The sequence below is a fragment of the Leifsonia sp. Root112D2 genome, assembly GCF_001424905.1.
Lineage (GTDB): Bacteria > Actinomycetota > Actinomycetes > Actinomycetales > Microbacteriaceae > Root112D2.
On the sequence record NZ_LMCU01000001.1, the window covers coordinates 1,985,121 to 2,042,791 of the forward strand.

Consider the following 57,671-nt stretch of genomic DNA (forward strand, 5'->3'; position numbering starts at 1 on the left):
CTGGGCCTCGGTCGGCAGCGCACGCCCGGCCCAGGCGCAATACGCCAGGGCGTCATTGTGGCTGACGTGCACGACGGGGTGATCGGATGCCTCGTCGACGCTCGAGAGCGAACCGAACGGATGCCGCCAGTCGGCACCCTGCACCGCAAGCCACCACGGGGTGCCGCCGAAGGTTCCTATCACCTCGCTGGGCTCGGCCCGCACGGCCAGATGGAACACGGCGGAGTTGCCGAAGCGCTCCGCCTCGGTGACGTAGGCGGTGGCATCCACGAACGCCGCGAACTGCTCGACCGTCACACAGGTGGCGTCGATCGAGAAGGGTGCGAGCTCGACGGCGTGCACCGGAACCTCTCCGTCGGAGGCATAGCCCTCGTCGAAGGGGTCGCCCATCGAGAAGGTGCCGCCGGGCAGCACGACCTCGTCGCGTGGAGTCGCTGTTGCGTGCGTCGCACCGAGAACGGATGGCACCGCGGTGGATTCCGATACCGATGTTTCGGGGCGTGACGGGGCACAGCAATCGTGCTCGTCAGCGTGGTCGTGGTGGCCGGTGTGGCCCGCGTGCTCATCATGCATCGGTGACGTCCTCACCCGTTCTCGTGCGGTGGATCAGTGCGTCGAGCTCTCGGTCGCGATCTCCGAGCGGTCGCCCGACCAGAGGGTGTGGAAGACGCCCTCCTTGTCGACGCGCTTGTAGGTGTGCGCACCGAAGAAGTCCCGCTGGCCCTGCACGAGGGCCGCGGGCAGGCGCTTCTGCGCGAGCGAGTCGTAGTAGCTGAGCGCCGAGCTGAAACCGGGAACCGGAACACCCGAGAGCGCCGCGGTGGCCACGACGCGGCGCCAGGCCGCCTCGCCCTCGGCCACGGCGTTTGCAAAATAGGGTGCCTCGAGCAGGGTGGCGATGTTCGCGTTCTCGGCGTAGGCATCCACGATGCGGTTCAGGAACTGGGCGCGGATGATGCAGCCGCCGCGCCAGATCTTGGCGATGTTGCCCTTGTTGATGTTCCAGCCGTACTTCTCGGCGCCGGCGATGATGGCGTCGAAGCCCTGCGCGTATGCGACGACCTTGGATGCGTACAGCGCCTTGGAGACGTCGTCGGCGAAGTTCGAGTCCACGGTTTGCGCGTCGGGCCGGCTCGTGACCACCTGCTGCACGGCGGCACGCTGGGCGGGCTTGGAGGAGACGGCGCGGGCGAAGACCGCCTCGGCGATGCCGCCGACGGGCACACCGAGGTCGAGCGCGTTCTGCACGGTCCACACACCGGTTCCCTTGGAGCCGGCCTCGTCGAGCACGATGTCGACGAACGGCTTGCCCGTTTCGGCGTCCACCTGGGCCAGAACCTCGGCGGTGATCTCGATGAGATACGACTCGAGGTAGCCCTTGTTCCACTCGGTGAAGACATCAGCGATCTGCTTCGGCTCGAGCCCGCCGACGCCGCGCAACAGGTCATAGGCCTCGGCGATCAGCTGCATGTCGGCGTATTCGATGCCGTTGTGCACCATCTTCACGAAGTGGCCGGCGCCATCCGTGCCCACGTGCGTGACGCACGGCTCGCCCTCCGCGACGGCGGCGATCGAGGCCAGGATCGGGCCGAGCGTCTTGTAGGACTCGACGGATCCGCCGGGCATGATGCTCGGGCCCTTGAGCGCGCCCTCTTCGCCGCCCGAGATGCCTGCACCGACGAAGTGGATGCCGCTGGCGCTGATCGCCTTCTCGCGGCGGATCGTGTCGGTGAACAGTGCGTTTCCACCGTCGACGATGATGTCGCCCGGCTCGAAGCGCTCGGCGAGCTGATCGATCACGGCATCCGTGCCCTTGCCGGCCTGCACCATGATGATGGCCGTGCGCGGCTTGGCCAGCGACGCCACAAAGTCATCGATGGTCTCGGATGCGATGAAGCCGGCCTCCGGGTGCTCCGTGATCAGCTCCTCGGTGCGAGCGTAGGTGCGGTTGTACACCGCCACCGTGTTGCCTTCGCGGCTGGCGAGGTTGCGGGCGAGATTGGATCCCATCACCGCCAGGCCGACGACACCGATGTTTGCAGAGTGTTCTGACACGAAATGCTCCTTCGAAGGGCTGGCGAGACGGGGGATCGCATCGCCGATGCGGGGGAAAAAAGCCTGAGTCCAGCGTAGCGTTTGCCGGGGGTGGGTCTGCAGCGCAGCATCCGTCAACCGCGTTTCTGTGGCATCAGAGGTGCTGCGCAGAACGCCCCGAGGGCGTATCATTGGTGATTGGCAACCGCTTGCCATACTTTACTCGGTATCCAAGGGAGGAACCACATGGCCACGATCGGCGTTCAGGCGATGATGCTCAAAGACAACTTCGCAGAGGTCGGCCCGTTCGAGACACTGCAGCAGGTGAGCGAGATCGGATACCACGCTGTCGAGATCTCGCAGATACCGATGACGCCCGAAAACGTGGCGGAGCTCGACCGGGCACGCACCGAGCTCGGCATGGACATCGCCTCGCTCTCGGCGTCTCTCACCACTCCGGCGGGCATGCCGGGGGAGTCGCTCACGACGGACTTCGACAAAATCGTCGCCGACGCGAAGGTGCTCGACGCATCCATGATCAGAATGGGCATGTTGCCCTTCGACGCGATGGCGAGCCTCGACAAGGTGCTCGACTTCTGCGATCGCAGCAACGAGATGGCCGGCCGGCTTGCCGAGCAGGGTATCGGCTTGTACTACCACAATCACCACATCGAGTTCGCAAAGTACGACGGTAAGTACCTGCTCGACATCATCGCCGAGCGCGCGCCGCTGATGGGGCTCGAGGTCGACGTGCACTGGGTGCAGCGCGGCGGGCTCGACCCCGTGGCCACGCTGCGCAAATATGGCGAGCGCGTGGCCATGGTGCACCTCAAGGACTACCGCATCGGACAGATCCCGCCCGAGGCCTTCGGCCTGCTTGCCAGCGGCGATTTCAAGGGCTTCATGGGCGCGTTCACGGGAGTCGTGCAGTTCGCCGAGGTGGGCGAGGGCAACCTCGACTTCGCGTCGATCATTCCGGTCAGCCAGGAGATCGGGGCGAAGTACCTGCTCGTCGAGCAGGACGACCAGTACGGTCGCACCCCGCTCGAGTGCCTGCAGACCTCGTACGACAACCTGGTCGCGCTCGGCTTCGCCGACCTCTTCTAGCCGGCCCTTCCCTTTTTCTCGCACCTCTTCCCTGCGCATAACTCATGCAGAACGCGCGGTGCATCGCCGGAAACCCCCGGATTCACGGGGATCTGCACGACTGCGCGCACCATTCTGCATGAGTTATGCGCAGCGGGCCAGCAGTAGATCGGGCCGGCGGCAGCAGATCGGGCGGGCGGCCGTGGGCATCCGCTACAGGCGAGTGCCGAAGGTGTCGCACCAGACGTTGTCGTTGAACGTGCCCTGAAACTCGGATGCCCCGATGATCTTCTGCACGGCGGCGTGAATCGCCTCGCGGCTCGGGTTGTGTGCGTGCACCATGGTCTTCACCATGGGCACGTCGATCAGGTGGTTCGGCTGGTTGAGCGAGACGAACACGGTCGGCACCTCGGTGACGTACCAGGGAATCTCTGCGGCCATCGGCGTCGACCAGCGGATGCGCACGCTCGCCTCCTGCGCGAAGCCTGCAACATTCGCGAACACGATGGCAGCGTCGTATTTCTCGGGGTATGCGGCGTTCGCCTCATCCGCCATCACGGTGTGAAAGTACACGCCCTCTTCACCCTCAGCGATGCGCTGCTGCGCGTTCTTGAACACGTGCACCTCGAAACCTGCCGACTCGAGTTCTTCCCGTGCAATGGCCAGGTAGCCGTTCGGGTCGACGCCCGTGAAGTCGGCCGATCCGGAGACGCCGTACAGCCGGATGCGCCGGTGTGTGGCCGGATTCAGCGGCAGGTTGCCCTGCGTGTCCTTGACGAGCGTCACCGTCTTGTCTGCGACGGATGCCGCCACCGCATGGTGTTCCGCGCTGCCCACGACGGCCAGCGCCTCCACCGGCGGAACGAGCTGGTCGCGGGGCGTCACGTGCAGGCCGAGCGAGGCCTTCAGGCCCAGGATTCGCTCCAGCGCCTCGTGCAGGCGCTGCTCGGTGATGACGCCGTTGCGATAGCCGTCGAGCATGTAACCGAAGTCTTCGGCCGCATCGCGGAAGAAGAGGAACATGTCGCAGCCCGCGGCGATCGAGGCGGGAACAAGCTCGCTGCGCTTCATGGCCGAGGTCATGCCGATCATCATCGAGGCGTCGGTGACGACCAGGCCGTTGAAGCCGAGTTCGCCGCGCAGCAGATCCTGCAGCAGTTCGGGGGCGAGCGTCGCCGGCTTGAGTTCGGCATCCGCGATGCCGGGGCGCAAGTGGCGTGAGAGTTCGGGGGCACCGATGTGGCCGATCATCACCGACTGCACACCGTGGGCGAACATCTCTCGGTAGACCCGCCCGTACGTCGCGTTCCATGTCTCGTAGTCGAAGGTGTTCCACGTCGTGACCACGTGCTGGTCGCGCTCGTCGACGCCGTCGCCGGGAAAGTGCTTGATGGCGCAGACGGTGTTCGACTCGCTGATGCCGTCGAAGTACTGCTTGGCCCGCTCGATCACGACCTCGGGCGTGTTGCCGAACGAACGCGTGCCGATCACCGTGTTGCGCCAGTTGTAGTGGATGTCCACGATGGGCGCGAAGGCCCAGTTGCAGCCCATCGCGGCCGTCTCGACGCCGGCGACCCTGCCCATATCGCGCGCGATGGAGACATCCGGATTCGAACCGGCCTGCAGATGCGTGGCGACGAGGGTGCCGTCGTCGGCGCTGCCGAATCCGCCCATCTCGGGGTTGGATGCGATGAGCAGCGGCACCTTGGACTTCGACTGCGCGTAACGGATGTGCTCCTGCACCTTCGCAGAAGGCGCACCCATGTAGCGCATCGCTCCGACGTGAAAGGTGTCGAGGATACGGTCGAGGTACTGCGGCTCGAAGGAGGTATTGAGATTGACGAAAAGCTGGCCGATCTTCTCTTCGATGCTCAGGGAAGCGATGGTGTCGTGCACCCAGGTAACGGCGGCGTCGTCGAGGGAGAAGGGTTGTGCGGTCAGGTCGACCATGGGGTCACTTCCTTGTGTGGGATTCGTTTCCTCTTATTTGAGCGCGGCCCACCCCGTTTGTCAACCGGTTGCCAAATGGCGGAGGCCGCGCCTATAGTGAAGACCGGGCCCCGCCATTCTCGCCCGTGGGGTTCTCGACGAAGCGAACACGCCTCAGGAGGCCCCGCAGTGACACAGCAGGCAACGACACAGAATAATGGGTCCACCTGGACGCTCTCGGGCTTCGGCGACGAGATCGATACCGATCCGCGCATCCAGATCGCCGTTTTGAAGGCGCTCGGTGCCCGGCATATCGAGGTGCGCAGCGCCTGGGGAATCAACGTCGTCGATCTGGACGACGATCGGCTGGCCGAGCTCGCCGCACTTCTGAAGCAGCAGGAGATGACAGTCTCCGCGGTCGCCTCTCCTATTGGCAAGGTGGACGTGGCTCTCGCAGCCGACCTCGAGATCGCCCGCCTGCGCCGAGTGATCCGCGTCGCGCACGCGCTCGAGACCCCGAACATCCGGGTCTTCTCCTTCTTCCGTGGCGAGGGTGTCGCCGTCGAGAGCATTCGCGACGGGGTGATGACACGCATGCGTCTGCTCGCCGACGAGGCGGAGAAGGAGCGCGTCGTGCTGCTGCACGAGAACGAGAAGGCCATCTACGGCGACACCCCCGAGCGCGTGCTCGACCTGGTCGAGTCCGTGGGCTCGCCGGCGCTGCGGCTGGCGTGGGACAACGCGAACTTCGTACAGGTGGGCGTTCGCCCCTTCACCGACGGCTACGCGATGCTGCGGCCATATCTCGACTATCTGCAGGTGAAAGATGCGCTGGCGGCCACGGGTGCGGTGGTGCCGGCCGGCGAGGGCGACGGCGAGTTGCGCGAGACGCTCACCGCCCTCCGTGACGACGGCTACGACGGATATGCCTCGCTCGAGCCGCACCTCGACGAGGCCTTCGAACTCGGCGGCTTCTCGGGCCCCACGGCGTTCGGCCAGGCGGCGAGGGCTTTTGCGGGCTTGCTCGCCGAGATCGGAGTGGAAACGAAATGACCGAGTCGACCGCAAGTACCTCTCGCACGCGTGTGGCAGTGATTGGCTGTGGGGATGTCTCTTCCGTGCACTTCGCCGCGATAGCGACCATGCCCGATGTCGAACTCGTCGCCGTCTGCGATCCGGATGCCGGCAGGCTGGCAGCCGCCGAGGCCGGTCATGGGGTGCCCGGCTTCACCGACCACCGGGATCTGCTGCGCGAGATCCGTCCCGATGTCGTGCACGTCACGACACCGCATCACACCCACGCGCAGATCGCGATAGATGCGCTCGAGGCGGGTGTCAACGTGATTCTCGAGAAGCCGCTGGCACACTCGCGCGAGGCCGGGGAGCGTCTTGTCGCGGCAGCCGAAGCGAGTTCGGCGCGCATCGCGGTGTGTCTGCAGAACCGGTACAACGCGCCGGTGCAGGCTGCGCATGCGCTGTTGGTGAGTGGCGAACTCGGGGCCGTGCTCGGCGCATCCGGTACCGTCTTCTGGCATCGTGACGCTTCCTACTACCTCGATCGACCCTGGCGGGGCCGCTGGGCCACCGGTGGCGGCGGGCTGCTCATGAACCAGGCCATCCACACCGTTGACCTGCTGCAGTGGCTGGTCGGTGACGTGATTCAGGTTCGTGGGGGAGTGGCGACCCGACTGCTCGGCGACACGATCGAGGTGGAGGACACCGCCGACATGGTGATGCGCCACGAGAACGGTGCCACGAGTACCTTCTTCGCCACCCTCTCCAATTCGGTCAACGCACCGATCACCATCGACATCGTCACGGAGAAGGCCGCGCTCAGCCTGCGCGGCGAATTGACCGTGACGTATGCCGACGGTCGCGTCGAGACGGTGAAGGAGCGGGAACTCGCCCCGGGCGCGCGAGCGTACTGGGGCGTGTCGCACGAGCTGCTGATTCGGGATTTCTACGACCGGCTCGGCGACGAGGCGCACTTCTGGATCGACCCCCATGAGGCGCAGAAGTCCTTGAACATCATTCAGGATGTCTATGACCAGGCGTATCCGCAGCGACTCGAGCCACACGAGGCCGAGTTCTCGACAGCGCGCTAACCGTCACATCGACAGGTAGACCCCCACTGTGGTTGTCAAAATGACAACCGGTTGCCATTTCTCTCGATCTGGACTATGGTGGCCAAATCAAGAGCGAGTGGCAAGAGTTTGTTGTCAGTGGCAACCGATTGCACATCAGTGTTGATCATCCCGATTCTCAGCAGTACCAACAGCAAGAGGAGATAACAATGAAGTTACGTCCACGGGTGGCTCTGGCCGCCATCGTCACGGCGGCGGCACTTGTGCTGACCGGATGCTCGGCAGGCGGCAGCGGCGGCTCCGCGAGCACAGGAACGACTGCTAAGGGCGGCACGCTGACCATCGGCGCTCTCGCCGATGTCAAGTCGTTCGACCCGGCGCAGGCCCACATCGGCCACTACCTGCAGTACGACCAGCCGGTCTACGACTCGCTGCTGCGCCGCAAGCCCGATGGCACCCTGGTGCCGATGCTGGCGACGAAGTGGGAGTACAACGCCGACAAGACCGTTCTCACCCTCACGCTGCGTGATGACGTGAAGTTCAGCGACGGAACGAAGCTCGATGCCGCCGCCGTCAAGGTCAATCTCGATCGTTTCCGCACGGGTAACGGCCCAGACGCATCCACACTTGCGCAGATCAAGAGCGTGGACGTCAAGAGCCCGACGAGCGTGGTCATTACGCTGAAGGCGGCGGACCCGGCCATGCTCGACTACCTCGGCAACGCCGATGGTTTCATCGCGAGCCCGAAGGCCATCGACGGCGGCAAGATAGCGACCGACCCGGTGGGCAGTGGTCCGTACACGCTGGACAAGTCCGGCACCGTTGCGGGTTCGTCCTACACGTTTGTCAAGAGCAAGAACTACTGGGATCCGTCCCTGCAGGTCTACGACAAGATCGTCGTGAAGCCGATTCTCGACACGACAGCAATGCTGAACGCGCTTCTCTCCGGACAGGTCAATGTCGCGCTGCTGACGGCGAAGACCGAGGCCCAGGCGAAGAGCGCCGGCTTCACCGAATACAAGTACGGCACCGACTGGCAGGGTCTGCTGATCTTCGACCGTGATGGCAAGATGGTGCCGGCGTTGAAGGACGTCAAGGTGCGCCAGGCGATCAACTACGCCATCGATAAGAAGACGCTGCTTACCCAGGTCGGTAAGGGCTTCGGAACGGTGACCAACCAGGTCTTCGGCCCGACCACGACGGCCTACGACAAGTCGCTGGACAACAGCTATCCCTATGACCCCGCCAAGGCGAAGTCGCTGATGGCCGATGCCGGGTATGCCAAGGGCTTCAGTGTCTCGATGCCGACCGTCTCCGGCTTCTTCGACCCGGCACTGACCGCCGGCATCTCGCAGAACCTGGCAGACATCGGCATCAAGGTGAACTGGGTGAACATCGCCGGTGCCGACTTCATCTCCGGCATGGTGCAGGGGAAGTGGCCGATGAGTTGGTTCTCGCTGTTCCAGGGCTCACCGTGGGTGGCTGCCAACCAGATCATCACGCCCAATGCGACGTATAACCCCTTCCACACCACGGATGCCAAGGTCGAGTCACTCGTGACCACGATCCAGACCGGCTCCGACGCCGATGCGGCCAAGGCGGCAAAGGATCTGAACAGCTACGTCACGCAGCAGGCCTGGTTCGCACCGTTCTATCGTCCCGACCAGATCTTGTTCACCGACAAGAACACGGCCACGACGCCGCAGGCGCAGCAGGCCATCCCGTCCATCTACTCGTACGCACCCAAGAAGTAGACCCAGTGGGAGCCTCGGGCCGCATCGGCTCGAGGCTCCCCACCACCGACTGTCAATGGAGCAGAAATGGTTACCTTCCTTGTTCGCCGGATTCTTTCCGGCGTGGTTGTGCTCGTCGTGGTGTCGTCGCTGACGTTCTTCCTGCTGTATTTTTCGGCGACGAGCGTTGCCCGCAACATTCTGGGCGAGTCGGCGACGCAGGCGCAGGTGCATCAGAAAGAGATCGCGCTGGGGCTGGACCAGCCACTGGTCACTCGCTTTCTGGGGTGGGCCGGCAGCGTTCTGCACGGTGACTTCGGTGTGTCCTGGTTCTCGAGCCAGCCAGTAGTGGGCAGCATCATGGATCGTCTGCCGGCGACGTTGTCGATAGTTCTCATCACCATTGTGATCGTGGCGATTCTCTCCACGCTGGTGGGGGTCGCTGCCGCGGTGCGTCGTGGCTGGGTAGATCGTGCGCTGCAGGTTGTTTCGATTGCCGGTTCGGCGATCCCGCAGTTCGTGATTGCCATCATCATCGTCACCTTCTTCGCCATCCGCCTGCACTGGTTGCCGGCCACCGGATACACCGCGTTCGGTACGGATGCCGGTGGGTGGATACGGTCCCTGATTCTTCCGGTGATCGCGCTGGCGATCGGGGGAATAGCATCCACCGCACAACAGGTGCGCAGCGCCACCATCACGGTTCTGTCGAAGGACTATGTGCGTACCTTGCGCAGCCGTGGCCTGGCACCGCGGGAGATTCTCTTTCGACACGTGCTGCGCGGCGCGGCCCCGGCCGGGCTGACGGTGTTGTCGTTGCAGTTCATCAACATGCTCGGTGGTGTGGTTGTCATCGAGCAGATCTTCGCTCTTCCCGGCATGGGTTTTCTGGCTCTGCAATCGACCACGCAGGGTGACATGCCCGTTCTGATGGGTGTGATCGTCTATATCGTGATCATTGTCGTGATCGTCAACCTGCTGGTCGATCTTGCGGTCGGCTGGCTGAATCCGAAGGCGCGTGTGGCATGACTGAAACAATGACGCAGACGGAGACGCCCGACGAGGCGGCTCGTCCCGGTGTGTTCAAACGCCTGGTCTCCAATCCATTGGGTCTGATTGCGCTGATCCTGTTGGCCATCATTGTGATCGCCGGCATTATCGGCCCTTGGGTGGCGCCGTTTGATCCGAACCATTCAGCCTTGGCGGATGCGTTGAAGGGCCCGGGTGCGGGTCACCTGCTGGGCACGGACAGCGCCGGGCGGGATGTGTTCTCCCGTCTGCTGGTGGGAGCGCGCAGCACGCTGGTCGCCGCCGCGCTCGCGGCGGCCGTCGCGATCATCATCGGCCTGCCGACGGGGCTGATTGCCGGGTTCTTCGGCGGTTGGTTCGATGGCGTGGCCAGCTGGTGCACGAACGTGTTGATGTCGCTGCCGGCGATCATCATCCTGCTGGCGGCATCGGCCGCGCTGGGTAAGAGCGTGTGGGTGTCGATGACGATCTTCGGCGTGCTGATGTCTCCCGGTTTCTTCCGGCTGACGCGCACCTCGGTGCAGGCGGTGCGTAACGAGCTGTATGTGGACGCGGCCAGGGTGGCCGGGCTGAGCAATACGAGCATCATCGGCAAGCACATCCTGTTCGTGGTGCGCGCCCCGCTGATCATCCAGACCTCGATCGTGTGCGGCATCGCCATCTCCATCCAGGCGACCCTGGAATTCCTCGGCCTGGGCGACGTGCTGGTTCCCACCTGGGGCGTGATGCTCAACGAGGGCTTCATCAACATCTATTCCTCCCCGATCCTGGCCGTGTGGCCGGGCATCGCCATCTCGCTCACGATCGGTTGCTTCGTGGTGCTCGGCAATGCCTTGCGGGATGCGTTGGAAGACTCCCCGAAGGGCGCGAAGGCCAAAGGCATCAAGCGTTCGGTGAAGCCCGCGCTGCTCGACGATGACGCCACCCGCGGAGTAGCCACGGTCGCCACGAACCATCTGTTGGAGGTCTCGCATCTGGGTGTCGGCTACCCGCAACCGGCCGGCCGCATCAAGACGGTGGTCTCGGAAGTGTCCCTGCACGTGGATCGCGGCGAGGTGCTCGGCATCGTGGGCGAGTCCGGCTCGGGTAAAACGCAGACGGCGTTCTCCATTCTGGGGCTGCTGCCGGATGAGGCGCTGATCACCCACGGAAGCATCGTTTTCGACGGCCACTCTCTGGTCTCCACCGACGGTGGCCGACTCTCCCAGGGGCGCATGGCGGCGTTGCGCGGCAAACGCATCGCCTACATTCCCCAGGAACCCATGAGCAATCTGGATCCGAACTTCACCATCGGCTACCAGCTGGTGCGCCCGCTGGTGAAGGTCATGGGGCTCTCCAAGGCGGATGCGAAGGCCCGCGCGATCGAACTGCTCACCATCGTGGGCATCACCAATCCGCAACGCACCTTCGATGCATACCCGCACGAGGTCTCGGGCGGCATGGCCCAACGTGTGCTGATCGCCGGCGCCGTCTCCTGCAACCCCGACCTGCTCATCGCGGACGAGCCCACCACCGCACTCGACGTGACGGTGCAGGCCGAGGTACTCGACCTGCTGCGCGAGCTGCAGGACACCTTCACCATGGGAGTGGTGCTGGTGACCCACAACTTCGGTGTCGTCGCCGACCTCTGCGACCGGGTGGTCGTGATGCAAAACGGGCGCCTCGTCGAATCAGGCGATGTGCGCGCCATTCTGCGCAACCCGCAGCAGCCCTATACCCAGGCACTGCTGAGCGCCATGCTCGAAGGCAAGACCCCGATGACGATGCTCACCGCGGGTGGAGCGCGTGACGACGAAGAACTGACCGCGAAAGCAGGAGCATGATGGTCACCACACCCACCACCGACGTGCCCGGCAGCGAGAAACTCCTGACGGTACAGAACCTCGTCGTGGAGTACCCGACAAAGGGGCTGCGCGCCGCGCCGTTCCGCGCCCTGGACAAGGTCTCCATTCAGATCGGCTACGGTGAGACCCTCGGCCTGGTCGGCGAATCCGGCAGCGGCAAGACCACGCTCGGCCGGGCCCTGTTGGGCCTCGCCCCGGTCACCGACGGCACGATCACCTTCGAAGGCAAGAACATCGGTCACGCGAAGCGCCGACAGCGACGCGCCCTCAGCCGCGACCTGCAGGTCGTCTTCCAGGACCCATACACCTCGCTGAACCCGTCGATGACCGTCGGCGACATCCTGGCCGAACCCCTCACCGTGCAGGGCAAAACCGGCGCGGATGCTCGCAAACGGGTTCGCGAGGTGCTCGACGAGGTCGGTCTGCCGCAGGACACGATCGGCCGCCTGCCGCGCGAATTCAGCGGCGGCCAGCGCCAGCGCGTTGCCATCGCCCGGGCGCTGGCCCTCTCACCCAAGCTCATCGTCTGCGACGAACCGGTCAGCGCCCTCGACCTCTCCACACAGGCGAAGGTGCTCGATCTGTTCCTGCAGATTCAGAAAGACACCGGCGTCTCCTACCTCTTCGTCTCCCACGACCTCGACGTCGTGCGCCACATCAGCCACCGCGTCGCCGTCATGTACCACGGCGAAATCGTCGAGCAGGGCGAGGCAGCCCAGGTCACCGGCACACCCGAGCATCCGTACACGCAGCGTCTGCTGCTCGCCTCGCCGGTACCCGACCCCGATCGCCAACAACAACGCCGCGCCAACCGACGCCGGCTCATCGACCAACAAGCCGAACAAGACGCGCAAGCTGGAGCAGTCGCCTAAAGGCGGCCGCACGAATAACGAAGGTAGGGAACAGGGTTCATGGCAGACAAAGTACGACTCGGCATCATTGGGCTGAGCACCCAGGGATCGATGTATGCGAAATTCATCGCAGACGGCATGGTTCCCAACATGGTGATCGGCGCCATCGCCGACACAGACCCGGCCAAGGCCGAGGCGGCTGCGACCCAGTACCCGGATGCGCCCTTCTTCGACGACTACCTCGCGCTGCTCGAGAGCGGCAGCGTCGATGCTGTCGTCACGACGGTGCCGCACTACCTGCACCCCGAGATCGGCATCGCGGCGCTGAGCCGCGGCATCCACGCGCTCGTCGAGAAGCCGGCAGGCGTCTACACCAAGCAGGTGAAGGAACTCAACGAGTTCGCCGCCACGAAGCCCGAACTCACCTTCGGCATCATGTTCAACCAGCGCAACAACCCGCTGTACCAGCGGTTGAAGGAGATCGTCGACAACGGTGAGATCGGCGCGATCCGCCGCTCCAACTGGATCATCACCAACTGGTGGCGGCCCCAGGGCTACTACGACCAGAGCGCCTGGCGCGCGACGTGGGGAGGCGAGGGCGGCGGCGTTCTCGTCAACCAGGCCCCGCACCAACTCGACCTCTGGCAGTGGATCTGCGGCGTGCCCGAGAAGGTCTTCTCGAAGGTCGCCTACGGCTTTCGCCGCAACATTGCGGTGGAGGATGAGGTGACGGCGGTCGTCGATTACGGTGACGGTGTCACCGGCGTCTTCGTCACGGCCACTCACGACCTCATCGGCACCGACCGTTTCGAGATTCTCGGCGACGCCGGCAAGATCGTCGTCGAGAACAGCAAGACGGCCACCGTGAGCCGCCTGAAGAAGCCCGAGCGCGAACTCAGCGACAACATGAACATGGGCGACGTCATGAAGCTGTTCATGGGCCAGCTCGATGCCGACGAGCTGTATACCACCGAGACGATCGAATTCGACTCCGTCTGGGGCGGTCAGCATGCCGGAGTGCTCGAGAACTTCGCCGCGAACATCCTCGACGGCACCCCGTTGCTCGCTCCGGGATCCGACGGCATCAAGGGTGTGCGACTCGCCAACGCGATCCACCTCTCGAGCTGGCTGGGCAAGGAAGTGTCGCTGGACTTCGACGAGGATGAGTTTCTCGAATTGCTCAACGCGCGCATCCGTGACGAGGGCGAATTCCCCGAACGACCATAATTGACAGGCACCGCATCAACTGGGGCCGCGCGTGGGTGTGGCGCCCGACTCAGCACAACCGTCGCGCTAGCGTGGGGGAACGTATGGCCGGAGGATCTTCATGACAGGGCTCGACAGCAGCGCGAACGCGCAGGGCGGCTCGCTCGCGCGTGCGCGCGTGTCCCGTCCGGCTCCCACCATCTACGACATCGCGGAACTTGCCGGGGTCAATCCCTCGACGGTCTCGCGTGCGCTCAGCAAGCCGGGGCGCATCAGCGCGAAGACCGAGAAGCTGATTCAGGATGCCGCGAAGACGCTCAACTACCGGGTCAATCCGATGGCCAGGGCGCTTCCCACCGGCAAGACGAACACGCTCGGTTTGATCATCGCCGACATCACCAACCCGATGTTCTTCGAGGTCGTACGTGGCGCCGAGCGGGCTGCGGCACTCGGCGGCTACACCTTGATTCTGGCCGAATCGCAGGAATCGGGGGAACGGGAGGCCGAGGCCGCGGAGCGGGTGGCCCCCTCCGTTGACGGCCTGATTCTCGTGACGACCCGTCTGGCCGACGAGCAGATCAGGGAGCTCTCTGAACTCAGGCCGCTCGTGGTGATCAATCGACGGGTCGACGGGGTCGACGCGATAGTGCCCGAACTCGAGCCGGGCATCGAGCAGGCGTTGGATCATCTTGCCGAGCTCGGCCACCGGTCCATCGCCTTTCTCTCCGGGCCGGGCAACTCCTGGATGAGTGCTGCCCGCTGGGGCGAACTGCTCGGGCGTGCCGTCGAACGGGGCATGACGATCGTGGAGATCGGGCCGGGCATCCCCACACTCGACGGGGGCCGCGAGGCGATCTCCCGGGTCGTCGCATCCGGAGTCACCGCCGTGGTCGCCTATAACGACCTCATGGCCATCGGGCTGTTGCGCGCAGCACAGGAGAAGGGTCTCAGCGTGCCCGGGCGGTTGAGCATCGTCGGCTTCGACGACATCTTCGGTTCTGACTTCACGTCGCCGCCGCTGACCACCATTCGCACGCCGCTCGGCCTCGTGGGGGAGCTGGCCGTGCGCCGGGCTCTTGACCTGATCGACGACGAGGCGCCGTTGGCCGGCCGACTTTCCACGCCGCCGCTGGCAACCGAGCTGGTCGTACGCGGCTCTACGGGACCATCCACCGCGTAGTCCCGACCATCCGGGGCTGTCGGATGCCTGTCGACACGTTTTGGCAACCGGTTGACAAACGAATCTTTCCACCGTTCAATGAAGGAGTGACCATGACGCTGCACCTCGACCCCGACCGTCTCTTTCCGGCGGATCCCGCTACCCGCGACATCGCACGCGGCCTGTATGCGGCGGTATCCCAGCTGCCCATCATCTCCCCGCACGGCCACGTCGATCCCGGGCTGCTGGTGCACGACACCCCCTTCGTGAACCCCGCCGAACTCTTCATTCGCTATGACCACTACGTCTCGCGACTCATGCACGCCGCCGGGGTGAGTCTCGACGAGCTGGGCATTCCGCAGAAGGGTGGCGATGCCGCGGTCACGGCGCCTCGCGAGGTGTGGCGCACCTTCTGCGAGCACTGGTATCTCTACGCGGGAACGGCATCCGGCTACTGGTTGCAGAACACCTTCGCGCACCTCTTCGGCATCGATGAACAGCCCGGCGCCGAGAACGCTGACCGGCTCTACGATCGCATCCAGGCGGCGCTGGAGACCGAGGCATTTCGCCCGCGCGCCCTTTCCGACCGGTTCGGTATCGAGGTGCTCGCCACCACGGACGACCCTATGGATGACCTGGCCGAGCACGAGAGGCTTGCTCTCGACCCCGCGTTCACCGGGCGGGTGCTGCCCACCTTCCGACCGGATTCGTATCTCAATCCGGCGGCAGCAGGCTGGGAACACAACGTCGCCCGGCTGGCCGAATGGAGCGGCTCGGCGGTCTCCAGCTATCGCGGCTACATCGATGCGCTCGCCGCACGACGTGGCCACTTCATCGAGCACGGTGCGGTCTCCGCCGACCACGGGGTGCTGCAGCCGCTCGCCGTCGATCTCGACGAGTCTGAGGCATCCGCTCTCTTCGAGCGCGCGCTGGGCGGCACGGCAAGTGCCGAGGAGAACCAGATCTTCGCCGGTCACATGCTGCTCGAGATGGCGCGGATGAGCGTCGACGATGGGCTGGTGATGACCGTGCACGCGGGCGTCGTGCGCAATCACCACACGCCGACGTTCACGCGGTTCGGGACCGACACCGGGCACGACATTCCGACAACCACCCATTTTGTGGATCCGCTGCGGCCGCTGCTGGAGAAGTACGGCGATCGCCCCGACTTTCACCTCGTGCTCTTCGCCGTCGACGAGACGGTGTACTCGCGCGAGATCGCACCGCTCGCCGGCTTCTATCCGAGCGTGTACATCGGCGCCCCGTGGTGGTTCCTCGATGCTCCGGATGCCGTGCAGCGATTCCGCGCGGCAACCACCGAGACCGCGGGCTTCTACCGCAGCTCCGGCTTCATCGACGACACTCGCGCATTCCTGTCAATTCCCGCGCGCCACGACATGTCCCGCCGGCTCGACGCAGCCTTCCTTGCCCGCCTCGTGCGGGAGGGGCGAGTCGCTCTGGCCACCGCCGAACGCATCGCCGTCGACCTCGTGGACACGATGCCCCGAAAGGTGTTCAAACTGTGACGATCTCGGCCGAGACCAACCTCGACACCCCTGCTGGCGACCAGATGCCTCTGAACCGCGAGGCGCTCGCCGCGCGTGAGGGCATCCCCCTCGCGGTTCCGCCCGTGCGCATCGTGCACCTCGGCCTCGGAGCGTTCCATCGCGCCCACCAGGCCTGGTACACCGCCGCCGCCGATGATGCCGCCGAGTGGGGAATCGCCGCATTCACTGGTCGATCGGCGACGGCGGCCGAGCAACTGGCCCCGCAGGATGGCCTCTACACACTGATCGAGCGATCGGATGCCGGCGACACGGCCGTCGTCATCCCGAGCCTCGTCGAGGCGGTCGACGGCGCCGATCTGGGCCGCTTCGTCGAACTCCTCTCTGCCCCGGCAACAGCGCTGGTGACGCTCACCATCACCGAGCCCGGGTACCGGCTCACGGCGGATGGTGTGCCGGATCGTACGGATGCCGCGGTTCTAGCCGACATCGACTGGCTCAGTGACGCGCTTGCTGGCGAGTCGCTGCCGGCACGCTCGGAGCTGGCCGCTGCCGGGCCGCGCACCTCCCTCGGTCGCCTGCTGCTGGGGCTCGAGGCGCGTCGGCGTGCGGGCGCCGGCCCTCTTGCCGTGGTGCCTTGCGACAACATCCCCGACAACGGCTCGTTCGTTCAGAGTGGCCTCACCGCTCTCGCGGCCGCGGTCAACGCCGATACCGCGAGTTGGCTTGCGCAGAACGTGTCATTCGTGTCGACCTCGGTCGATCGCATCACGCCGAAGACCACGGAAGGCGACATCCGCACGGCCGCAGAGCTCTCGGGATGGGCCGACCGGGCCCCGGTGGTCACCGAGCCCTTTCGGGACTGGGTGCTGCAGGGAGACTTCCCGGCAGGACGCCCGGCGTGGGAGAGCGCCGGCGCTCGCTTCGTTGAAGACATCGAGCCCTTTGAGCGCCGCAAGCTCTGGCTGCTCAACGGGGCGCACAGCCTGCTCGCATACGCCGGTCGCCTTCGGGGATACGAGACGGTGGCCCAGGCCATAGCGGACCCGGTGCTGCGCAGCTGGGTGACCGCTCTCTGGGATGAGGCCGTACGCCATCTGCCGGCAGAGGGCCTGGACCTGCACGAGTACCGCACGGCACTGCTGCGTCGCTTCGCCAACTCGCGCATCGAGCACCGGCTGGCACAGATCGGCATGGAAGGCGTGAGCAAGCTGCGCGTGCGTGCCGTGGCGATCGCCGTCGCCGAACGCGCGGAGGGTCGGGACGGTGCGGCGAGCGCACGAGCCATCGGGGCGTGGATCGCCCTGCTGATTGCCGGCGTCGAGTTGCCGGATGCCCATTCCGCGGTGGTGCGAGCTGCACTCGAGGGTGGTCGGGAGGGTGCGCCGCACCGTCTTCTCGCGGTGCTCGATGGCGATCTTGCCCGCGATGCCGACTTCGTCGCATCCGTTGAATCGGCCGTTGCACTCTTTCGCTGAGCCGGCTCGGGCGCGCCGCCGCTTGTGAGGCGACGTGAATCGACCCTCGTTGTCGCAACGAGGGTCGATTCACGTCGTCTCACGGCAGGCGCGAGAGTGGGCCGTTCGATGCCTCGCTGGCAGATTCGTGTGAGTTGAGCCGAATGTTGGCAACCGCTTGCCAAAACGGGCAATTCTGTGTTTCACTTGATCCAGTTCCGAACAGCGGCCATGCCGCAGATCGGCACACATCAGTTCGCGAGGACGCGCGCGCCCTCGGGTGAAGGAGCCCGGCATGACCACGACAACCACACAGACCGTTCCCGGTGCGACCGCGCCGTCGCCCATGGGCGGCAAGCCCGCTGGCGGCAAGCTCGGACGCCTCAGCATCGTCGGTTACGGCGCGGGCGACGCGGCGAACAACCTGGCGTTCACGACCGCCACGATGTTCCTGCTGGTCTACTACACGGATGTCGCGGGAATCGGTGCCGCGGCGGCAGGAACACTGCTGCTCGTGGTGCGCATCTTCGACGCATTCTCCGACGTCTTCGCCGGCCGCATCGTCGACAAGACCTACAGCAAGCGCCTCGGCAAGTTCCGTCCGTTCCTCATGTTCGGCTCGGTTCCCCTGCTGCTGCTCTCGGCCGCGACGTTCTCGATCCCGCAGATCGGCGAGACGGGCATGCTGCTCTACGCGTACCTCACCTATGCGGCGCTCGGGCTTGCCTACAGCCTCGTCAACATTCCATACGGATCGCTCGCCGGCGCGATGACGCCGGTAGCGGGGGAGCGCGCCAAGCTGGCCAGCGCCCGCACCATCGGCGCCGCTCTTGTCAGTGCCTTCCTCGGGGTCTTCATCGCGCCGATGATCGTGCCGGGCGCGGATCTGCAGGTGATGTTCACCACCATGACACTGATCTTCGTGGTCATCGGCACCGCGCTGTATCTCTTCACCGCCTTCACGGCGAAGGAGCGGGTGAAGCGCGATGTGCAGCACGTGAGCATGAAGCAGAGCTTCGCCACGCTCAAGGGCAACAAGCCGCTGTTGCTGCTCTGCCTCAGCTCCTTCGTCTTTCTCACCGGCATGCTGGCATTCAGCACCGTGGAGCTCTACTACCTGCGCGATGTTCTGCACGCACTGCCGCTCTACGCGGTGCTCTCGATCGTGCAACTCGTGCTCACCTTCGGTCTGGCCGCTGTCGTGCCGACGATCGTACGCAGGCTGGGCAAGAAGCGCGCGTATATCGGTGCCGGCTTCATCTCCATCGCGGGCGGGCTCATCGTGTTCTTCGCTCCAGACACCGCAATTCCCCTGGCACTGACCGGGCTTGTGCTCTCGATGGTCGGCATCCTTCTGGTCAACATGCTCGTCTGGGCGCTCGAGGCAGACACCGTCGAGTACGGCGAATGGAAGACCGGCGTGCGCACCGAGGGCATCACCTATGCGCTGTTCTCCTTCACCCGCAAAACCGGCCAGGCCGTGGGCGGCGCACTCGCCGCGTTCGCCCTCGCCGTCGGCGGGTACACGGCCAATGCCACGGTGCAGTCCGCCAGCGCCGAGTGGGGCATCCGCGCGGCAGAGGGTCTGATCCCCGCCCTCACTGCGGCGATTGCGATTGGCATCATGATCGCGTATCCGCTCACCGACGCGCGGCACCGTCAGATCGTGGCCGAGATTGCAGAACGCCGCGTCGTCGCGGGGCAGCCGCAGGCCATCGACCCCGCGCTGTCGACCGCAGGGCTGCGGGTCACCTCCCCCACCGTCTCAACGCCGCCGGCCGCACCCGGCGAGTGACCGCCACTGATCCCGCCACCGATTCCGATACACGGAAGGACCATCATGAAAATCGACAAAGCCGAGGTCATCGTCACGAGCCCGGACCGCAACTTCGTGACGCTCAAGCTCACGACCGACGATGGTCTTACCGGCATCGGGGATGCGACACTCAACGGCCGCGAACTCGCCGTCGCCGCCTACCTCGGTGAGCATGTCGTTCCGCTGCTCATCGGAAGCGACCCGCACGCCATCGAAGACACCTGGCAGTTTCTCTACCGCAGCGCGTACTGGCGTCGCGGACCCGTCACGATGGCCTCGATAGCCGCCGTCGACATGGCGCTCTGGGACATCAAGGGCAAGGCGGCCGGGATGCCCGTGTACCAGTTGCTCGGGGGAGCGTCGCGCACGGGGCTGATGGCCTACGGGCACGCATCCGGAAAGGAACTGCCCGAACTCTTCGATTCGGTGCGCGAGCACCAGGCCAAGGGCTACCGCTCGATTCGTGTGCAGACGGGCGTGCCGGGCCTCGAGTCCATCTACGGCATCGCCTCGAACAGGGCTCTGCCCGGCAACGAGGGAGTGCGTTACGACCACGAGCCGGCCCAGCGCGGAAAGCTGCCGGCGCAGGAGGACTGGGACACGCGCGCCTACCTGCGTCACGTTCCCACGGTGTTCGAGGCGGTTCGCAACGAGTTCGGTCCCGAACTTCCGCTGCTGCACGACGGGCACCACCGGATGACGCCGCTTCAGGCCGCGAAGCTCGGCAAGTCGCTCGAGCCCTACGACCTGTTCTGGCTCGAAGACTGCACGCCCGCCGAGAACCAGGAGGCGCTGCGCCTGGTGCGCCAGCACACCACGACGCCGCTCGCCATCGGCGAGATCTTCAACACCGTGTGGGACTTCCAGAACCTCATCAAGGAGCAGCTGATCGACTACGTTCGCGCCGCGTCGACGCACTTCGGCGGCATCACGCCGCTCAAGAAGGTCATGGACTATGCGGCGATGTACCAGATCAAGTCGGGATTCCACGGGCCGACCGACATCTCGCCCATCGGATTCGCCGCGCAGCTGCACGTGGGTCTCGCGATCCACAACTACGGAATCCAGGAGTACATGCAGCACGGCGCGAAGACCAATGCCGTGTTTGAGCAGTCGATGACCTTCGTCGACGGTTACCTGCACCCGGGGGACAAGCCGGGACTCGGCGTCGAATTCGATGTCGACGAGGCCGGCAAGTATCCATACGAGACCGCGTACCTTCCATACAACCGTCTCGCCGACGGCACCGTGCACGACTGGTGATGAGATGAGCGCATCATCGCGGGCCCGTCGCATCGTCGTGATGGGTGTCTCCGGTTCGGGCAAGAGCACCATCGGCGCACTGGTGGCGGATGCGCTGGGGGCCGCCTTCGTCGACGGCGACTCCCTGCATCCGCAGGCGAACGTCGTGAAGATGGCGGCGGGACATCCGCTGAACGACGAGGACCGGTGGCCGTGGCTGGCGCTCGTTGGTGCGGCACTCGCGCAGTCGAGTTCCTCCGGGCTGGTCGTCGCCTGCTCGGCACTCAAGCGTGTCTACCGGGATGCGATTCTCACCGAGGCTCCCGACACGGTCTTCCTGCACCTCGACGGATCGCGGCAGGTGCTCGCGAACCGGCTCGAAGGCCGCAGCGGGCACTTCATGCCGGCGAGTCTGCTCGACTCGCAGCTGGCCGCGCTCGAACCGCTCGGCGCCGATGAGCCCGGCGTCGTCATCGACGTGGATGCGCCCGTCGCCACGATCGTCGCGAACGCGGTTGCAGGCATCCGCTCGCTGGATCGCGTCGTCTCCTAACCGTCGACGCTGCCGGTCTCCCAGATCGAGCTCATTTCGGCGAAGGCGCGTTGCATGATGCCGAGCATGGCGTCGTGGGCGCCGTCGGGGTTGCCGCGCTGAATGGAGCTGGCGACGTCCATGTGCATCTGCAGGGCCTCGCTGTGCGGGTGGCTCGGCATGAGGCCATAGTTGGTGCGGCCGGTGAGCACCTCGGTGACGAGGGTGTGCAGCTTGCCGAACATCTCGTTGCCCGAGCTGGAGAGCACGAGGCGGTGGAACTCGATGTCGAGGGTGAGAAATTCGTCCTGATCGCCCTGTTTTCCTGCCGCCCAGAGCTTGCCGGCGAGCCCCATCAGATCGCTCGCCCCGGTCAGCGGCACTCGGATCGCGGCGAGCCGTGCGGCCTCGGGTTCGATCGCGGTGCGCAGTTCGGTGAGGGAGCGCAGCTGCGAGATGCGGCCCGGCGATGCCAGCCGCCAGCGAATGACCTGGGGGTCGTAGAGATTCCATTCCGACGACGGCAGAATCTGCACGCCGACGCGGCGGCGCGAGGCGACCAGTCCCATGGATGACAGCACCCGGAGCGTTTCGCGCACCACCGATCGCGAGACGCCATGGCGTTCCTCGAGCTCGTCGATGCGCACGATAGTGCCCGGAGCGAGTTCGCTGGAACAGATCGCCAGGCCGAGACTGTCGAGCACGCGCGCGTGCAGGCCGGAGAGGGCTATGCCGGGAATCGCGAGTGCGGCGGCTTCGTCGTCGGGAGGCAACTGCGCGTCTATGGTCACGCACAAATCATATCGTTTAGGTCTCGCTGTTGAATAAGTATGCTTTTATGAGCTAAGTTTCCTCAAAGAGGAGATGCAAAGATGTTTCTCCTCGACATGTGCAGAGGCGCGCATGTTTCCCAAGAACGGAGTTGACGTGAAGAAACGATCAGTTTTGCGAATGGCCGGGATCGCCACAGCGATCCTGCTGGCGGGAGGAACTCTCGCAGCGTGCAGTAGCAGCGGCAGTGGTGACAACGGCTCAAAGGAGTCGAAGACGCTCCGCGTCACGCTGGTCAACCACGTGTGGACGGACATCATCAAGAAGAAGATTCCGGAATTCGAGAAAGAGACCGGCCTGAAGGTCGAGGTCTCGCAGTACGGCGAAGACCAGCTCTCCGACCAGTACAACGTGAAGCTCAACGCGGGTTCGACCGACCTCGACGTGATGATGTACCGCCCCCTGCAGGAGGGCAAGCAGTTCGCGAAGAATGGCTACTTCGCCGACCTCGGTGACGACGTGAAGAAGGACTCGAAATGGGACTGGAAGGACTTCCAGTCCGGTCCGGTGAGCTCGACCACCTACAAGGACACCATCGTCGGCGTGCCGATCATCACCGAGCAGGAGGTGCTCTACTACCGCAAGGACCTGCTGCAGAAGGCCGGCCTGACGGTTCCCAAGACGATGGATGAGCTCGAGGCGGCCGCCAAGAAGATCAAGGCCGAGAACCCCGGCGTTGCCGGCTTCGTCGCCCGCACGGAGAAGTCCGCTGCGGTCACGCAGTTCTCCAGCTTCCTCTACAGCTACGGCGGCGACTTCGCCGACGAGAACGGCAAGTCGACGATCAACAGTGACGCGGCCAAGGCGGCGTTCAAGATGTACGGCGGCCTGATCCACAACTACGGCCCGGCCAACGTGAGCACTGACATGAGCTGGGCCGAGGCCATGGCCATCTTCACGCAGGGCAACGCGGCGTTCTACACCGAGGCCGACAGCCTCTACAAGAACGCGACGGATGCGACCAAGTCGAAGGTCGCCGACACGGTCGGCTTCGCACCGATCCCCGCCGGCCCCGCCGGATCCAAGGCGTACAACGTGCCGTCATGGGCCCTGGGCATCAACGAGTCGTCGCCGAACAAGACGAACGCGTGGAAGTTCATCCAGTGGGCTACCAGCCAGGCCATGACGCTGGAGATCCAGCAGGCCGGTGTTCCCGGAGCACGCACCTCGGTCTGGAAGGACCCGAAGGGTATCTCGACGTACCCGGCTGACCTCGCGGCGGCCATCGCCGAGAGCACCAAGAACGGCGTCGGTCACGACCGCCCGCAGGTCGTGAAGGTTCCCGAGGCCCGGGAGATCGTCGGCATGCCTATCGTCACCGCCATCACCGGTGGAGACTCCTCGGCAGCGGCCGACAAGGCTGACAAGGCGTTCCAGACTCTTCTGGACGACGAGAAGTAACGCGGCTTTCCGCCCTGGCGTCAGCCGGCCGTCCCATCAGGGTCGGCCGGCTGACGCGGGCGGGCGCACGCATCCATACCCTGAGATACCCATCAACTGCACACACACCAACGGAGGTGAACGATGACCGTTTCGGTCTCGAACCGGAATTCGGCCTGGCGGGCGTATTCCGACTGGGCGAACAGGCACCGCAAGTGGCTGTTCGCGGCTCCCGCGATGATCGTGGTCGGCCTGCTGATAGCGATTCCGCTTGTCTGGACGATCTACCTCAGCCTGACCAATTCGGAAGGCTCGGTGCGTGCCCCGCACGACTTCATCGGTCTCTCGAACTACGTGCAGATTCTCACAGACACCACGCGCTTCTGGCCGGCCGTCGGCCGCACCTTCATCTTCACCTTTGGCGCCCTTGCCGTCGAGATGGTGCTCGGCATGGGCATCGCGCTGCTCCTGTGGCGGCCGTTCCGGGGCGAGCGCTGGGTGCGTGTGGCCATCCTGCTGCCGCTCGTGGCAACGCCCGTGGCCATCGGCATGATGTGGCGGCTCATCTTCGACCCGAACATCGGCTTCGCCAACCAGCTGCTCAGCTGGGTGGGCATTCCCGCACAGCCCTGGCTCTCGGGCGAGCTCACGGCGCTGCCCACACTCATGTTCGTGGACATCTGGCAGTGGACGCCCATGGTGGTGCTCATTCTGCTGGCCGGGCTCACCTCGCTTTCCGACGAGCCCGATGAGGCGGCCCGCATCGACGGCGCGAGCACCTGGCAGCGCTTCTGGTACGTCACGCTGCCGCTCTTGCGCTCGACGGTGATAGTGGCCCTGCTGCTGCGCTCGATCGACGCCTTGAAGACCTTCGACATCCTCTACGCCACCAAGGGCAAGGGCGGAGGCTCCTTCCACGAGGTCGAGACGCTCAACGTCTACGCCTACGGGCTGAGCTTCGACTACAACGACTACGGCGTCGCATCCGCCGTTCTGATCGTCTTCTTCCTTCTCATCATCGCGATCATGTGGGCGCTCACGTTCCGCAGGAAGGCCAAGGCCACGCCATGACAACGACACTGACTCCCACCCGAACCGTGCCCGCGAGGGCCCCACAGCAGAGGCGCCGTCGCCCCAAGGGCTACACGATCTTTCGTGCGGTCGCGCTGATAGTTGTCGTGCTCGCCTTCGTTGCGCCGCTGCTGTGGATGCTGGTCTCCTCGTTCAAGACGAACGTGGACATCTACGACGCCAGCAAGACCGTGGTCTTCACGCCCACGTTCAGCAACTACAACAATGTGCTCGGGCGTGACAACTACTTCAGCTTCATCTTCAACAGTTTCTGGGTTGCCTTCGCCTCCACCGGGCTGTCGCTGGTGATAGGAGTGCCTGCCGCCTACGCCATGAGCCGGTTCACCATGCACCGTTCGGCACTGGTCGTGCTCATGGCCCGCATCATTCCCGGCGTGAGCCTGCTGGTGCCGTGGTACTTCATCTTCGCCAATCTGCACCTGGTCGGCGGCTACGGTGTGCTGATCCTCTCGCACGTCTTCGTGGCGCTTCCGCTCATCGTCTACATCATGATGAGCTTCTTCGACTCGCTTCCGCTCGAACTGGAAGAGCAGGCGCAGGTGGATGGACTGACCCCGATCGGAGCATTCCAGCGCATCACGCTGCCGCTCTCCGTGCCCGGAATGGCGACGGCGGGCATCCTGGCGTTCATCTTCTCGTGGAACAACTTCATGTTCGCTCTCGTACTCGCGGGCGCCAACACGAAGACCCTCCCGGTGGCGATCTTCAACTTCGTCTCCTACGCGAGCATCGACTGGGGCGGGCTGATGGCCGCGGCGGTCATCGTGACGGTGCCCATCATGGTCATCGCCCTGTTCACACAGAAATACATCGTCTCCGGCCTGACCGCCGGGGCCACGAAGGGTTGAGCCGCACGGTGATGCAGTCCAGAACCATTGCCCGAATCGAGACGTTCCAGATCGCACCACGCTGGCTGTTCGTGCGCATCGAGACCGATGACGGTGTCGTCGGCTGGGGCGAGGCGTCGCTCGAGGGCAATTCCAGTGCCGTCGCCGCCGTGCTCGGGCAGTTCGCCGAATATCTCGTGGGCAAGGATCCTGGCGCGATAGAAGACCACTGGCAGGTGCTCACCAAGGGCGGCTTCTATCGTGGCGGTGCCGTGCTGGCCAGCGCCGTCTCGGGTATCGACCAGGCGTTGTGGGACATCGCGGGCAAGGCCCTCGGCGTTCCTGTGTACCAGTTGCTGGGCGGTGCGGTTCGCGAGCGCATCCGTGCATATGGCTGGGTGGGCGGCGATGAACCGAGCGAGCTGGCAGATGCCATCGGCGCCCAGATCGCCGTCGGTCTCACCGCCGTCAAGATGAACGCGAGCGGCAAGATGAGCCGCATCGGCTCGGTCGCAGAGATCGACGGTGTGGTGCAGCGGGTGGCCGCCGCGCGCGAGGTGCTCGGGGAGCACCGCGATATCGCCGTCGACTTCCATGGTCGGTTCACCCTGGCCAATGCGCGCCGGGTGGCACCGCTGCTGGAGCCACTGCACCCCTTCTTTCTGGAGGAGCCCGTCGTTCCCGAGAATTCGCACGTCATCGGGCAGTTGGTGCAGGCGACCTCGACACCCATCGCCACAGGGGAGCGGCTGTACAACAGGCAGGAGTTCCTGCCGGTGCTTCAGGCGGGGATAGCGGTAGCCCAGCCCGATCTTTCACACGCCGGCGGCATCTCCGAGGTGCGCCGCATCGCCTCGCTCGCCGAGACCTTCGATGTGCAACTCGCTCCGCACTGCCCACTCGGGCCGCTCGCGCTCGCGGCCTGCCTGCAGGTGGGATTTGCCACGCCGAACTACCTGATCCAGGAGCAGAGCATCGGCATTCACTACAACAAGGGCGCCGAGGTGCTCGACTACGTGCTCGACAAGACACCGCTGCAATTCGTTGACGGTAACATCGAACGACTCACGGCCCCCGGCCTCGGTATCGAGATCGACGAGGCGGCGGTTCGCGCCGCCGACAAGCGTGGAATTGCCTGGCGCAGCCCGGTGTGGCGACACGCGGACGGCTCGTTCGCGGAATGGTAGGAAGAAGCATGACCCACGACTTCATCGATGGGCTCGCCGAGGCGCGCCTTCTCGCCATCATCAGGGGAGCGGATGCCGCTGCCGCGCTCGCGGCGGGCACGACGCTCATCGAGGCGGGCGTGCGCTACCTCGAGGTTTCGCTGGTCACGGCGGATGCCGCTGACGTCATTCGCGCGCTCGTCGACGCATCCGCTGGTCGTGCGCTTGTCGGAGCGGGCACCGTGCTCACAACGGCGGATGTTGATATCGCGGCCGCAGCCGGCGCGCGTTTCATCGTTACTCCGGCCGTCTCGGAGAGCCTGCCCGCCTCGGTCGAACGAGGCCTTCCGGTCATTGCGGGCGCGCTCACGCCCAGTGAATGTGTTGCGGCGATGGCTCAGGGCGCCACGGCCATCAAGCTGTTCCCCGCCTCCTCGGGGGGCCCCGATTACCTTTCCGCGCTGCGCGACCCACTGCCACGCACGCCGTTCGTGCCGGTGGGGGGAGTCGGGGCCGAGACGGCGCTCGAGTACCTGCGCCGCGGTGCACTGGCGGTCGGCGTCGGCAGCCCGCTGCTGGGCGACGCCGTCTCCGGAGGCGATCTGGGTGCGCTGGTCACGCGAGCCGAGCGATACCTCGCGGGCGTCGCATCCGTGCCGAGGAACGAAGGCCCCCATGTCTGAACTCTCCGCGGCCGAGCCAGCGTCCACGCACCCGCTCGTGCTGGTCATGGGGGTGTCGGGTTCGGGCAAGAGCACCATCGGCGCGGCACTCGCCCGCGCCCTCGGGGTGGACTTCGTCGACGGCGATGCACTGCACCCGGCCGCGAACGTGGCGAAGATGGCGGCGGGGGAGCCGCTTGACGATGCCGACCGCTGGCCATGGCTGGCGCGGGTCGGGCAGCGGCTCGCCGAGGCGCGCGGTACCGGACTCGTCGTGGCATGCTCGGCGCTGAGACGCTCCTACCGTGACGCGATTCTCGCGGAGGCTCCCGGCGTTGTCTTCCTGCATCTGAGCGGATCGCGCGAGCTGCTTTCGTCCCGCCTCACCCAACGCCAGGGGCACTTCATGCCCCCGAGCCTGCTCGAATCACAGCTGGCCACGCTGGAGCCGCTCGCCGACGACGAACCGGGTGTTGTGGTGCAGAACGATGCGCCCGTCGACGCGGTCGTGGCCGAGGCCGTCGCGGGCATCCGCTCACTCGTGTAAACTCGACCCTTGGCTCAGGGCACCGGTTGTACACGGTGTCACGGGCCGAAGGAACTTCGGCGAGGGACGCCGTCTTCGAAGCAACCGAAGAGGCATCCGTTATCGACGCGGTGGAGTGCGGCTTTACAGCTATTCCTCACGCTGACATGCGTTCGAGTTGAACAACAGATCAATTATCTGGGCTGAGAGCCCGCGAAGGAGTGCACCATGAGTGACGACAACAAGGTCGTCGCGGAACACCGCGAGAAGTTCGGCAAGGGCGCTGCGCGCAAGATCCGCGCCGTCGGCAAGATTCCCGCCGTGATCTACGGCCACGGATCCGACCCACAGCACGTGACCCTGCCCGCCCACCAGGTCGGCCTGATCCTGCGCAAGGCGAACGCCGTGCTCGCACTTGAGCTCGACGGCAAGACCCAGCTCACGCTCGTCAAGGACGTGCAGAAGGATCCGGTACTGCAGATCATCGAGCACCTTGACCTCATCGTGGTCAAGAAGGGTGAAAAGGTCGAGGTCGAGGTTCCTGTGCACGTCGAGGGTGAGTCGTTCCCCGGCACGCTCGTACAGGTGGAGCTGAACACGCTGCGTCTCGAGGTCGAAGCCACGAACATTCCGGAGCGCGTCTTCGTGAAGGTGGACGGCGCCGAGGAAGGCACACAGATCCACGCGCGCGACATCGAGTTGCCCGCCGGCGCAGCACTCATCGATGACGCCGATGCCCTGGTTCTGCACATCACGGTTCCGCGCGCCACGGCCGCAGAGACCGCGGACGAGGCTGCCGCGGCTGAGGAGACCGCCGAGGCTCCCGCCGAGGAATCCGCAGAATAGACACGCCACGCGCGGGTCGGAGGCGGTCAACCGCAGCCGACCCGCGCGTAGTCTGTTAACCCCATGGATGACTCTCTCTGGCTCGTCGTCGGGCTCGGCAATCCCGGCCCGGGCTACGCGGGCAACAGGCACAACGTGGGAGCGATGGTTGTCTCGCAACTGGCCGCACGCGCATCCGCCACGTTCAAGCGGCACAAGACCAACGCGCAGGTGGCCGAGGGGCGGCTGGTGGCCGGAGGCACGCGCTTCGTGTTCGCCAAGCCCCTGTCGTTCATGAATCTTTCCGGTGGCCCGGTCTCGCAACTGCTGCGCTTTTACTCGTTGGACGCATCACGGCTGATAGTGGTGCATGACGAACTCGATATCCCGTTCGACACCGTGAAACTCAAGGTCGGCGGCGGCCACGGCGGCCACAACGGCATTCGCGACATCGCCTCGGCGATAGGCACCCCCGAGTTCGCGCGGGTGCGCGTGGGCATCGGGCGGCCCCCCGGGCGACAGGATGCGGCGGACTTTGTGCTGCGGGACTTCTCCGGCACCGAGCGTCAGGCGCTGCCCTCGCTCATCTCCGATGCTGCGGATGCCGCGGAGCAGATCGCGACAGACGGCCTGACGGCCGCGCAGTTGCGCTTCCACACGCCCCGCGCCTGACGCCGTCCGCCCGATGCCCACGGGCGGCGCGTGTCGGTGGCGCGCCGTAGACTTTGACGAGTGATACTTCAGGGCTTGATCGCGGCGCTTTCGCGCGCCTCCACATTCGACGACGCCCTGGCGTATGCGGCACGTGACGCCGACTTCTCGCTCACCGATGGCCTGCGGGCGCCCCTCATCGCGGGCCTGCTCGGGCACCGAGCACAGGCCGGCCAGTCGCAGGCGCTGCTGATCGTCACGGCCACGGGGCGCGAATCCGAGAGCCTGCGCGGCTCCCTTGCGGCCTTCATGCCCGACGCGGAGATCGTCGAGTTTCCCGCCTGGGAGACCCTGCCGCACGAGCGGCTCAGCCCGAGTGCCGAGATCGTCGGCAAGCGGCTGAGCGCCCTGCGCCGACTGGCCGCGTGGCAGGAGGGCGGCGAGGCGCATCCGATCATCGTGGTTGCATCGGTTCGCGCCGCCCTGCAGCCCGTCGCCGACAACCTCCTCGACTTCGAGCCGGTGCTGCTGGAGCCGGGCAGGCTGGGTTACGACCTCAGCTCTCTGTCGGCCCAACTCGTCGACCTGGCATATTCCCGGGTGGACATGGTGACCAGGCGCGGCGAGTTCGCGGTGCGCGGCGGAATCCTGGACGTCTTCCCGCCGGTGGCGGAGCATCCGTATCGCATCGATTTCTTTGGTGACGAGGTCGAGCAGATTCGCGCATTCTCGGTGGCCGACCAGCGCTCCCTGCCCGAGCCGATTGCCTCGGTGAGCCTGCCTCCGAGCCGCGAGCTGCTGCTGAGCCCGGCCGTGCGGCAGCGCGCCCGCGAGATGGAGCACGAGTTTCCGAGCCTGTCTGGCATGCTCGCCAAGATCGGCGAGGGCATTCCCGTCGAGGGCATGGAGTCGCTTGCCCCCGCGCTCGTCGACCGGCTCGTGCCGCTCACCCACTATCTTCCCGATGGCGCGGCGATCGCGGTCGTCGCCCCCGAGCGCGTCGCCAGCCGCTCGGTGAGCCTCGCCGAGACCAACCGCGAGTTTCTCTCCGCGGCCTGGAGCGCGGCCACGGTGGGTGCCGCGGCACCCATCGACCTGGCCGCCGGCGACTTCATGACCCTCGGTGCGCTGCGCGACTCGGTGCGCTTCAGCAAGCCGGGGCAGACGGCGCCGGACCATCCATGGTGGACGCTCAGCGCGTTCGACTCCGGCGAGGTGCTGCCCGAAGAGCGCACCATCGAGGAGCACCTCACCGTGCGCATCGCCGCGGATGCTGTTCCCAGCTTCCAGGGCAACGTCACCGGCGCCATCGAGCACGTCGCGGCACTGCTGCGTGACGGCTGGCGGGTGGCGATAGTTGCGGAGGGGGTCGGTCTTGTCGAACGTGCCGCCGCGGTTCTCGCCGAGCACGAGTTGCCGGCGCGCCAGGTCGAGGCGTTTCCCACGGATGCCGAGGCCGGCGTCGCGTACCTGCTGCAGGCATCCGCCGAACACGGCTTTGAGCTGCCCGAGGCGAAGATCGCCCTCATCGGCGAGACCGAGTTCTATGGGCGCACCATCGGCTACGACTCGCGCCAGGTCAAGAAGCTCGCCGTCAGGCGCAAGTCCGTCGTCGACCCGATGCAACTCAAGGCCGGCGACTTCGTGGTGCATCAGACCCACGGCATCGGCAAGTTCGTGGAGATGACGCAGCGTCAGGTCTCCAGCGGCGGGCGTAACGCCGTGAAATCGGTGCGCGAATACCTGTTGCTCGAATACGCGCCGTCGAAGCGTGGCTACCCCGGCGACAAGCTCTACGTGCCCACCGACCAGCTCGACCTGCTCAGTCGCTACGTCGGCGGGGAGGCGCCGGCGCTCTCGAAGATGGGCGGCAGCGACTGGTCGGCCGCGAAGGGTCGCGCGCGCAAGGCCGTGCGCGACATCGCCGTGGAGCTCGTCAAGCTGTACTCGGCGCGCATGGCGAGCAAGGGGCACGCCTTCCCGCCCGACACCCCCTGGCAGCGCGAGCTCGAAGAGGCCTTCCCCTTTGCCGAGACGCCCGATCAGTTGCAGACCATCGAAGAGGTCAAGGCCGACATGGAGCGGCCCATTCCCATGGACCGGCTCATTTCGGGCGACGTGGGCTTCGGTAAGACCGAGATCGCTATCCGGGCCGCATTCAAGGCGGTGCAGGATGGCAAACAGGTGGTCATGCTCGTGCCGACCACCCTGCTCGTGCGCCAGCACATGGAGACATTCCAGGAGCGCTTCGCCGGGTTTCCCGTGCATCTGCGTGCGCTCAGCCGATTCCAGACCGACAAAGAGGCGCGCGAGACTCTTGCCGGACTTGCCGACGGCACCGTCGACGTGGTGATAGGAACGCACCGGCTGCTCGCCGAGGGCATCACGGTGAAGAATCTCGGTCTCGTCATCATCGACGAGGAGCAGCGTTTCGGCGTCGAACACAAGGATGCGCTGAAGAAGCTCAAGACCAATGTCGACATTCTGGCGATGAGCGCCACGCCCATCCCGCGCACGCTCGAGATGGCGGTCACGGGCATTCGCGAGATGTCGACGTTGGCGACGCCGCCGGAGGACAGGCATCCGATTCTCACCTTCGTCGGGGCGTATTCCGACCGGCAGGCCGCCGCGGCGATCCGCCGCGAGCTGCTGCGCGAGGGGCAGGTGTTCTTCGTGCACAATCGCGTGCAGTCGATCAGCCGGGTCGCCGCCAAGCTCGCCGAACTGGTGCCCGAGGCGCGCATCGCGGTTGCCCACGGCCAGTTGCCCGAGCATGTGCTTGAGCAGGTGGTGGTGGACTTCTGGGAGCGCAAGTTCGACGTGCTCGTCTCGACCACCATCATCGAGACCGGCCTGGACATCGCGAACGCGAACACGATCATCATCGACCGGGCCGACAAGTACGGGCTCAGCCAGCTGCACCAGTTGCGCGGTCGCGTGGGTCGCGGCCGCGAGCGCGCCTACGCGTATTTTCTCTGGGATGGCGATAAACCGCTCTCGGAGACGGCTCACGACCGGCTCTCCACCATCGCCGCGAACAACGAGTTGGGCAGCGGCATGCAGGTGGCGCTGAAAGATCTCGAAATTCGCGGAGCGGGCAATCTGCTCGGCGGAGAACAGTCCGGGCACATCGCCGGCGTGGGTTTCGACCTCTATCTGCGCATGATCGGCGAGGCCGTCGGCACCTTCCGCGGCGAGGTGGCCGAGGGGCAGACCGAGCTGCGGCTCGAGTTACCCGTTGATGCGCACATTCCCGAGGAATATGTAGACAGCGAGCGACTGCGCCTCGAGGCGTACCAGAAGCTGTCGTCGGCGAGCTCACCCGCGGCCAAGGGCGACCAGATCACGCTCGTGCTCGAGGAACTGACGGATCGCTACGGTGAGCCGCCCGCCGAGGTCGCCAACCTCATCGCGGTTTCCCGGCTTCGTCTGGCCGCCCAGCGCGCCGGGCTGAGTGAGGTTGTGGCGATGGGGTCGAATCTGCGCATCGCACCGGCGAATCTGCCGGACTCGCTGCAGGTGCGCCTGCAGCGCATGTACCCCGGATCACGCCACTTCGCCCAGAACAACTCCATCTCGGTGCCGCTGCCGCGCGTGAACGGCGAGACGGTGGCGGATGCCGACCTCATCGAGTGGGTGGGTGCGCTGCTCACGGCACTCTTCCCGGCGTCCGTCGAGGCCCCAGCGGCAGCTCCGGAATAGCTCGACCACCGGCTGTGAATCTGTACTATAGTTACTAGTACAGATGGATCAGTTGGAGGCGTCATGCAGATTGAGGTCGACCCGCTCTCGTCGGTGCCCATCTATCAGCAGATCAGGGACCGCATGGTGGAGGCCGTTGCATCCGGTTCTCTGGCGCCGGGCGACCAGCTCGCCTCGGTGCGCCAGCTCGCCGTCGCCTTCGGCATCAACGTGGCCACGGTCACCAAGGCCTATGAGGCGCTGCGCCACGAGGGCATCATTCGCACGAACCACAAGAGCGGATCTGTCATCGCGCGTGGGCCTCAGAGCGGCCCGCCCGACGCGGCCTTTCTCGACGAATGGATGCCCCGCCTCACCACGCTGCTCGCCGAGGCCGTCGCGCAGGGCATGCCCCCACGTGAGATCGCCGAGCGCAGCAGCGCGGTGCTGGCAGATTTCGGCGCCGCTGCGCCCCACTCGAATTCCGAGGAGAAAACCGAATGACCTGGATCGCCTTCACCGTTTCGCTCTCGACCGTGGTGCTCATCGCCGCAATCATGGTTCTCATGCCGGCAGTCACCCCGCGCACGGTGCCCCTCGGGGTGAGCGTGCCGGCGGCGCGCGTCGACGAGCCGGTCGTGCGCTCGGCTGTACGACGGTACCGACTCGGTGTCGCTGCGGCCTTCGTTCTCAGCGTGATCCTTGCCGCTGCACTCGCCTTTACGGCACCAGTTGCGGCGACCATCGTGCCGACCTTCGCGATGCTGCTGCTCGCGGCGGCCGCGTATGTGGTGGCGCGACGCGGCATCCGGCAGGCCAAACAGAGCGAGGGCTGGTACGACGACGTTGCCGTGCGGCTGAGCGCCGATGTCACGCCCACAGCGACGCCTCGTGCCTCGGTGCAGCCGGCGTGGTACCTGGTGTCGCTCGTACTGCTGGCCGCGACGGCGGCCGTGGGTGTTTCGGTCTATCCGCGCCTGCCGAACCCGATTCCCATTCACTGGGACGGGGCGGGACACATCAATGGTTACGCCGACAAATCCATCTGGAGCGTATTCGGCACCCTCATGATCGGGGCCGCTCTCATCGCGTTGCTCTTCGGCCTTGCCTTCCTGGTGCGCGCCATGCCCCAGCGCATGAGCGGTGGAGGAGAGCCGCAGACCAGGGCGCTTCGAGCCCGTGTTCAGGTACATCTGGGCATGTCGCTGCTCGGTCAGCTCGCCGTGCTCGTCGTGGCGATCCTGTGCGCCACAACGCTGCTGTCGTGGCTTGCCCCCGGTAATTCAACGGCCATGACGGTGGCGCTGATCACCCTGATTGCACTGATGGTTGTCGTGCTCCTCGTCTTCATGTTCCGCTACAGTCGCGAGGTGAAAGTGCGGCCGGACCACCCCACGAAGCAGCCGGATGCCGCGGGCGCTGTTTCCACCCCGCGCACGTCGGCCTTGCGCACGTCATCCGACGCCCCCGATGACGACCGCTTCTGGAAGCTTGGCTTCTTCTACGTCAACCGCAATGACCCCGCCACGATGGTGCCCAAACGCTTCGGCGTCGGCTGGACGGTCAACCTGGGCAGCCCCGGTGGCATGGCCGCGGGCATCCTGATCGCCCTGGTCATCGTTGCCGCGATAGTCGTCGGCATCGTCGTGCCGACGCACCACCTCGGTTAGTCGGGAGCCGAGCCGCGTGCGGCTGCGGCGTAGTGCCGCGACCGCAGCGTGACCGCGATGGCGGCGAAGACTATCGAGATTCCCGAGCCGAGCAGCACCGCGAGCGTGCCCTCGTCTGTCACCTCGTGACTGCGCGCGAAGGCGAGCTCGTTCATGAGCAGCGAGACGGTGAAGCCGATGCCGCCGAGCGCGCCGACCACCGCGACATCCGCGAGCCGCAGCGCCGGCCTGTCGCGCCGGGTGGCAATGAGCGCGGCGAGCGAACCCGCGAGGGTGATACCGACGAACTTGCCGACGGGAAGGGCAACGAGAATGCCCCAGAACGCCGGGCTGAGCTCGCCGAGCCCCACCGTCGGAATGGCCACGGCGGCGGCTGCGAGAGCGAAGAGTGGCAGCACGATGGTGTTCGAATACGGTTCCAGAATGTGCATGACTCGGCCACCGGGGCGCCGGGCTATGACAAGGCCCAGAACCACGCCGGCGATGGTGGCGTGCACGCCCGAAAGGTAGGTGAACGCCCACGCCAGCGCGGCCAGCACGACCATCGCGGTGATGATGGGCCACTGTGGGCGTCGGGCGAGAATCCAGGCGGATCGCGGCTTGAGCAGGCGGCTGAGCAAGCCGAAGCCCGTCGCGGCCACGACAGCGAATCCGAGGAACGGCAACTGCACGTCCTGGGTGAAGAAGAACGCGATGATGAGAATGGCGACGAGGTCGTCGAGCACCGCAAGCGCGAGCAGAAAAACGCGAACCCGGTTCGGGATGCTGCGCCCGAAGACCGCGAGCACGCCGAGCGCGAAGGCGATATCGGTGGCGGTCGGAACCGGCCAGCCGCCCTCGTAGCCCGAACCCGTGGCGAAGAGCAGGAAGATGCCAGCTGGAACTATCACCCCGCCGAGCGCCGCGATGGCCGGCAGCGCCGCCTTGCCCGGGCTGTTCAGATCGCCGACGACGAGCTCGCGCTTGAGTTCGACCGCGACGATGAAGAAGAACATGGCGAGCAGGCCGTCGCTGATCCAGTGGGATACGGAGAGGTCGAGCCCCGTTCCGGGAATCGGTAGCTGGGTGTGCAACGCGTCGAGCATGCCCGGCCCGATAGCGGTATTGGCCAGCACCAGACCAACGACGGCTGCGGCGAGAAGCAGGCCGGCAGAGAAACGCTCCGAGCGGATGAGGGTCACGCTGGCTCGTTCGTCGGCCGGGCGTTGACGAGGCAAAGCACATGGCCGTCGGCGTCGCGCAGCACGGATTGCCGTTCGCCCCAGGGCTGGTCAGCCGGCTCGTCGACGACCGTCGCGCCGGCCGCCGCTGCGGCCTTGGTCACGGCATCGACGTCGTGCACGGCGAAGCTGGGTGCCACGCCCGCGTCGCTCGGGTGCGGCGGCCGCTGGTGCAGCAGAACGTCGATGACCGGATCCTCGGTTCTCAACATCACCAGCTCGCCCATCGCGTAGACCCGTTTCAGCCCGAGCACACTTTCGTAGAGGCGCAGCGCCCGCGGCAGATTCGAGACGGACACGGTGAGTCTGGCGAGCCGAGCGGTCATTCTCTTAGGGTATGCCACCGTCGAGACGCTCGGTCGGCCCGCTGCCCGTCTGCGGTCGGCATGCCGAGGGAGCGACATCGTGAGTGGGAGGATGGGAGCGCGACAACGGGAGGATTTCATGAGTGACGTGAGCGAAGCATCCACAGCCCCTGAGCAGGCCGCGCCCGGGCAGTCGAAGCTCGATGAGCTCATCGCCGTGACGGCGCGATTGCGGGCGCCGGGCGGATGCCCGTGGGACGCCGACCAGACGCACGCCTCGCTCGTGCAATATCTCGTCGAGGAGAGCTACGAGCTCATCGACGCGATCGAGACCGGCAGCCGCGAGGACCTGCTCGAAGAGCTCGGCGACGTGCTCTACCAGGTGCTGTTCCACGCCGACCTCGCCGCGCACACGCCGGGCGAGGAGTTCGACATTCAGGACGTTGCCGCGCAGATGACCGCGAAAATGGTGGGGCGGCATCCGCATGTCTTCGGGGACCGTAAGGCGGAGACCGCGGCGGATGTTGTGGGGTTCTGGGAGGAACTCAAGCGCGACGAGAAGCCGCACCGCACGAGCGTTCTCGACGGCATTCCGCAGGGAATGCCCGCGCTCGCGCTCGCCGACAAGCTGCTGGGCCGCGCCCACAAAGTTGGTATCCTCGATGCGGATGCCGCCGGCCCGATTTCGGTGACGAACGAGGATAAACTCGGTCCGCTGCTGCTGGCCATTGTGGCATCGGCCAAGGCGCAGGGACTCGACGCCGAGCGTGCGCTACGCACCGCGCTGCGCGGCCTGCAGCACGAGATTCGCGAGGCGGAGACGGGCCAGACGACGGATGCGGCGGATGCCGGCATCATCGGGCTTCCGGCCACCGAGGAGTAGCCGTCCCCGCGGCGACGAGCCGTGGTGTTGCGGCTCAGCGGCTCACGGGGGCGGTGCGTGCCGCCGCTTGCCAGGCGGTGAGCGTGGCGCTGCCGCCGCCGACCAGGTCGAGGCGCAGCGTGAAGGGCGCGGCGTAACCGCCGAGCACGGGGGCGATTCTTATGGATGCGACGGCGCCGTCGGCGTCGAGGCGCCCCGCTGTTCTCCAGCTCAGTACCGCCGTCGCGCTGGCGCCCGGCGCCAGAACGATCTTCGGCGGGGAAGCCGCCGGGGCCGAGGCTGACCCCGTGGGTTGCACGGCGATGTCGAGCACGGCGCCATCGGCGGAACTGAAGGAGAGCGAAGGAAAGCCGAAGGCATCGCAGGCCGTGGTGCCGGCATTCGTGAGGTAGATCGAGAGCGCACGCTGGCCGAGTGCGGCATCCGTTGAGCCTACAGTGAGGCGCGAATTCTCCGGCGTGCAGCGGTTGGGATCGGCTTCCGCAGGCGGGATCGGCGCGACTGTCTCGGTGGGTGCCGGCTGGGGAACGGCGGTGATCGACGGTGGCGGGCTGCTCGGCCGGGCGATGCCCGGCTCCACGGCGTGGTTTCGCGCCCAGGCGGCTGACTCGGCGGCGAAGGAAAGGCCACCGGCGGTGAGTGCCAGCACGAGCACGATGCCAACTCCCGCTCCGATCGCGGGGCCGGAGCGGCGTTGGAGAGGCAGAGCAGCCTGCGGCCCCCGCCGCGCGACCACAACCGCCACGAGCGCGGGCACCCAGCCGGCGAGCGCACCCCAATACGCACTCTGCACCACGTACGCCCATGGCCAGTCGGCCCCGTTGGCAATGAACGCGTGCGGAACCGCCTGCACGGCCTGGCCTATCGCCACGGCGAGGCCCGCCACGGTCGACGCGAGCACCGCGCCCAGCCAGGTACCGACGAACAGCAGGGCCCACCGATGCCGCGGCGGCGATGCGGTCGTTACCGTCGTCGTCGCGGCCACCGAGCGCGCGGCCAGCCACGCGCTGAACCCGACCCCGGCCGCCACGAGCAGGGCTGCCGTAACGCAGACGGCCACGCCCGGGGCATCCAGTGCCGTCTCCCGCCCGAAAGTCGCGGGCACCACGACGTCCACCAGCTCGCCGTGCACGGTCGAGCGAACGAAGATCAGGTACCAGTTCAGGGCGCCGGATGCCGCCCACAACGCCCCCGCAACAACGCCGGCACTCACACCGACCCGCATCACGTGCCTCACGCGACGCGGCTCCCGCGCGCGAGTCGTCGCGTGGGCGTCATCGTGCGCCGCCATGCCCAGAACAAGGCGGCAGCCGCCAGAAGCAGGTGGATGCCGACGCCGACGAACCAGCTCGGTACCGCCGCATCGTGAAGTTCGCGCGGCGTGGGGCCATACGGTCCCTCGGAGCCGTTCTGGGCGGCGAAATCGCGGCAGTAGTTGTTGGTGACGGTGCTGGCCGGAGCCTTCTGCGCCGCGCGTGCACCCGAGGAGATCGCGCTGAACAGGTTGGTCGGGTTGCCGGAGCTGTCGAAACCGCCGGGCACGGCATCCGCCAACACCACATACGGGTTGGCGGCGAGAATGCCCCAGTATCGGTCGAATCGTGACGTCTGGTAGGTGGTCACCTCGGGCGGCAGGCACACGGGGTCGATCGGGTTGCCCGTCGACTCGTCAAATTTCGGATTGTCGATGCCGATGTACGTGTTGGTCACCTCGGTGCGCGTGACGGCGCCGAGGAGGCCGAACGCGATGAGGGTGCCGACGCTGAGCGCGGCCACCACCAGATACGTTGTGACGATCGAGAACAGCGGCCGCGTGATGATGCCCGAGAGAGCGACACCGATGGCCGCGAGCAGCCCCAGTTCGACGGCCAGAATCAGGGCGGAGACCGCGATGGTCGCCACGGAGATGTTGCCGAGCACGAGCGAGATGGCGATGAACGGCAGGCTCGCCACCAGGAACACGAGCGAACTCACCCAGGCCGCGATGAACTTGCCGAGCACAAGCTGGCCGGTGGTGATGAGCGTGACCTGTGTGGTGGCCAGGGTACCGGCATCCCGCTCACCATTGATGGCGTTGCCGCTCAGCGCCGGGGTCACGAGAGTGCCGAGCAACAGCACGAAATACACGATGATCGAGTACAGCCAGCCGCCTGAACCGGTGCTACCGGAGCCGGTGGCGCTGGGATCAGTCGGGCCGAAGATATTGCTCGCCGAGGCGAGCCACAGCAGCAGTGTGACGATGGCGACGAGCAGCACAAAGATGCCGATGAGCACGTACCAGGCCACGCCCCGCACCCGCTGGCGCAGCTCGAGTCCGATGATCAGTCCGAGTCCGGAGAAGAACTTCTTCACGATGCCGTCTCCCCGTTGGCCTGCGCTCTGTTGAGGTCGAGAAAGGTGTGCTCGAGCTCGCCGACGGCGGGGGAGAAGGCGCTGATCTCCGCGCCCGCACCCACCAGCGCCCGCAGCAGCGCTGCCGCATCCGCCTCGCCGGTGACGCTGACGAGCGCACCCAGGTTATCGATGCTGATGCGCGTCGGTTCCACGCCCACGGAGGCGAGCTGTTCGGGCAGCCGCAGCCGCGTGTGATCGACGACGCGAATGCGCCACTGTCGCAGGCTCGCTCCGGCCCGGGCCACCGCATCGGCGGATGCCGTCACCCCGGCGCTCATATACACGGCAGCGTCTGCCATCTCCTCCAACTCGGCGAGCACGTGACTGGAGACCAGGATGGCCACGCCCTCACCCGCAAGCCGTCGCACGAGCGTGCGCAGATCGGCGCGGGCTGCGGGATCCAGACCGGATGCCGGCTCGTCGAGCAGCAGCACCCCCGGCCGGTGCACGAGCGCCCTGGCTAGGCTCAGGCGCTGCTTTTGTCCGCGTGAGAGAACGCGGGCGGGCTGATCGGCGAGTGGAACGAGACCGACGAGCGCTATCAGTTCCTCGGCGCGAGCGGCCGCCGATTCCTTCTCGATGCGATACATGCGCGCGGTGGTCTGAAGGGCGGTGCGCACGCTCAGGCTGCCCCAGGAACCGAGGGCGTCGGGCATCCAGCCCATGGTGCGCCGCACCGTCTCGGGGTCGGTGACGGGGTCGTGACCGCCGATCTGCACACTGCCCGCATCCGGTTGCAGCAGGCTGGCGAGCATGAGCAGCAGCGTGGTCTTGCCCGAGCCGTTGGGCCCGATGAGTGCTGTCACGGAGCCGGGCTGCACGGTCAGGGATGCGTCGCGCACGGCGTGGACGCCGCCGAAGGAGCGTGCCACGTGGCTGACGGAGATGCCCGCGTTCGCTCGATGGGTCGCTTCGTTCTCGGCAGGGGTCATATCGGATTCGGCCATGCTGGGCTCCTCGGCTCGGCGTTCTGCGAGTCTAGGCAGTCGCCCGGCACCGCGGCATCAGCCGCACGAATGACTCTCTCTTTTCAGGAAATAGGGCAGGGCGACTGGATATTCCAGCCCGGCTCCGGCAGCTCCTGAAAAAGGTCACCCGGCGATGTGCTCGGGATCGGTCTGCGTGGACGGTGTCTCCTCGGCATGGCCGCGGTGCTTCGGCATGAATGAGACGGCGATGAACATGGCAATGGCAACGGCCACGATGGCGAGGAAGACCAGGTGCATGGCGCCCGTGAGTTGCACGGGCGAGGGCGAACCGCCCCCCGTCGCATCCGTTGACGCGTTCACTATCGCCCCGAACACCGCCACGCCGATGGCGCTGCCGATCGAGCGCGCGAACATGTTGCTGCCGGTCACGACGCCGCGCTCGGACCAGTCGACGCTCGCCTGGGCGGCGATGAGCGTCGGGGCCGCCACCAGGCCCATGCCGAGCCCGATGATAATGCAGTACAGCCCCACCTGCCACAGCTGGGAGGCGCCGCCCAGCGTGAGCATCAGGGCGGTTCCGGCGAGCACGAAGACGCCGCCGATCAGACTCGTGGCGCGAAAACCGATGCGCAGGTATATTCGTCCGGCGAGAGCGGCGGATATCGGCCAGCCGACCGTCAGCGCCGCCAGGGCGAAGCCCGCGAGCAGCGCGGTGGCACCCAGTACCTCCTGGGCGAACGTCGGTACGTACGACGACAGGCCAATCACTATGACACCGACAGCGGCGGATGCGACGCTGCTGGCCACCAGCACGCGCCGACGGAACACCCACAGCGGCAGCACCGGCTGGGCAACGTGTTTCTCGACGACGATGAACACGACAAGCAGCAGTACCGCGCAGGAGAGAATACCGATGCTCCACAGCGAATTCCATGCCCACGCCTGGCCGCCCTCGAGCAGGCCCAGAATCAGCAGGGAGGTGCCGGCCGCCAGCAGTGCCGCCCCCGCGAAGTCGATCTTCTGGTTGGGGCGTAGCGCCTTCTTCTCGTGAAAGGTGCGGGCGAGCATGAAGGCGGCGATGAGACACAACGGAATATTCACGAAGAAGATCCACCGCCACGACAGGTAATCGGAGAACAGGCCGCCGAGGGTCGGCCCGACGACGGAGGAGATGCCCCACACGCTGGCCAGGTAGCCTTGCACCTTTGCCCGCTCGCGCAGCGTGTAGATGTCGCCCGCGATGGTGATGCTCATGGGCTGCACCGCGCCGGCGCCGAGGCCCTGCACGACGCGGGCCACGATGAGGGCGGGCATGCTCCACGCGAATCCGCACAGCACCGAGCCGGCCAGAAACAGGCCGATGCCGACGAACATGATGGGCTTGCGCCCGAAGATGTCGGCGAGGCGACCGTAGATCGGAACGCACACCGCCTGGGCGAGCAAATAGATCGAGAACAGCCAGGGGAACTGGCTGAAGCCGCCGAGATCCTTGACGATCGAGGGCACCGCCGTGGCGATGATGGTCGAATCGAGCGCGACCAGCGACGTCGAGAGCATGAGCGCGAGCAGAATCGGCCCGCGCTCCGAGCGGAACCCGACCGCGCCTGTCGTCTGGGCCGCCGTCATCCGTCCATCCTCGCGCAGTTCACACGGAGGACAAGTCACGGATGCCGTCTCCGTATTCCCGCACGAGACGCGCCGGTTGCTGCGCGTGGAAGAATCGAGACATGGCTCGTGATGTAACCCCTCCCCGCGGCATGCGCGACTTTCTGCCGGCCGAGAAGGCCAGGCGCGAACACGCGCTCGGCGTGATTCGGCGCAGCTTTGCGGCACACGGCTTCGACGAGATCGAGACGCCCGTCGTGGAGGACATCGCGCGACTGCATTCCGGTCTGGGTGGAGACAACGAGAAGCTCGGCTTCAGTGTGCTGCGCCGGGGACTCGACGCCGATGACCTCACGAAGGCCGCGGCGGGCGGAGACGTGCTCAGCCTCGCCGATCTCGGGCTGCGTTTCGACCTCACGGTGCCGCTCGCCCGCTTCTACGCCAGCCACCGCGCCGAGCTGCCGCCCGTCTTCCGCGCCATTCAGATCGCGCCGGTCTGGCGTGCGGAGCGGCCACAGAAGGGCCGCTACCGCCAGTTCGTGCAGTGCGACATCGACATCATCGGCGAGGCGGGCCAGCTCGCCGAGGTGGAACTCATCACGGCGACCGCTGCGGCGCTCGAGGCGCTGGGGCTCACGAACTGCACGATCAGGGTCAACGACCGTCGTATTCTCACCGGGCTGCTCGAATACTGCGGCTTTGACGAAGCGCGCTACGGGCAGGCCCTCATCTCCATCGACAAGCTCGACAAGATCGGCGCCGACGGCGTGGTCGCCGAGCTTGCCGAGCAGGGGCCGGATGCTGCCGCCGTGCTGGGCGGCATCCTCGCGGCCCTCGAACCCCACCTCGTCGACGGCATCGCCCTCACGGCCGAGGAGATCGGCCGGGTGCTGCCTGCCGGTATCGACCCGGATGCCGTTGCGGCGCTGGAATCCCTGGCCCACGCCCTCGGCTCCCTGCCGCCCGGCGTGCGCCTCACCTTCGACCCCACCCTCGTGCGCGGCATGGGTTACTACACGGGCACCATCTTCGAGATAGCGCATCCCTCCTCCGGCAGCTCGGTGGGCGGTGGCGGCCGCTACGACGGCATGATCGGGCGCTTTCTCGGCACCGAGGTGCCCGCCTGTGGTTTCTCGATCGGCTTCGAGCGGGTGGTGGACCTCATCGAGGCCGCCGATGGCTCGGCGAGCGACGCCGTAGTGCTGGTACACGACGCGGATGTTCCGCTCGCCGATCTGCTTGCGCTCAAGAGCGCCCTCATCGCCGGCGGCAGCCGCGTGCGCCTCGAGCGCCGCACCAAGAATCTCAAGGCGCTGCTCGATCGTTCGACGGCCGACGGCTACGGCTCGTTCGCGACCGTCACCGCGGATGCCGTGGGCGGCCTCAGCGGGCCAGACGCGGCATCCGCCCTGCAGTTTCGTTCGCTGTCGTAAGCGGCGAACTCGCGGCCACCCACACTCACTAGACTGGCTCGCGGATCATCCCCAAACTTCCCATCCCAAAAAACACATCAAGGAGACAGTTGTGGCTGAGATCGAGGCCGTAGGCGCCCGCGAAATTCTGGATTCCCGGGGCAACCCGACCGTTGAGGTCGAGGTCGTGCTCGAGGATGGCACCGTGAGCCGGGCGGCGGTGCCCTCGGGCGCATCCACCGGTGCATTCGAGGCCTACGAGCTGCGTGACGGCGACAAGGCGCGTTACCAGGGCAAGGGCGTGCTGAAGGCCGTCAATGCCGTGCTCGACGAGCTGGGCGAGGCGATCGAGGGCTTCGAGGCCGACGACCAGCGTCTGGTCGACGCCGCCCTCATCGAGGTCGACGGCACCGAGAACAAGAGCCGCGTGGGTGCCAACGCCATTCTCGGTGTGAGTCTCGCGGTTGCCAAGGCTGCCGCCGACTCGGCCGATCTTGCGCTGTTCCGCTACCTCGGCGGCCCGAACGCGCACACGCTGCCCGTTCCTCTCATGAACATCATCAACGGTGGCTCGCACGCCGACAACGACGTGGACATCCAGGAGTTCATGATCGTTCCGCTCGGCGCCGAGACCTTCAGCGAGGGCCTGCGCTGGGGCGTCGAGACCTACCACGCGCTCAAGGCGCTGCTGAAGTCGAAGGGCCTCTCCACCGGCCTCGGCGACGAGGGTGGCTTCGCCCCCAACCTGCCCAGCAACCGTGCAGCTCTCGACCTGATCGTCGAGGCGATCACGAACGCGGGCTTCACGCCCGGCAAGGACATCGCCCTCGCGCTCGACGCGGCGGCCACCGAGTTCTACAAGGACGGCGCTTACCACTTCGAGGGCAAGCAGCTCACGGCCGAGGAACTGGTGGCCTACTACGGCGAGCTCGTCACCGCTTACCCGCTGGTCTCGCTCGAGGACCCGCTGGAAGAAGAGGACTGGGACGGCTACGTGCACCTCACCAGTGAGATCGGTCACAAGGTGCAGATCGTCGGCGACGACCTGTTCGTCACGAACCCCGAGCGTCTGGCAAAGGGCCTCAAGCTCGGCGCCGCCAACTCGATCCTGGTCAAGGTGAACCAGATCGGCACCCTGACCGAGACGCTGGACGCCGTGGCCATGGCCCAGCGCGCCGGCTACACCGCGATTCTCTCGCACCGCTCCGGCGAGACCGAGGACACCACCATCGCCGACCTCGCCGTGGCGACGGATGCCGGCCAGATCAAGACCGGTGCCCCGGCCCGCAGCGAGCGCGTGGCCAAGTACAACCAGCTGCTGCGCATCGAGGAAGAGCTCGGCGAGGCAGCGGTCTACGCCGGCCGCAGCGCCTTCCCGCGTTTCAAGGGCTGAGGCCCGCCGCCTCGAGTCTGAACACTCGCTGAAACACCGCACGCCACGAGCGTGCCGAAGTGAAACGCGCCACGCGCAGATCGTAAGATCGAATCACTCCGGCACGCTCGTGCCGTGTACGCACCAGCACAAGCGACAGCACCAGCGACCGGGAGGGGGACGCCATGGCCAGAACGCGCAGGCGCACCGTGCCCGTCGCGCTCGCCGAGGCGCCGTCGGCGTCGGCGAACTGGGTGCGTGGCATCCGGTTCTCGGGCTTCTCGCTGCTCATGATGGGGCTGGTGCTGCTGGCCGTCGTGATTCTCGCGCCGACCCTGCACCTGCTCATCGCCCAGCGGCAGGCCATCTCCGATCTGCAGGCATCCGTCGCCCACGAGCGTGACAAGGTCAGCTCCGTCAAGGCGGAGCGCGCCCGCTGGAACGACCCGAGCTACGTGCGCTCGCAGGTGCGCGACAGGCTTTACTACGTGATGCCGGGCGAGACCAGCTATCTCATCATTGACGACCGCGCCGCCTCGGCCAAGGCCGCCGAGAAGGCGCCGGTCAGCAAGAGCATCCAGACCACCAGAACGGATTGGCTGGCGACGTTGTTCAACTCCGCCATGACGGCGGGGCTGACGGATGCGACGCCGTCGCAACTCGACGCCCCTCCCGTCACCCCTTCGTCCATCCCTACGACTCCCGCGAAGAAATAACGATGACCACGCCCCCCTTCGACGCCATCACCGAGGCGGACATCAACACGGTCTCCGCCCAGCTGGGACGGCCCGCGCGCGACGTCGTGGGCATCGCCGCGCGCTGCGTGTGCGGCGCGCCAACGGTGGTCGCAACGGCGCCGCGCCTCGCCGACGGTACGCCGTTCCCCACGCTCTATTACCTGAGCCACCCTGCTGCGACCGCCGCGCTGTCGCACCTCGAGGCGACCCAGGTGATGAACGAGTTCTCCGAGCTTTTGGCCGATGACGAGCAGCTGCGCGATGCGTACGAGACAGCTCATCGTGCCTACCTGAGCGACCGCGAGAGCATCGCCGTCGTCGATGAGATAGCGGGGATCTCGGCCGGTGGTATGCCGGTGCGCGTGAAATGCCTGCATGCGCTTGCCGCCCATGCGCTTGCCGCCGGCCCCGGCGTGAACCCGATCGGTGACCTCGCCCTCGAGCGCGCAGACTGGTCGCCCGCGGTGTGCCAGTGCCGCACCGACCCGGCCCCCTGATGAGAACCACCAGAAGAGTTCTCGCGGGGGTCACCGCGGGCCTCGTGCTCGCACTTGCCACCGTCGTTCCCGCGCAGGCCGATCAGGTGCGCGAGCTCGAGTACTGGCTAAACGACTACGGCATCACGCAGGCCTGGCAGGCCAGCCGCGGCGCAGGCGTGAAGGTGGCGATCATCGACACCGGGGTCGACGGCAGCGTGCCCGACCTGGCCGGGGCGGTCGTCGGCGGCACGGATGTCTCCGGCGTGGGTTCGGCGAACGGCCAGAAGCCGCTCGGCAACTCCGACGAATCGGCACACGGCACCTGGGTGGCGTCGCTGCTCGCGGGGAGGGGAACCGGCACGAATACCGGTGTCATGGGAGTGGCGCCGGCGGCATCCATTCTGACGGTTTCCGTCGCCCTCGGAGGCGTTCCCGGTGCGCTGAATGTCGACGAGCAGATCGCCACCGGCGTGCGCTGGGCCGTCGACCACGGAGCGTCCGTCATCAACATGTCGCTCACGCGCAACACCCTGGACTGGCCGCCGAGCTGGGACAGCGCGTTTCAATACGCCTTCGATCACGATGTGGTGATTGTGGCCGCGGCCGGCAACCGTGGTAGCGGAACGACCGAGGTCGGTGCCCCCGCGACCATTCCCGGCGTGCTCACCGTTGCCGGTGTCGACCGCAACGGCCACGCCAGTTTTGACGCCTCCTCGCAAGGCATCACGATCGGGGTCTCGGCACCGAGTGAACAGTTGGTGGGGGCGAACCCCGGCGGCGGTTATGTGCAGTGGGAGGGAACCAGCGGAGCGGCGCCCCTTGTGGCCGGCATCGTTGCGCTGGTGCGGGCCGCGCATCCGCACATGAACGCGGCGAATGTCATCGAGCGCGTCGTGAAGACAGCGAAGGCGGTCGGTTCCGTGCCGAGCCCGATCTACGGGTACGGGCTTGTCAGTGCGAACGCGGCCGTCACCGCCACCGTTCCGACGGTGAAGGCCAACCCCATGGGTGACCTGGCGGAGTGGATTCGCATCCACCGCCGAGCCCAGGCGACGGATGCGCCGAAGTCGCCGTCGTCAGCTCCGGCGGCGGCCCCCGTCGCCCTCGCGCCCGAGAACACGGTGAATGTCGCAAATCTGCTTGTTCCCCGTTGGGGGCTTGTGACAAGCGTGGGAATCCCCACGACGCTGCTGCTCTGTTTTCTTGCTCTCGTCGTGCTTGGTGCGCTCGCCGCGAGGCGGCATTTCAGGCGAGCCACCGGCAGGGAGTAGATTGATCGCATACTTTCTTTGTCTGAGGAGACTTTCAACGTGCCCAAAATCCTGATTGTCGGCGGCGGCTATGCCGGTTTCTACACCGCTTGGAAACTCGAGAAGTGGCTGCGTGCCGGTGAGGCAGAGGTCACGGTCGTCGATCCTCGCCCGTACATGACCTACCAGCCGTTCCTTCCCGAAGTGGCGGCAGGCTCGATCGAACCGCGTCACGCCGTGGTGTCACAGCGCAGGCATCTGAAGAAGACCACGGTGCTCACCGCCAAGGTGACCAACATCGACCACGCCAGGAAGTCCGCGACCATCACGCCGCCCGTCGGCGATTCGTGGGAGTTCGAGTACGACATCGTCGTGGTCACGGCCGGTGCGGTTTCGCGCACCTTCCCGATCCCGGGTGTCGCCGACGGCGCCATCGGCCTCAAGAACATTGAAGAGGCTGTGGCCATTCGTGACACGGTGCTCACGAACTTCGACAAGGCTGCGCTGCTGCCCGCGGGCCCCGAGCGCGATCGCCTGCTCACCTTCACCGTCATCGGCGGCGGCTTTGCCGGTATCGAGATCTTCGGTGAGCTGCGCTCCTTCGCAAGCTCGTTGCTCAAGCGCTACCCGCAGCTGTCGTTCGAGGACACGCACTTCCACCTCATCGAGGCGATGGGCCGCATCATGCCCGAGGTTTCGCTGCCCACGAGCCACTGGGTCATCAAGAACCTCGCACAGCGCGGCGCCGAGATTCACCTGGAGACACAGCTGACGAGCGCCGTTGACGGTGTCGTGCAGCTCTCCACCGGCGAAAGCTTCGAGACGGATCTCATCGTCTGGACCGCCGGCGTCATGGCCAACCCGGGCGTCGTGCGTCACACCGACCTCCCGATCGAAGAGCGTGGTCGCCTTACGGTGCGCGCCGATCTGCGTGTCGGCACCGAAGACAAGTTCATCCCCGACGCCTGGGGTGCCGGCGATGTGTCTGCCGTTCCCGATCTCACCGGCGGTGGTGTCGGCGGGTTCTGCGTGCCGAACGCCCAGCACGCGGTGCGCCAGGGCAAGCTGCTGGCGAAGAACCTCGTGGCCTCGATGCGTGGCGAAGAGCCCCGGCAGTATTTCCACAAGAACGCGGGAGCCGTCGCGGGCATCGGTCTCGGTGTCGGCGTGTTCCAGAAGGGCAAGCTCGGCATCAAGGGCCTGCCCGCGTGGGCCATGCACCGCGGCTACCACGGCATGGCCATGCCGAGCTGGGAGCGCAAGACTCGCGTTATCGCAGGCTGGGTGCTCAACCTCTTCCTCGACCGCGACATCGTCTCGCTCGAGGCCGTCGAGAACCCGCGCGCCGCGTTCGAGGAGTTTGCCTCGCGTCCGAAGCCGCAGGTCGAGGCGGCCAAGGAACCGGCTAAGTCTTCCGCGAAGTCGGCGGCCAAGTCGGCCAAGGAGCCGGCCAAGGCGGGAATCGCCAAGTAGCGCGTCTTTTCGTCACGCGAGCCGCGTCGGAGACCGCCTGTGGGCGGCATCCGGCGCGGTTCTGCGTTCGGCGGCGCCGGCTCGTCCCGTAGCATGGAGCGGCCGGGCCCCCATAGCCCAATTGGCAGAGGCAGGCGACTTAAAATCGCCCAAGTGTGGGTTCGAGTCCCACTGGGGGTACTCGAGGGTACGCCGCAGTTTCTCCGCGGCCGTAGTGATCGCGTTCTTCCCTGCGTTCGGAACAGAACTCGGCGGCGGCGGGCGATAGATCCTTCGTTAACGTATCGCCGGAACGGCGGGGATGTCGTCAGCGACGCGGTCGGTAGCTGTTGGTGGGGCGACCGGTCGAGCCGTACTCCAGGTGCAGCTCCACCAGGCCGCGGCGCTCCAGTTCGGTGAGGTAGCGTTGCGCCGTCGGCCTACTCATTCCCAGGGAATCTGCGACCGCCGCTGCCCCGATCGGCGCAGCTGCGTCTCGCACGACGATGAACACCTTGTGCATCGATGGGGGCAGCCGGTGGCGGAGCCCGTTGGAATTCGTTGCCCGCTGCAGTCCGTAGAGTTCATCGACGGATTCCTGGTCGGCCGAGCCCCCGATCGCGGTCTGATCGTGCCAGCTGCGGTACGCCGTCAGCTCGCGCGCGAACCGTTCGAAGCCGAATGGCTTCACGAGGTAATAGAACGCGCCGCCACGCATGGCTGCGCGAACCGTGGCGAGATCGCGCGCGGCCGTGATCACGATGCAGTCGGGTGCGTCATCGAGGGAGTGCAATGAGCGCAGCAGCGAAAGCCCGCTCTCGTCGGGCAGGTAGATATCGAGCAGCAGCAGGTCCGGCTTGAGCTCGGCGATCGAATCCCTTGCCTGTGCCGCCGTGTAGGCCTCGCCGACGCAGGTGAACCCAGAAACGCGGGAGAGTCGCTCCGCATGAATATGTGCGACGCGGAAGTCGTCATCGATGACGAGGGTGCGGATCACGATATCGCCTCGCTGTCATGGAGTGTGCGAGGGTGGCTGCCGGCCGACCGATGAGGCAGGCGCACCTCGAAGTGCCCGCCCGGTCCGGGTTCGATCGTGATGCTGCCGCCGAGCCGTCGCACGATTCGGTTGATCAGGGCGAGCCCCAGGCCTCGCCGGGCCTGCCCGCGTGGCGGCTTGGTGGAGTAACCGTCCACCAGCACGTCATGAATGTGACCGGCCGGAATGCCGGGTCCATTGTCATGCACCTCGATGCGGATGTCATCGTTGCAGCTGAGCCGAATGACCACCTCGCGAGGCCCCGGCTGCTCCATCACGGCGTCGAAGGCGTTGTCGACCAGATTGCCCACGATGGTCAGCAACACCTGCGGATCCACATCGGCCTCCTCGAAGTGCGAGTCCTCCGAAAGGGTCAGCTGCACGTCGTGCTCGCCGGCGATGGCTATCTTCGCCATCAGCAGCGCTGCGAGCTCGGGCGGAGCCACTCGCGCGCGCAATTCGTCGTTCACCGATGACGGAGTATGCGAGATCTGGTTCAGATAGCCGGTCACCTGCTCGTATTCGCCGAGTTCGATAAGCCCTGAGATCACGAAGAGTCGGTTTGCATACTCATGCTCCTGGGCGCGCAGCGCTTCGCTCAGGCCGCTGATCGCGCGAACCTCGCGAATCAGTGCTTCCGCCTCGGTTCTGTCACGCAGGGTGACGACGGCACCGACATCCCTCCCGCCCAGCAACACCGGCATGCGGTTCACCACCAGAAGCGCCTCGTCGGTGAGAAGGCTGCTGTCGACGGCCGGTATGGCGCCGGTCAGCAGGTCTCGCAATCGACCTTCGGGCATGAATTCGTTCAGCGGGTGTCCGAGCACGGGTCCTTCGAGATTCAGCAGACGCCGGGCCTCACCGTTGAGTACCGTGATGCGGCCGTGTTCGTCGAAGCCGATCATGCCTTCCCGGATGCCGTGCAACATGGCTTCGCGTTCTTGCAGCAGCGCGGCGATCGAGGCCGGTTCCAGCCCGAAGGTGATGCGCTTGATGCGTCTGGCGAGAATGATCGATCCCAGTGCTCCGATCGCCAGCACGAGGGCGGAATAGCCCGCGATAAGGGCGATGTCGCGTGCGTGGTCGGCCGATTCTGCCACCTCGAGAATGCCGACCGACACCTCGCCGATGACGGTGCGGCTCGCGTTGAAGATCGGCGCTTTGCCGTTCGCCGAACGGCCCAGACTTCCCGGATCGATGCCGACGTGCGTCTTGCCGTCGAGCACCACCACCGGTTCCTCGAGCCGTTGACCGATCAGCGCGGGGTTCGGGTGCGAGAACCGAACGCCGTTCCGGTCGGTGATGACGACATAGCTTGCCCCTGTCGCGGTGCGCACCCGCTCGGCGAAGCCGCGGATGTCATGATGGGGATCGCCCGCCTCCAGTTCGGAGCTGATCTGCGGCATCTGTGCCACCGCGGATGCCACGGCAAGCGAACGCTGCTGGTACTGCTCATCGATCGTCTGCTGGCTGATCTGCGCGAAGACGACGGCGCCGATCGCGATGGTCACGGTGAGGATGCAGAGCACCCAGACCAGGATCTGCGTGGCCAGCGGCCAGGACCGCCAGCCGGCGAACGACAACCGTGTCATCGCCTTTCCCGTCTCTTCGTGGAGTCATCGAAAGCATAATCGACCGGCCCGCGCGGAAGCCCGCGCAGGCCGGTCGATGTCGCCGCCGGGTCGGCCGGCTGCGGTCGTTGCCGAGGCGTCGACCGCCCGGTGTTCAGCCGTCCGCGCCGGCCGGCGTCGTCGTGATCGCGGTTCCCTCCAGCTTGTTTGCCGCCTGGGCGTACTTGTTGGAGAAAGTGCCGGAGATGCTGATCTTCGAAGTGTCGACACCGAGGGTCTTCTCCATGTTGAAGATCACCTTCGGGCCGCCCGCGGGCATGATGCCGTCGGGCAGGAACTGTCCCTTGTCGGTGGACAGCCCGGCGATGTACTGGGCCTTGCTGATCGTCGCGTTCTGCACGAAATCGCTGGGTAGCTTGTTCGCGATGTCGGCCGCCGAGTGCGTGTCGATCCAGTGCATCGTGGCGACCAGGGCATCAACCACCTTCTGGGCGGCATCCTGGTGAGACTTCACCCAGCTGGCCTGAGCCAGCAGTCCGGCCGCAGGCCAGTCCCCACCGAGAGCCTTGGTCGCACCGTCTGCGGTAGCGAGATCCACGGCGGTGTAGGCGAGCTTCTTCGAGGTCAGCGCGCCAACCGTCGGCTGGGTTGTCACCACACAGTCGGCGGAGCCGCGCTGTATCGCCGCGATGGCCGTGGATCCGGCACCGACGGCGAGCGTGTGATACTGCGACTTCGCGATGCCGTGCTGGGATGCCAGGAACTGGGCCAGCTCGTCGGTTCCCGATCCGAGATCGGTGACCCCGATCGTCTTGCCCTTGAAGTCGGCTGCCGAGTGCACGCCGCTTTTCGTGCCGCACATCACCCGCTCACCCGGTGCGCCGGAGAGCTGCACCAGGTTGATGACATCCTTGCCCTTCGACTGGAAGTCGACCGTGTGGATGTACCAGGCACCGGCCATGTCCACCTGGCCGGATGCCATGGCGTCCTCGGCACCGACCCCGCCGTTCTGCTCCGTCGACAGCTCGACGTTGACACCGTATTTCTTGTAGTAGCCCAGGTTCTGGGCGAGCTGGTACGGCAGGTAGATTTGCTTGTCGATACCGCCGACCATCATCTTGACGGTGGGGATGGGGACCTTGTTCCCGGCGTTGGTCGCGCTGCCGTTACTGCCGGTGCCGCTGCCGCTGCAGGCGGCGAGACCGAGCGACAGCGCTCCGGCGGCCACTACAGCGAACATCTTGCGTTTGTTCATGTGAGTGCATTCCTTTCGTTGATGCCGAGAAATTCGGCTGTTTCGTGGTGCAGATCGAGTGGTCAGATCCCCTGGATCTCCATCCGGTTCGGGGGCCTCCAGCGCAGCAGAACGCGCTCCAGCAGGGTGATGAGGTATTCGGCAACGAGTGTGACCACGGCGATGATCGCCATGCAGGCGAAGACCGTATCCGGGTCGAAGTTTCCGGAAGCCTGGGTGATGATGAGGCCGATGCCGTGCTGGGCGCCGAGCACCTCGGCCACCAGGGCGCCGATGATGGCGAAGCCGAACGCCGTGTGCATGCTGGCGATGATCCACGTCATCGCCGACGGGATGGTGACGTGGCGGGCCACCTGCAGCGGTGAGGCGCCGAGCACCCGCACGTTCGCGACCAGGTTCTGGTCGACCTCGCGCACGCCCTGGAAGGCATTGAAGAAGACCACGAAGAAGACCAGCACCGCGGCCAGCAGCACCTTCGGGAAGATGCCGAGGCCGAAGGCCACGACGAAGATCGCGCCGAGCAGGATGCGGGGGATCGAGTTGACGACCTTGATATACGGCCCGAACACCAACGCCAGATACCGGTTCGAGCCGAGCAGGATGCCGAAGATGATGCCGGCGGCCGTGCCGAGTATGAATCCGTAGAACGCCTCCTGCACGGTGTACCCCAGGTTCTCCCAAATGGAGCCGAATGCGGTGCCGACAGTGAAGAGTTTGATGAGGCTGTTCCAGATGCCCGACGGCTGGCCGTAAAAGAACTTGTCGACCCAGCCGATCGCGGTGCACAGCTGCCATCCGCCGACCACGAATACGATCACGAGGGCGCGGCCGATCCAGATCCAGGTGGTGCGTCGGCTGCGGGCGCGTCGTGCCGTCGCCCGCAGTTCGGTCTCTTGAGGAACCGCGTACGCCCCGTTCACGTTTATCGTTGCCATGGTCATGCTGCGATTCCTGTCGTTTGCTCGTATGCTCTGGTCACTTCTTCCTTGAGCGATGCCCAGATCTGTCCCTGAATCTCGAGGAAGCGCTTCTCATGGCGGATCTCCTGGACGTCGCCGCGCGGTCGAGGCAGATCGATGTCGAACACGTTCTTCACCGTGCCGGGACTGCTGGTCATGATGACTACCCGGTCGGAGAGCGCTACCGCCTCATCCAGGTCGTGGGTGATGAAGAGCACCGATGGCCGCAATTGTTCCCACAGCTGGAGGAGCTCGGTCTGCATGATCGCCTTGGTCTGCACGTCGAGAGCTCCGAACGGCTCGTCCATGAGCAGCACGCGTGGGTTGTTGATCAGCGCCGCCGCCATCGCGACGCGCTTGCGCATGCCCCCGGAGAGCTGGTGAGGGTATCGGTCTTCGAAGCCGGCCAGGCCCACTCGGCGCAGCCAGTCCAGCGCGAGCTCGGTGGCTTCACGTTTCGGCGTGCCCAGCAGCGTCGGCCCGATCATGACGTTCGCCAGCACGGTCTTCCACGGGAACAACGCATCCGCCTGGAACATGTAACTGACGCCGTCGGTGACGCCGTCGACGAGCTGGCCGCCGACCCGTACCGAGCCGCCGCTCGGGCGCTCGAGGCCGGAGACCTGGGCGAGGGTCGTGGACTTGCCACAGCCGGTTGGCCCGACTATCGCGCAGAACTGCCCGGGTTCGACCGTGAGCGTCACGTCGCGAATGGCGGTGAAGGGCTCGCCTTTCGGGGTGAGGAACCTCTTGGTCAGCTCGGAGATTTCGATACGTGCGGCGTCCTCGGCATCGTTTGATGCCACATCGGCGCGGCGGGGAGCGTGATCACTCATGCGAAGACCTCTCTGTCTTTCAGTGCAAGTGATCACCTATCGTGCGGCACGGCTCATCGTCGTGTCTCGCTTGTGCGCCATAGTGGTCGTTGTGTGCGTTGACTCACGTTGTGTGCATTGTGTGCACGCGAGACCACGGTCGCTGGCTGAGTTCGCGGGAGACTGATCAGCGGGCGGGCTCGATGTAGCGCATCCAGAGCCACGCAGCCAGGCTCACGCCGGCGAAGCCGACGCCGGCGCCGACGAGCAGAAGGCCGCCGCCACCGGAACGCCAGAGCGCGTCGACCGGCACGAGAAGCGCGAAGAACACCGTTCCTATCACGAGGCTGAGGCCGAGCCACACCGGTCGTGACCAGGCGAAGATCGCACGGCCGGCAAGTCTGCCGATCGGAACCAGGGAGACCGCGGCGGATCCGATCGAGATGATCGCCACCGCATTCGTGACCTCGGCCGCGAATCCGGCAACCGGGTTCGTCACGGCAGGGAGCATGGCCGTGAGCATCCAGGCGATCAGGCCGATTGCCGAGAGGCCCGCCAACTGGGTTGCTGCAAGGCGGCCGCGTGCGATGGTCGTTGCCGATTCGCTGACGGCCACGCCGAGCACCAGCCCGAACAACAGCGCAGGGCTCAGCTGTGTGAACCGAGAGAGCAGGGCGGTAAGCGCGACGAGAAACAGCGCACGCGGCGCAATAACGACGGATGCCGCGCCTGCACCCAGATGACCCGCACCCAGCATTCCGATCAAGGCCCACACGGCGTTGACCACGACAACGGCCATGGCGACGGCGGCCAGCAACCGCAGGTAGGCGGGTTGGTTGCTCGCGGAACTGGAGAGGGTGACCAGGGCGGCCGTGGCCACAAGAACGGTGGCTCCGACAAGCCAGCGCGGAGCCGCAGAAGTGCCGACCACGGACGGCAGCTCGGCGGACGATCGATTTCTTCCGAAGATGCCCGAGCGTGCTCGCATGCCGTTTCGTACGCGTGAGCGCGACAGCGCTCCGGCGAGCAGACGGGCAGGGAGGGCGAGCAGCAGCAACGCTACGACGGCGAGCAGCAGGGCGCGCAGCCAGCCGGGAAAGGCATCCGGCGCGATTGTCGGCGGGCTCGTGGAGGTATACGGAGTCGTCGCCAGCCACTCGGCGTTCGGACCGTCGAACTCTCCGCCGTTCGGGGGAATGACCCCGGGCGTGGGCGTCGGAGTCGGTGCTGGGGTGGCCGTATGGCTTGGGTCCGGCGCCGGTGCTACCTGCGACGGCGGCGCGACACTGCCCGGAGCGTGAGTGCCGGGAGCGTGGCTGGGCGGCTGCGTCGGAGATTTCGGCGGCGTGGTCGCCGCCGTGAACGAGAGAGTGATGGCGCTGGCTCGACTGGGGTTTCCGACGGCATCGATCTGCAGCGCGGTGACGTCATAGGATCCCGCAGGCAGTCCCTTGCCGGTGCAACTCCAGTGGCCGCTCTTCACCGTCGCCTCGCAGATGCTGCTACTGCTGAACGGAGGTTTTTTCGTGACGCTGTCGATGTTCACGGTGGCGCCGTCTTCGCCCGTGCCCGAGAAGGTCACGCGCGGCGCTGCAACCGAGTGTGTGCCGTTGCGGGGCGAGGTGATCACCGGTGCCGCGGGGGGCGTCGAATCGATGACGATCTGGGCGGTTGCGCTCTTCTCGGAGGGCGACGACGCGAACGACGCGGTCTGGCTTGCGCTCACGGTGTAGCTGTCGCTCGGGAGGCCGGTGCCGTCGCTTTGGGTCAGAAAACATGCCCACACACCCGTGGCATTGGCCTGAACCGTGCACGAGGCGGCGGCGCCTGCGGTGACCGTCACCGTCGCATCCGGGTAGGCGCCGTTGCCGCTGACCATTCCGTTGCTCGGCGATGGACCCGTGATGATCGGTGGGGTGAGTGCCGACACCGTGACGGATGCCGTCTCGGTCGCGTTACTGATGACGTTCCTGGCTATGACCCGGATGCTCTGTTGCGGCCCGCTCACGAGGGGAACGGATGCACACCCCCAGGCGGTACTCGACGATGGCGGAACGATGCAGGCGGGCTCGGTGCTGTTTGGCGGAAATACCTGGATCTCGTTTGCCGCATCGCGGGAACCCCTGACCGATGTGCTGCCGGTGGTGATCAGTTCATCCGGGTTCGGCGACGTGATGGTGGGAGTCGTCGTGCGGGCGGGGTCGTCACTGGGCGTTGGTGCGGGAGTGGCTGTTGTGGCTGCATTCTCCGCCGCCGCATCTGTCGTCGCCGTAGTGGCCGGGGGCGCCGACGCGACAGGCTCGTCAGCCCGAGCCGTGGGTGCGCCGACGGCCAGAGACAACACGACCGCCAGCACGGCGGCGCCCACAAAGAGTCCAGCCGGCATCGATGGCCGGACGGATCGAATTTCTCCTGGACGCGAACGTGAACGCGAAGCTGAACGGTGCACTCTGCGTTCTATCCCAGACGACCCCCGAACGGATGTCAACCAGACATCCCGCATTTACGGCATACTGACAAGTGGGTCATCTGTCCCACTCACAGATTCACTTCTTGCCCAGAGTCGAGCGGGAGACGTCGTGCCGATGCAGCAGCCAGCACCGTTCAGGGCGCTTCGGATCGCGCCATGACCCGCATGCGGGCAGAGGCACGGCGCGAAGCGCTGGTGGGCGCAGCCATGCGCGTGGTCGCCGAGCACGGCGTCTCGGCCGCGACGACCCGGGCAATCGTGGCGGAGGCCGGCATGTCGCTGGCGAGCTTTCACTATGCCTTCGACTCCCGCGACCAGCTCATGGTCGAACTCGTTGAACACGTCATTGCGCAGGAAGAGCGTTCGATAGCCCCCGCTCTCGAAAACCCGAGCGAAGCGATCGGACTGCGTGAAGCCATCCGCGGCGGGCTGCAGTATTACTTCGAGGCGCTGCGGGCCGACCCGCTGCGCGAGACTGCCATGTTCGAGCTGACTCACTACGCCATGCGCTCCGCCGGGATGCAACGACTCGCGCGCCGGCAATACGCCAGCTACTACGCGATGGCTTCGCACGCGCTCGCCGTCGCATCCGAGCAGAGCGGCCAGGGCTGGAGACGCCCCGTCGCCGAGCTCGCGGTGCTGCTCGTCTCGCTCACCGATGGACTCACGATGGCATGGCTGGTCAATCGCGATGACGAGGCTGCCGCAG

Annotated in this window: 49 protein-coding genes and 1 tRNA gene (2 of these 50 cut by a window edge); 34 read left to right on the forward strand and 16 right to left on the reverse strand. The window is 66.1% G+C overall.

Annotation, left to right across the window (positions count from 1 at the left end):
* On the reverse strand, positions 1–573 hold the 5' portion of the coding sequence (locus tag ASC63_RS09240) for a formylglycine-generating enzyme family protein (protein WP_055812288.1). The gene continues 429 nt to the left of window position 1, outside the view; the window shows 573 of its 1,002 coding nt (coding positions 1–573); the start codon lies at positions 571–573; its stop codon lies beyond the left edge, outside the window.
* A 33-nt stretch (positions 574–606) separates the two neighbouring features.
* Positions 607–2,055, reverse strand: coding sequence for an NADP-dependent phosphogluconate dehydrogenase (gene gndA, locus ASC63_RS09245; RefSeq protein WP_157487645.1), 1,449 nt, complete (start codon positions 2,053–2,055; stop codon positions 607–609).
* A 225-nt stretch (positions 2,056–2,280) separates the two neighbouring features.
* Between gndA and ASC63_RS09250 the strand changes: the two genes are divergently transcribed.
* Entirely contained in the window at positions 2,281–3,141 is an 861-nt protein-coding gene (locus ASC63_RS09250; protein ID WP_235492049.1) for a sugar phosphate isomerase/epimerase family protein, read from the forward strand.
* A gap of 192 nt (positions 3,142–3,333) precedes the next feature.
* On the opposite strand, the gene ASC63_RS09255 is transcribed toward ASC63_RS09250, so the two are convergent.
* Positions 3,334–5,070, reverse strand: a complete 1,737-nt coding sequence (locus tag ASC63_RS09255; RefSeq protein WP_055812289.1) for a glycoside hydrolase family 3 protein — start codon at positions 5,068–5,070, stop codon at positions 3,334–3,336.
* A gap of 168 nt (positions 5,071–5,238) precedes the next feature.
* Between ASC63_RS09255 and ASC63_RS09260 the strand changes: the two genes are divergently transcribed.
* The 13 genes from ASC63_RS09260 (at position 5,239) to ASC63_RS09320 (ending at position 21,528) form a co-directional block, all read left to right on the forward strand.
* Entirely contained in the window at positions 5,239–6,102 is an 864-nt protein-coding gene (locus ASC63_RS09260; RefSeq protein WP_055812291.1) for a sugar phosphate isomerase/epimerase family protein, read from the forward strand.
* On the forward strand, positions 6,099–7,154 hold the full coding sequence (locus tag ASC63_RS09265; RefSeq protein WP_055812294.1) for a Gfo/Idh/MocA family protein: 1,056 nt from the start codon (positions 6,099–6,101) through the stop codon (positions 7,152–7,154). The genes ASC63_RS09260 and ASC63_RS09265 overlap by 4 nt, the downstream gene beginning before the upstream one ends.
* A 188-nt stretch (positions 7,155–7,342) precedes the next feature.
* A complete protein-coding gene (locus tag ASC63_RS09270) occupies positions 7,343–8,887 on the forward strand; it encodes an ABC transporter substrate-binding protein (protein ID WP_082487446.1) in 1,545 nt (514 codons plus the stop codon).
* 66 nt (positions 8,888–8,953) lie between these two features.
* On the forward strand, positions 8,954–9,895 hold the full coding sequence (locus ASC63_RS09275) for an ABC transporter permease (RefSeq protein WP_055812305.1): 942 nt from the start codon (positions 8,954–8,956) through the stop codon (positions 9,893–9,895).
* Positions 9,892–11,718, forward strand: a complete 1,827-nt coding sequence (locus tag ASC63_RS09280; protein WP_055812308.1) for a dipeptide/oligopeptide/nickel ABC transporter permease/ATP-binding protein — start codon at positions 9,892–9,894, stop codon at positions 11,716–11,718. Before ASC63_RS09275 ends, ASC63_RS09280 begins: the two co-directional genes overlap by 4 nt.
* Entirely contained in the window at positions 11,715–12,611 is an 897-nt protein-coding gene (locus tag ASC63_RS09285; protein WP_235492069.1) for an ATP-binding cassette domain-containing protein, read from the forward strand. Before ASC63_RS09280 ends, ASC63_RS09285 begins: the two co-directional genes overlap by 4 nt.
* A gap of 39 nt (positions 12,612–12,650) precedes the next feature.
* The gene (locus ASC63_RS09290; RefSeq protein ID WP_055812314.1) at positions 12,651–13,817 is read left to right on the forward strand and encodes a Gfo/Idh/MocA family protein; all 1,167 of its coding nucleotides are present in this window, start codon (positions 12,651–12,653) and stop codon (positions 13,815–13,817) included.
* 100 nt (positions 13,818–13,917) lie between these two features.
* Entirely contained in the window at positions 13,918–14,976 is a 1,059-nt protein-coding gene (locus ASC63_RS09295) for a LacI family DNA-binding transcriptional regulator (protein WP_055812317.1), read from the forward strand.
* A 92-nt stretch (positions 14,977–15,068) separates the two neighbouring features.
* Positions 15,069–16,481, forward strand: coding sequence for a glucuronate isomerase (gene uxaC, locus ASC63_RS09300; RefSeq protein ID WP_082487448.1), 1,413 nt, complete (start codon positions 15,069–15,071; stop codon positions 16,479–16,481).
* Positions 16,478–17,938, forward strand: coding sequence for a mannitol dehydrogenase family protein (locus ASC63_RS09305; RefSeq protein WP_327063342.1), 1,461 nt, complete (start codon positions 16,478–16,480; stop codon positions 17,936–17,938). Before uxaC ends, ASC63_RS09305 begins: the two co-directional genes overlap by 4 nt.
* Positions 17,939–18,212: 274 nt before the next feature.
* On the forward strand, positions 18,213–19,712 hold the full coding sequence (gene uidB, locus ASC63_RS09310; protein WP_327063343.1) for a glucuronide transporter: 1,500 nt from the start codon (positions 18,213–18,215) through the stop codon (positions 19,710–19,712).
* 45 nt (positions 19,713–19,757) lie between these two features.
* The gene (manD, locus tag ASC63_RS09315; protein ID WP_055812321.1) at positions 19,758–20,996 is read left to right on the forward strand and encodes a D-mannonate dehydratase ManD; all 1,239 of its coding nucleotides are present in this window, start codon (positions 19,758–19,760) and stop codon (positions 20,994–20,996) included.
* Between the two features lie 4 nt (positions 20,997–21,000).
* Positions 21,001–21,528, forward strand: coding sequence for a gluconokinase (locus ASC63_RS09320; RefSeq protein WP_055812324.1), 528 nt, complete (start codon positions 21,001–21,003; stop codon positions 21,526–21,528).
* Here ASC63_RS09320 and ASC63_RS09325 read toward each other — a convergent pair.
* Positions 21,525–22,298, reverse strand: coding sequence for a FadR/GntR family transcriptional regulator (locus ASC63_RS09325; protein ID WP_327063344.1), 774 nt, complete (start codon positions 22,296–22,298; stop codon positions 21,525–21,527). The genes ASC63_RS09320 and ASC63_RS09325 overlap by 4 nt on opposite strands.
* Before the next feature lie 136 nt (positions 22,299–22,434).
* Here ASC63_RS09325 and ASC63_RS09330 point away from each other — a divergent pair, with 136 nt between their 5' ends.
* The 11 genes from ASC63_RS09330 to ASC63_RS09380 all read left to right on the forward strand — a co-directional run bounded on the left by ASC63_RS09330 (position 22,435) and on the right by ASC63_RS09380 (position 34,818).
* On the forward strand, positions 22,435–23,739 hold the full coding sequence (locus ASC63_RS09330) for an ABC transporter substrate-binding protein (protein ID WP_200936827.1): 1,305 nt from the start codon (positions 22,435–22,437) through the stop codon (positions 23,737–23,739).
* A 123-nt stretch (positions 23,740–23,862) separates the two neighbouring features.
* Entirely contained in the window at positions 23,863–24,789 is a 927-nt protein-coding gene (locus tag ASC63_RS09335) for a carbohydrate ABC transporter permease (protein ID WP_235492072.1), read from the forward strand.
* Positions 24,786–25,658, forward strand: coding sequence for a carbohydrate ABC transporter permease (locus ASC63_RS09340; RefSeq protein WP_055812330.1), 873 nt, complete (start codon positions 24,786–24,788; stop codon positions 25,656–25,658). The genes ASC63_RS09335 and ASC63_RS09340 overlap by 4 nt, the downstream gene beginning before the upstream one ends.
* A gap of 11 nt (positions 25,659–25,669) precedes the next feature.
* The gene (gene dgoD / locus ASC63_RS09345) at positions 25,670–26,824 is read left to right on the forward strand and encodes a galactonate dehydratase (protein WP_055812333.1); all 1,155 of its coding nucleotides are present in this window, start codon (positions 25,670–25,672) and stop codon (positions 26,822–26,824) included.
* Positions 26,825–26,832: 8 nt separating this feature from the next.
* The gene (locus tag ASC63_RS09350) at positions 26,833–27,486 is read left to right on the forward strand and encodes a bifunctional 4-hydroxy-2-oxoglutarate aldolase/2-dehydro-3-deoxy-phosphogluconate aldolase (protein ID WP_157487646.1); all 654 of its coding nucleotides are present in this window, start codon (positions 26,833–26,835) and stop codon (positions 27,484–27,486) included.
* Complete coding sequence (locus ASC63_RS09355) at positions 27,479–28,012, forward strand: gluconokinase (protein ID WP_055812337.1); 534 nt, start codon at positions 27,479–27,481, stop codon at positions 28,010–28,012. The genes ASC63_RS09350 and ASC63_RS09355 overlap by 8 nt, the downstream gene beginning before the upstream one ends.
* Before the next feature lie 207 nt (positions 28,013–28,219).
* On the forward strand, positions 28,220–28,837 hold the full coding sequence (locus tag ASC63_RS09360) for a 50S ribosomal protein L25/general stress protein Ctc (protein WP_055812338.1): 618 nt from the start codon (positions 28,220–28,222) through the stop codon (positions 28,835–28,837).
* Positions 28,838–28,900: 63 nt separating this feature from the next.
* Positions 28,901–29,488 carry an aminoacyl-tRNA hydrolase gene (gene pth / locus ASC63_RS09365; RefSeq protein WP_055812341.1) on the forward strand — a complete coding sequence of 196 codons (588 nt, stop codon included), beginning with the start codon at positions 28,901–28,903 and terminating at the stop codon, positions 29,486–29,488.
* 60 nt (positions 29,489–29,548) lie between these two features.
* The gene (gene mfd / locus ASC63_RS09370; RefSeq protein ID WP_055812342.1) at positions 29,549–33,169 is read left to right on the forward strand and encodes a transcription-repair coupling factor; all 3,621 of its coding nucleotides are present in this window, start codon (positions 29,549–29,551) and stop codon (positions 33,167–33,169) included.
* A gap of 63 nt (positions 33,170–33,232) precedes the next feature.
* The gene (locus ASC63_RS09375) at positions 33,233–33,652 is read left to right on the forward strand and encodes a GntR family transcriptional regulator (protein ID WP_055812343.1); all 420 of its coding nucleotides are present in this window, start codon (positions 33,233–33,235) and stop codon (positions 33,650–33,652) included.
* On the forward strand, positions 33,649–34,818 hold the full coding sequence (locus tag ASC63_RS09380; protein WP_055812346.1) for a DUF1648 domain-containing protein: 1,170 nt from the start codon (positions 33,649–33,651) through the stop codon (positions 34,816–34,818). The genes ASC63_RS09375 and ASC63_RS09380 overlap by 4 nt, the downstream gene beginning before the upstream one ends.
* Here ASC63_RS09380 and ASC63_RS09385 read toward each other — a convergent pair.
* Together ASC63_RS09385 and ASC63_RS09390 are read right to left on the reverse strand one after the other, a co-directional pair.
* Positions 34,815–35,999: a Na+/H+ antiporter NhaA gene (locus tag ASC63_RS09385; RefSeq protein ID WP_055812348.1), complete on the reverse strand. Its 1,185-nt coding sequence runs from the start codon at positions 35,997–35,999 to the stop codon at positions 34,815–34,817. The genes ASC63_RS09380 and ASC63_RS09385 overlap by 4 nt on opposite strands.
* On the reverse strand, positions 35,996–36,364 hold the full coding sequence (locus ASC63_RS09390; RefSeq protein ID WP_055812351.1) for a VOC family protein: 369 nt from the start codon (positions 36,362–36,364) through the stop codon (positions 35,996–35,998). The genes ASC63_RS09385 and ASC63_RS09390 overlap by 4 nt, the downstream gene beginning before the upstream one ends.
* A 118-nt stretch (positions 36,365–36,482) precedes the next feature.
* Here ASC63_RS09390 and ASC63_RS09395 point away from each other — a divergent pair, with 118 nt between their 5' ends.
* Positions 36,483–37,226, forward strand: a complete 744-nt coding sequence (locus ASC63_RS09395; RefSeq protein ID WP_055812354.1) for a MazG family protein — start codon at positions 36,483–36,485, stop codon at positions 37,224–37,226.
* Positions 37,227–37,260: 34 nt separating this feature from the next.
* Here ASC63_RS09395 and ASC63_RS09400 read toward each other — a convergent pair whose 3' ends face one another.
* The 4 genes from ASC63_RS09400 to ASC63_RS09415 form a co-directional block, all read right to left on the reverse strand.
* Positions 37,261–38,439, reverse strand: a complete 1,179-nt coding sequence (locus ASC63_RS09400) for a DUF4232 domain-containing protein (protein ID WP_157487647.1) — start codon at positions 38,437–38,439, stop codon at positions 37,261–37,263.
* A 20-nt stretch (positions 38,440–38,459) separates the two neighbouring features.
* Positions 38,460–39,578 carry an ABC transporter permease gene (locus tag ASC63_RS09405; RefSeq protein ID WP_055812360.1) on the reverse strand — a complete coding sequence of 373 codons (1,119 nt, stop codon included), beginning with the start codon at positions 39,576–39,578 and terminating at the stop codon, positions 38,460–38,462.
* Positions 39,575–40,567 carry an ABC transporter ATP-binding protein gene (locus ASC63_RS09410; protein ID WP_082487452.1) on the reverse strand — a complete coding sequence of 331 codons (993 nt, stop codon included), beginning with the start codon at positions 40,565–40,567 and terminating at the stop codon, positions 39,575–39,577. Before ASC63_RS09410 ends, ASC63_RS09405 begins: the two co-directional genes overlap by 4 nt.
* A 144-nt stretch (positions 40,568–40,711) precedes the next feature.
* Positions 40,712–42,175 carry an MDR family MFS transporter gene (locus ASC63_RS09415; RefSeq protein ID WP_055812361.1) on the reverse strand — a complete coding sequence of 488 codons (1,464 nt, stop codon included), beginning with the start codon at positions 42,173–42,175 and terminating at the stop codon, positions 40,712–40,714.
* A 101-nt stretch (positions 42,176–42,276) separates the two neighbouring features.
* Here ASC63_RS09415 and hisS point away from each other — a divergent pair, with 101 nt between their 5' ends.
* The 7 genes from hisS to ASC63_RS09450 all read left to right on the forward strand — a co-directional run bounded on the left by hisS (position 42,277) and on the right by ASC63_RS09450 (position 49,057).
* Entirely contained in the window at positions 42,277–43,587 is a 1,311-nt protein-coding gene (gene hisS, locus ASC63_RS09420) for a histidine--tRNA ligase (protein ID WP_055812362.1), read from the forward strand.
* 91 nt (positions 43,588–43,678) lie between these two features.
* Positions 43,679–44,959: a phosphopyruvate hydratase gene (gene eno, locus ASC63_RS09425; RefSeq protein ID WP_055812363.1), complete on the forward strand. Its 1,281-nt coding sequence runs from the start codon at positions 43,679–43,681 to the stop codon at positions 44,957–44,959.
* 164 nt (positions 44,960–45,123) lie between these two features.
* The gene (locus ASC63_RS09430; RefSeq protein WP_055812364.1) at positions 45,124–45,654 is read left to right on the forward strand and encodes an FtsB family cell division protein; all 531 of its coding nucleotides are present in this window, start codon (positions 45,124–45,126) and stop codon (positions 45,652–45,654) included.
* A 2-nt stretch (positions 45,655–45,656) separates the two neighbouring features.
* Positions 45,657–46,172, forward strand: coding sequence for a DUF501 domain-containing protein (locus tag ASC63_RS09435; protein WP_055812365.1), 516 nt, complete (start codon positions 45,657–45,659; stop codon positions 46,170–46,172).
* On the forward strand, positions 46,172–47,425 hold the full coding sequence (locus ASC63_RS09440; RefSeq protein WP_055815253.1) for a S8 family serine peptidase: 1,254 nt from the start codon (positions 46,172–46,174) through the stop codon (positions 47,423–47,425). The genes ASC63_RS09435 and ASC63_RS09440 overlap by 1 nt, the downstream gene beginning before the upstream one ends.
* A 39-nt stretch (positions 47,426–47,464) precedes the next feature.
* Positions 47,465–48,877, forward strand: a complete 1,413-nt coding sequence (locus tag ASC63_RS09445) for an NAD(P)/FAD-dependent oxidoreductase (protein ID WP_055812368.1) — start codon at positions 47,465–47,467, stop codon at positions 48,875–48,877.
* Between the two features lie 106 nt (positions 48,878–48,983).
* Positions 48,984–49,057 (forward strand) — tRNA-Leu (locus tag ASC63_RS09450).
* A 127-nt stretch (positions 49,058–49,184) separates the two neighbouring features.
* On the opposite strand, the gene ASC63_RS09455 is transcribed toward ASC63_RS09450, so the two are convergent.
* From ASC63_RS09455 to ASC63_RS09480, 6 genes are all read right to left on the reverse strand, one after another.
* On the reverse strand, positions 49,185–49,853 hold the full coding sequence (locus ASC63_RS09455; RefSeq protein WP_082487454.1) for a response regulator: 669 nt from the start codon (positions 49,851–49,853) through the stop codon (positions 49,185–49,187).
* Complete coding sequence (locus ASC63_RS09460) at positions 49,850–51,484, reverse strand: ATP-binding protein (protein WP_157487648.1); 1,635 nt, start codon at positions 51,482–51,484, stop codon at positions 49,850–49,852. The genes ASC63_RS09455 and ASC63_RS09460 overlap by 4 nt, the downstream gene beginning before the upstream one ends.
* Positions 51,485–51,617: 133 nt before the next feature.
* Positions 51,618–52,718, reverse strand: coding sequence for an ABC transporter substrate-binding protein (locus ASC63_RS09465; RefSeq protein WP_055812374.1), 1,101 nt, complete (start codon positions 52,716–52,718; stop codon positions 51,618–51,620).
* A gap of 62 nt (positions 52,719–52,780) precedes the next feature.
* Positions 52,781–53,659 (reverse strand): ABC transporter permease, encoded by an 879-nt coding sequence (locus ASC63_RS09470; RefSeq protein ID WP_200936829.1) that lies wholly within the window; start codon positions 53,657–53,659, stop codon positions 52,781–52,783.
* Positions 53,656–54,513, reverse strand: coding sequence for an ABC transporter ATP-binding protein (locus ASC63_RS09475; RefSeq protein ID WP_082487456.1), 858 nt, complete (start codon positions 54,511–54,513; stop codon positions 53,656–53,658). The genes ASC63_RS09470 and ASC63_RS09475 overlap by 4 nt, the downstream gene beginning before the upstream one ends.
* Before the next feature lie 166 nt (positions 54,514–54,679).
* Entirely contained in the window at positions 54,680–56,878 is a 2,199-nt protein-coding gene (locus ASC63_RS09480; RefSeq protein WP_055812380.1) for a hypothetical protein, read from the reverse strand.
* Positions 56,879–57,118: 240 nt separating this feature from the next.
* Here ASC63_RS09480 and ASC63_RS09485 point away from each other — a divergent pair, with 240 nt between their 5' ends.
* Positions 57,119–57,671, forward strand: partial view of a TetR/AcrR family transcriptional regulator gene (locus tag ASC63_RS09485; RefSeq protein ID WP_055812382.1) — the 5' portion only. 122 nt of this gene lie beyond the right edge of the window; the window shows 553 of its 675 coding nt (coding positions 1–553); it begins with the start codon at positions 57,119–57,121; its stop codon lies beyond the right edge, outside the window.

Bases quoted from the DNA above. Each gene is read 5' to 3' on its own strand.
- ASC63_RS09360 (WP_055812338.1), top strand. From the start codon at position 28,220: ATGAGTGACGACAACAAGGTCGTCGCGGAACACCGCGAGAAGTTCGGC.
- ASC63_RS09265 (WP_055812294.1), top strand. From the start codon at position 6,099: ATGACCGAGTCGACCGCAAGTACCTCTCGCACGCGTGTGGCAGTGATT.
- ASC63_RS09290 (WP_055812314.1), top strand. From the start codon at position 12,651: ATGGCAGACAAAGTACGACTCGGCATCATTGGGCTGAGCACCCAGGGA.
- ASC63_RS09285 (WP_235492069.1), top strand. From the start codon at position 11,715: ATGATGGTCACCACACCCACCACCGACGTGCCCGGCAGCGAGAAACTC.
- ASC63_RS09470 (WP_200936829.1), bottom strand. From the start codon at position 53,659: ATGACCATGGCAACGATAAACGTGAACGGGGCGTACGCGGTTCCTCAA.
- ASC63_RS09390 (WP_055812351.1), bottom strand. From the start codon at position 36,364: ATGACCGCTCGGCTCGCCAGACTCACCGTGTCCGTCTCGAATCTGCCG.
- ASC63_RS09255 (WP_055812289.1), bottom strand. From the start codon at position 5,070: ATGGTCGACCTGACCGCACAACCCTTCTCCCTCGACGACGCCGCCGTT.
- ASC63_RS09475 (WP_082487456.1), bottom strand. From the start codon at position 54,513: ATGAGTGATCACGCTCCCCGCCGCGCCGATGTGGCATCAAACGATGCC.
- ASC63_RS09460 (WP_157487648.1), bottom strand. From the start codon at position 51,484: ATGACACGGTTGTCGTTCGCCGGCTGGCGGTCCTGGCCGCTGGCCACG.
- ASC63_RS09430 (WP_055812364.1), top strand. From the start codon at position 45,124: ATGGCCAGAACGCGCAGGCGCACCGTGCCCGTCGCGCTCGCCGAGGCG.
- dgoD (WP_055812333.1), top strand. From the start codon at position 25,670: ATGCAGTCCAGAACCATTGCCCGAATCGAGACGTTCCAGATCGCACCA.
- uidB (WP_327063343.1), top strand. From the start codon at position 18,213: ATGACCACGACAACCACACAGACCGTTCCCGGTGCGACCGCGCCGTCG.
- ASC63_RS09395 (WP_055812354.1), top strand. From the start codon at position 36,483: ATGAGTGACGTGAGCGAAGCATCCACAGCCCCTGAGCAGGCCGCGCCC.
- ASC63_RS09340 (WP_055812330.1), top strand. From the start codon at position 24,786: ATGACAACGACACTGACTCCCACCCGAACCGTGCCCGCGAGGGCCCCA.
- ASC63_RS09355 (WP_055812337.1), top strand. From the start codon at position 27,479: ATGTCTGAACTCTCCGCGGCCGAGCCAGCGTCCACGCACCCGCTCGTG.
- manD (WP_055812321.1), top strand. From the start codon at position 19,758: ATGAAAATCGACAAAGCCGAGGTCATCGTCACGAGCCCGGACCGCAAC.
- ASC63_RS09435 (WP_055812365.1), top strand. From the start codon at position 45,657: ATGACCACGCCCCCCTTCGACGCCATCACCGAGGCGGACATCAACACG.
- uxaC (WP_082487448.1), top strand. From the start codon at position 15,069: ATGACGCTGCACCTCGACCCCGACCGTCTCTTTCCGGCGGATCCCGCT.
- ASC63_RS09320 (WP_055812324.1), top strand. From the start codon at position 21,001: ATGAGCGCATCATCGCGGGCCCGTCGCATCGTCGTGATGGGTGTCTCC.
- ASC63_RS09280 (WP_055812308.1), top strand. From the start codon at position 9,892: ATGACTGAAACAATGACGCAGACGGAGACGCCCGACGAGGCGGCTCGT.
- ASC63_RS09350 (WP_157487646.1), top strand. From the start codon at position 26,833: ATGACCCACGACTTCATCGATGGGCTCGCCGAGGCGCGCCTTCTCGCC.
- pth (WP_055812341.1), top strand. From the start codon at position 28,901: ATGGATGACTCTCTCTGGCTCGTCGTCGGGCTCGGCAATCCCGGCCCG.
- ASC63_RS09480 (WP_055812380.1), bottom strand. From the start codon at position 56,878: ATGCCGGCTGGACTCTTTGTGGGCGCCGCCGTGCTGGCGGTCGTGTTG.
- ASC63_RS09465 (WP_055812374.1), bottom strand. From the start codon at position 52,718: ATGAACAAACGCAAGATGTTCGCTGTAGTGGCCGCCGGAGCGCTGTCG.
- ASC63_RS09295 (WP_055812317.1), top strand. From the start codon at position 13,918: ATGACAGGGCTCGACAGCAGCGCGAACGCGCAGGGCGGCTCGCTCGCG.
- ASC63_RS09270 (WP_082487446.1), top strand. From the start codon at position 7,343: ATGAAGTTACGTCCACGGGTGGCTCTGGCCGCCATCGTCACGGCGGCG.
- ASC63_RS09440 (WP_055815253.1), top strand. From the start codon at position 46,172: ATGAGAACCACCAGAAGAGTTCTCGCGGGGGTCACCGCGGGCCTCGTG.
- ASC63_RS09335 (WP_235492072.1), top strand. From the start codon at position 23,863: ATGACCGTTTCGGTCTCGAACCGGAATTCGGCCTGGCGGGCGTATTCC.
- ASC63_RS09275 (WP_055812305.1), top strand. From the start codon at position 8,954: ATGGTTACCTTCCTTGTTCGCCGGATTCTTTCCGGCGTGGTTGTGCTC.
- ASC63_RS09415 (WP_055812361.1), bottom strand. From the start codon at position 42,175: ATGACGGCGGCCCAGACGACAGGCGCGGTCGGGTTCCGCTCGGAGCGC.
- hisS (WP_055812362.1), top strand. From the start codon at position 42,277: ATGGCTCGTGATGTAACCCCTCCCCGCGGCATGCGCGACTTTCTGCCG.
- ASC63_RS09410 (WP_082487452.1), bottom strand. From the start codon at position 40,567: ATGGCCGAATCCGATATGACCCCTGCCGAGAACGAAGCGACCCATCGA.
- ASC63_RS09250 (WP_235492049.1), top strand. From the start codon at position 2,281: ATGGCCACGATCGGCGTTCAGGCGATGATGCTCAAAGACAACTTCGCA.
- ASC63_RS09380 (WP_055812346.1), top strand. From the start codon at position 33,649: ATGACCTGGATCGCCTTCACCGTTTCGCTCTCGACCGTGGTGCTCATC.
- ASC63_RS09375 (WP_055812343.1), top strand. From the start codon at position 33,233: ATGCAGATTGAGGTCGACCCGCTCTCGTCGGTGCCCATCTATCAGCAG.